The sequence below is a fragment of the Thiogranum longum genome, from assembly GCF_004339085.1.
GTDB classification, from domain to species: Bacteria; Pseudomonadota; Gammaproteobacteria; order DSM-19610; family DSM-19610; genus Thiogranum; species Thiogranum longum.
The window spans coordinates 2235084-2292754 of record NZ_SMFX01000001.1 but is presented as its reverse complement, the minus strand read 5'-3'; the positions used below and the strand labels follow the sequence as shown (position 1 = coordinate 2292754).

The 57671-nt window shown below is 54.1% G+C and carries 51 protein-coding genes and 2 tRNA genes (2 of these 53 cut by a window edge); 39 read left to right on the top strand and 14 right to left on the bottom strand.

Annotated features, from left to right (window positions below):
• The 5 genes from DFR30_RS11200 to arsS all read left to right on the top strand — a co-directional run.
• Positions 1-594: the 3' portion of an HsdM family class I SAM-dependent methyltransferase gene (locus tag DFR30_RS11200; RefSeq protein ID WP_132973268.1), read on the top strand. It extends 381 nt beyond the left edge of the window; 594 of the gene's 975 nt are visible here — the last part of the coding sequence; its start codon lies off the left edge, out of view; its stop codon occupies positions 592-594.
• A gap of 150 nt (positions 595-744) precedes the next feature.
• Positions 745-1356, top strand: a complete 612-nt coding sequence (locus tag DFR30_RS11195; protein WP_132973266.1) for a nucleotidyltransferase domain-containing protein — start codon at positions 745-747, stop codon at positions 1354-1356.
• Entirely contained in the window at positions 1313-1753 is a 441-nt protein-coding gene (locus tag DFR30_RS11190; protein WP_132973264.1) for a DNA-binding protein, read from the top strand. Before DFR30_RS11195 ends, DFR30_RS11190 begins: the two co-directional genes overlap by 44 nt.
• Before the next feature lie 262 nt (positions 1754-2015).
• Positions 2016-3482, top strand: coding sequence for a Fic family protein (locus tag DFR30_RS11185; protein ID WP_132973262.1), 1467 nt, complete (start codon positions 2016-2018; stop codon positions 3480-3482).
• A 246-nt stretch (positions 3483-3728) separates the two neighbouring features.
• The gene (arsS, locus tag DFR30_RS11180) at positions 3729-4697 is read left to right on the top strand and encodes an arsenosugar biosynthesis radical SAM (seleno)protein ArsS (RefSeq protein WP_132973260.1); all 969 of its coding nucleotides are present in this window, start codon (positions 3729-3731) and stop codon (positions 4695-4697) included.
• Positions 4698-4755: 58 nt separating this feature from the next.
• Here arsS and DFR30_RS11175 read toward each other — a convergent pair whose 3' ends face one another.
• A complete protein-coding gene (locus DFR30_RS11175; RefSeq protein ID WP_165869184.1) occupies positions 4756-5406 on the bottom strand; it encodes an OmpA family protein in 651 nt (216 codons plus the stop codon).
• Between the two features lie 238 nt (positions 5407-5644).
• Complete coding sequence (locus tag DFR30_RS11170; protein ID WP_132973256.1) at positions 5645-6058, bottom strand: hypothetical protein; 414 nt, start codon at positions 6056-6058, stop codon at positions 5645-5647.
• Between the two features lie 230 nt (positions 6059-6288).
• Here DFR30_RS11170 and DFR30_RS11165 point away from each other — a divergent pair, with 230 nt between their 5' ends.
• Positions 6289-7041 carry an acetyltransferase domain-containing protein gene (locus tag DFR30_RS11165; protein WP_132973254.1) on the top strand — a complete coding sequence of 251 codons (753 nt, stop codon included), beginning with the start codon at positions 6289-6291 and terminating at the stop codon, positions 7039-7041.
• Position 7042: 1 nt separating this feature from the next.
• Here DFR30_RS11165 and DFR30_RS11160 read toward each other — a convergent pair whose 3' ends face one another.
• On the bottom strand, positions 7043-9262 hold the full coding sequence (locus DFR30_RS11160; RefSeq protein ID WP_132973252.1) for a DUF1631 domain-containing protein: 2220 nt from the start codon (positions 9260-9262) through the stop codon (positions 7043-7045).
• A gap of 127 nt (positions 9263-9389) precedes the next feature.
• Between DFR30_RS11160 and DFR30_RS11155 the strand changes: the two genes are divergently transcribed.
• The 9 genes from DFR30_RS11155 to relA all read left to right on the top strand — a co-directional run bounded on the left by DFR30_RS11155 (position 9390) and on the right by relA (position 18494).
• On the top strand, positions 9390-10316 hold the full coding sequence (locus tag DFR30_RS11155) for an HDOD domain-containing protein (RefSeq protein WP_132973250.1): 927 nt from the start codon (positions 9390-9392) through the stop codon (positions 10314-10316).
• A 112-nt stretch (positions 10317-10428) separates the two neighbouring features.
• A complete protein-coding gene (locus DFR30_RS11150; RefSeq protein ID WP_165869182.1) occupies positions 10429-12141 on the top strand; it encodes an HDOD domain-containing protein in 1713 nt (570 codons plus the stop codon).
• Position 12142: 1 nt separating this feature from the next.
• A complete protein-coding gene (locus DFR30_RS11145) occupies positions 12143-12592 on the top strand; it encodes an ATP-binding protein (protein WP_132973247.1) in 450 nt (149 codons plus the stop codon).
• Positions 12576-12908, top strand: a complete 333-nt coding sequence (locus DFR30_RS11140) for an STAS domain-containing protein (RefSeq protein ID WP_132973245.1) — start codon at positions 12576-12578, stop codon at positions 12906-12908. Before DFR30_RS11145 ends, DFR30_RS11140 begins: the two co-directional genes overlap by 17 nt.
• Positions 12871-13713, top strand: coding sequence for an MlaE family ABC transporter permease (locus DFR30_RS11135; protein ID WP_207891881.1), 843 nt, complete (start codon positions 12871-12873; stop codon positions 13711-13713). The genes DFR30_RS11140 and DFR30_RS11135 overlap by 38 nt, the downstream gene beginning before the upstream one ends.
• Position 13714: 1 nt before the next feature.
• Positions 13715-14539 (top strand): ABC transporter ATP-binding protein, encoded by an 825-nt coding sequence (locus DFR30_RS11130; RefSeq protein ID WP_132973243.1) that lies wholly within the window; start codon positions 13715-13717, stop codon positions 14537-14539.
• Positions 14536-15486, top strand: coding sequence for an MlaD family protein (locus DFR30_RS11125; protein WP_132973240.1), 951 nt, complete (start codon positions 14536-14538; stop codon positions 15484-15486). The genes DFR30_RS11130 and DFR30_RS11125 overlap by 4 nt, the downstream gene beginning before the upstream one ends.
• A gap of 142 nt (positions 15487-15628) precedes the next feature.
• The gene (locus DFR30_RS11120) at positions 15629-16249 is read left to right on the top strand and encodes an ABC-type transport auxiliary lipoprotein family protein (protein WP_165869181.1); all 621 of its coding nucleotides are present in this window, start codon (positions 15629-15631) and stop codon (positions 16247-16249) included.
• A gap of 37 nt (positions 16250-16286) precedes the next feature.
• On the top strand, positions 16287-18494 hold the full coding sequence (gene relA, locus DFR30_RS11115) for a GTP diphosphokinase (protein ID WP_132973236.1): 2208 nt from the start codon (positions 16287-16289) through the stop codon (positions 18492-18494).
• 20 nt (positions 18495-18514) lie between these two features.
• Here relA and DFR30_RS11110 read toward each other — a convergent pair.
• Positions 18515-18591: transfer RNA gene (locus tag DFR30_RS11110), tRNA-Arg, on the bottom strand.
• A 96-nt stretch (positions 18592-18687) separates the two neighbouring features.
• On the opposite strand from DFR30_RS11110, the gene DFR30_RS11105 reads away from it, so the two are divergent.
• Entirely contained in the window at positions 18688-19023 is a 336-nt protein-coding gene (locus DFR30_RS11105; protein ID WP_132973234.1) for a hypothetical protein, read from the top strand.
• A gap of 357 nt (positions 19024-19380) precedes the next feature.
• Entirely contained in the window at positions 19381-20028 is a 648-nt protein-coding gene (locus DFR30_RS11100) for an adenylate kinase (RefSeq protein WP_132973231.1), read from the top strand.
• Between the two features lie 84 nt (positions 20029-20112).
• On the opposite strand, the gene DFR30_RS11095 is transcribed toward DFR30_RS11100, so the two are convergent.
• On the bottom strand, positions 20113-20628 hold the full coding sequence (locus DFR30_RS11095; protein WP_132973229.1) for an FKBP-type peptidyl-prolyl cis-trans isomerase: 516 nt from the start codon (positions 20626-20628) through the stop codon (positions 20113-20115).
• A gap of 289 nt (positions 20629-20917) precedes the next feature.
• Here DFR30_RS11095 and DFR30_RS11090 point away from each other — a divergent pair, with 289 nt between their 5' ends.
• Complete coding sequence (locus DFR30_RS11090; RefSeq protein WP_132973227.1) at positions 20918-21310, top strand: SCP-2 sterol transfer family protein; 393 nt, start codon at positions 20918-20920, stop codon at positions 21308-21310.
• A 20-nt stretch (positions 21311-21330) separates the two neighbouring features.
• Here DFR30_RS11090 and DFR30_RS11085 read toward each other — a convergent pair whose 3' ends face one another.
• Positions 21331-21963, bottom strand: coding sequence for a hypothetical protein (locus DFR30_RS11085; protein ID WP_132973225.1), 633 nt, complete (start codon positions 21961-21963; stop codon positions 21331-21333).
• Positions 21964-22110: 147 nt separating this feature from the next.
• On the opposite strand from DFR30_RS11085, the gene DFR30_RS11080 reads away from it, so the two are divergent.
• The 4 genes from DFR30_RS11080 to DFR30_RS11065 are packed head-to-tail and all read left to right on the top strand — an operon-like array spanning position 22111 to position 25592.
• Positions 22111-22761: a paraquat-inducible protein A gene (locus DFR30_RS11080; RefSeq protein ID WP_132973223.1), complete on the top strand. Its 651-nt coding sequence runs from the start codon at positions 22111-22113 to the stop codon at positions 22759-22761.
• Complete coding sequence (locus tag DFR30_RS11075; RefSeq protein WP_207891880.1) at positions 22751-23362, top strand: paraquat-inducible protein A; 612 nt, start codon at positions 22751-22753, stop codon at positions 23360-23362. The genes DFR30_RS11080 and DFR30_RS11075 overlap by 11 nt, the downstream gene beginning before the upstream one ends.
• Complete coding sequence (locus DFR30_RS11070; protein WP_132973221.1) at positions 23359-24984, top strand: PqiB family protein; 1626 nt, start codon at positions 23359-23361, stop codon at positions 24982-24984. The genes DFR30_RS11075 and DFR30_RS11070 overlap by 4 nt, the downstream gene beginning before the upstream one ends.
• Positions 24981-25592, top strand: coding sequence for a PqiC family protein (locus DFR30_RS11065; RefSeq protein WP_132973219.1), 612 nt, complete (start codon positions 24981-24983; stop codon positions 25590-25592). Before DFR30_RS11070 ends, DFR30_RS11065 begins: the two co-directional genes overlap by 4 nt.
• Positions 25593-25632: 40 nt before the next feature.
• Here DFR30_RS11065 and DFR30_RS11060 read toward each other — a convergent pair whose 3' ends face one another.
• The 5 genes from DFR30_RS11060 to DFR30_RS11040 all read right to left on the bottom strand — a co-directional run bounded on the left by DFR30_RS11060 (position 25633) and on the right by DFR30_RS11040 (position 32377).
• Positions 25633-26469: an esterase/lipase family protein gene (locus tag DFR30_RS11060; RefSeq protein ID WP_132973217.1), complete on the bottom strand. Its 837-nt coding sequence runs from the start codon at positions 26467-26469 to the stop codon at positions 25633-25635.
• A 125-nt stretch (positions 26470-26594) separates the two neighbouring features.
• Entirely contained in the window at positions 26595-29081 is a 2487-nt protein-coding gene (locus DFR30_RS11055; RefSeq protein WP_132973215.1) for an EAL domain-containing protein, read from the bottom strand.
• The gene (locus DFR30_RS11050) at positions 29065-30081 is read right to left on the bottom strand and encodes an ABC transporter substrate-binding protein (protein WP_132973214.1); all 1017 of its coding nucleotides are present in this window, start codon (positions 30079-30081) and stop codon (positions 29065-29067) included. Before DFR30_RS11050 ends, DFR30_RS11055 begins: the two co-directional genes overlap by 17 nt.
• A 6-nt stretch (positions 30082-30087) precedes the next feature.
• The gene (locus DFR30_RS11045; RefSeq protein ID WP_165869180.1) at positions 30088-32076 is read right to left on the bottom strand and encodes a TonB-dependent receptor plug domain-containing protein; all 1989 of its coding nucleotides are present in this window, start codon (positions 32074-32076) and stop codon (positions 30088-30090) included.
• A 214-nt stretch (positions 32077-32290) separates the two neighbouring features.
• Positions 32291-32377 (bottom strand) — tRNA-Leu (locus DFR30_RS11040).
• Between the two features lie 136 nt (positions 32378-32513).
• Here DFR30_RS11040 and rnr point away from each other — a divergent pair.
• The 15 genes from rnr to alr all read left to right on the top strand — a co-directional run bounded on the left by rnr (position 32514) and on the right by alr (position 51494).
• Positions 32514-34982, top strand: a complete 2469-nt coding sequence (gene rnr / locus DFR30_RS11035; RefSeq protein ID WP_132973210.1) for a ribonuclease R — start codon at positions 32514-32516, stop codon at positions 34980-34982.
• On the top strand, positions 34966-35619 hold the full coding sequence (locus DFR30_RS11030; RefSeq protein WP_132973208.1) for a YiaD family glycine zipper/OmpA-like lipoprotein: 654 nt from the start codon (positions 34966-34968) through the stop codon (positions 35617-35619). The genes rnr and DFR30_RS11030 overlap by 17 nt, the downstream gene beginning before the upstream one ends.
• 39 nt (positions 35620-35658) lie before the next feature.
• On the top strand, positions 35659-36405 hold the full coding sequence (gene rlmB / locus DFR30_RS11025; protein ID WP_132973206.1) for a 23S rRNA (guanosine(2251)-2'-O)-methyltransferase RlmB: 747 nt from the start codon (positions 35659-35661) through the stop codon (positions 36403-36405).
• A gap of 155 nt (positions 36406-36560) precedes the next feature.
• Positions 36561-39458, top strand: a complete 2898-nt coding sequence (locus DFR30_RS11020) for a right-handed parallel beta-helix repeat-containing protein (protein ID WP_132973204.1) — start codon at positions 36561-36563, stop codon at positions 39456-39458.
• 45 nt (positions 39459-39503) lie between these two features.
• Entirely contained in the window at positions 39504-41423 is a 1920-nt protein-coding gene (locus DFR30_RS11015) for a hypothetical protein (protein ID WP_132973202.1), read from the top strand.
• A gap of 122 nt (positions 41424-41545) precedes the next feature.
• Positions 41546-42193, top strand: a complete 648-nt coding sequence (locus DFR30_RS11010; protein WP_132973200.1) for a transthyretin-like family protein — start codon at positions 41546-41548, stop codon at positions 42191-42193.
• Positions 42194-42428: 235 nt separating this feature from the next.
• Entirely contained in the window at positions 42429-43247 is an 819-nt protein-coding gene (locus DFR30_RS11005; protein WP_132973198.1) for a phospholipase C/P1 nuclease family protein, read from the top strand.
• A gap of 26 nt (positions 43248-43273) precedes the next feature.
• Positions 43274-43966 carry a carboxypeptidase-like regulatory domain-containing protein gene (locus tag DFR30_RS11000; RefSeq protein ID WP_132973196.1) on the top strand — a complete coding sequence of 231 codons (693 nt, stop codon included), beginning with the start codon at positions 43274-43276 and terminating at the stop codon, positions 43964-43966.
• Between the two features lie 319 nt (positions 43967-44285).
• Positions 44286-46352, top strand: coding sequence for a hypothetical protein (locus tag DFR30_RS14345; protein ID WP_165869179.1), 2067 nt, complete (start codon positions 44286-44288; stop codon positions 46350-46352).
• A 167-nt stretch (positions 46353-46519) separates the two neighbouring features.
• Positions 46520-46966 carry a 30S ribosomal protein S6 gene (gene rpsF / locus DFR30_RS10990; RefSeq protein ID WP_132973194.1) on the top strand — a complete coding sequence of 149 codons (447 nt, stop codon included), beginning with the start codon at positions 46520-46522 and terminating at the stop codon, positions 46964-46966.
• A 65-nt stretch (positions 46967-47031) separates the two neighbouring features.
• Positions 47032-47262 carry a 30S ribosomal protein S18 gene (gene rpsR / locus DFR30_RS10985; protein ID WP_132973192.1) on the top strand — a complete coding sequence of 77 codons (231 nt, stop codon included), beginning with the start codon at positions 47032-47034 and terminating at the stop codon, positions 47260-47262.
• 36 nt (positions 47263-47298) lie between these two features.
• Positions 47299-48237 (top strand): hypothetical protein, encoded by a 939-nt coding sequence (locus DFR30_RS10980; RefSeq protein WP_132973188.1) that lies wholly within the window; start codon positions 47299-47301, stop codon positions 48235-48237.
• Between the two features lie 44 nt (positions 48238-48281).
• Complete coding sequence (gene rplI / locus DFR30_RS10975) at positions 48282-48728, top strand: 50S ribosomal protein L9 (RefSeq protein ID WP_132973186.1); 447 nt, start codon at positions 48282-48284, stop codon at positions 48726-48728.
• A 280-nt stretch (positions 48729-49008) separates the two neighbouring features.
• Positions 49009-50412, top strand: a complete 1404-nt coding sequence (gene dnaB / locus DFR30_RS10970; protein ID WP_132973184.1) for a replicative DNA helicase — start codon at positions 49009-49011, stop codon at positions 50410-50412.
• Positions 50409-51494 carry an alanine racemase gene (alr, locus tag DFR30_RS10965; RefSeq protein WP_132973182.1) on the top strand — a complete coding sequence of 362 codons (1086 nt, stop codon included), beginning with the start codon at positions 50409-50411 and terminating at the stop codon, positions 51492-51494. Before dnaB ends, alr begins: the two co-directional genes overlap by 4 nt.
• 109 nt (positions 51495-51603) lie before the next feature.
• Here alr and DFR30_RS10960 read toward each other — a convergent pair whose 3' ends face one another.
• Positions 51604-52668, bottom strand: coding sequence for an HD-GYP domain-containing protein (locus tag DFR30_RS10960; RefSeq protein ID WP_132973180.1), 1065 nt, complete (start codon positions 52666-52668; stop codon positions 51604-51606).
• A 250-nt stretch (positions 52669-52918) separates the two neighbouring features.
• Here DFR30_RS10960 and DFR30_RS10955 point away from each other — a divergent pair, with 250 nt between their 5' ends.
• Entirely contained in the window at positions 52919-53998 is a 1080-nt protein-coding gene (locus tag DFR30_RS10955) for an SAM-dependent methyltransferase (RefSeq protein ID WP_132973178.1), read from the top strand.
• Positions 53999-54001: 3 nt separating this feature from the next.
• Here the strand turns inward: DFR30_RS10955 and DFR30_RS10950 are convergent, their stop codons facing one another.
• Positions 54002-55216: a beta-ketoacyl-[acyl-carrier-protein] synthase family protein gene (locus tag DFR30_RS10950; RefSeq protein ID WP_132973176.1), complete on the bottom strand. Its 1215-nt coding sequence runs from the start codon at positions 55214-55216 to the stop codon at positions 54002-54004.
• Positions 55217-55218: 2 nt separating this feature from the next.
• The gene (locus tag DFR30_RS10945) at positions 55219-55461 is read right to left on the bottom strand and encodes an acyl carrier protein (RefSeq protein ID WP_165869178.1); all 243 of its coding nucleotides are present in this window, start codon (positions 55459-55461) and stop codon (positions 55219-55221) included.
• Between the two features lie 152 nt (positions 55462-55613).
• Here DFR30_RS10945 and DFR30_RS10940 point away from each other — a divergent pair, with 152 nt between their 5' ends.
• A protein-coding gene (locus DFR30_RS10940; RefSeq protein ID WP_132973172.1) for an ATP-binding protein crosses the window boundary here: on the top strand, positions 55614-57671 show its 5' portion. 459 nt of this gene lie beyond the right edge of the window; the window shows 2058 of its 2517 coding nt (coding positions 1-2058); it begins with the start codon at positions 55614-55616; its stop codon lies beyond the right edge, outside the window.

The following is a 57671-nucleotide window of genomic DNA, read 5'->3' as shown; positions in this document are numbered from 1 at the left end:
CTCAACTTCGTGCAACACATCGCCAACATGCTCAAGATCGACGGCAAAGCTGCCGTGGTGGTGCCGGATAACGTCCTCTTCGAAGGCGGCGCCGGCGAAGCCGTGCGCAAAAACCTGCTCGAACGCACCGACCTCCACACCTTGCTACGCCTGCCCACTGGCATCTTCTACGCCCAGGGCGTCAAGGCCAACGTCATCTTCTTCGACGCCAAACCCGCCTCCAAAACCGCCTGGACCAAAAAGCTGTGGATTTATGATTTCCGCACCAATGTGCACATGACGCTGAAGACCAAGCGGTTGGTGAAGGGTGATTTTGATGAGTTTATTGAATGCTACAAGGCGGATGACCGCAGCAAGCGGCGTGAATCCAAAAAGATCGAGCGCTGGAAGTCCTTTACCTATGACGAGCTGATTGCCCGGGACAAGACCAACCTGGATATCTTCTGGCTGAAGGATGACTCGCTGGAGGATACGGAGAATCTGCCGGCGCCCGGGGTGCTGGCGCAGGAGATTGTGGAGCAGCTGGAAGCGGCGTTGGAGGAGTTTCGAAGTGTTGAGGCGGTGTTGGGCGGGAATGGTGCGTGCGATGGCTGAGGGCAAGAACGAGCGTGGGTAGCCGGCCTTTATTTTGATTGATCCACAAGTAGGGGCATATTCAGGCCGGAGCTGGCGATGAGGCACAGTTGATAGTTCATAAAATATGAACTATCGTACACATATTATGAACTATCGAGATTTAGCGGCATGAGCCAGCTTGGTGACGCGCTGTTTACTACGACCCAACAAAAGGTGCTGGGGCTGTTGTATTCACAGCCTGAAAAGAGCTTTTACACCAAACAGATTATTCGTTTGACGGGGATGGGGGTGGCTACCATTAAACGGGAGCTGGACCGTATGGTGGCAGCAGGTATTTTGAGCATGACGAAAATTGGCAATCAGCATCACTATATGGCTGATCCGGATTGTCCTGTTTATTCTGAATTACTGAGCATTGTTAAGAAAACCTTTGGCGTGGTGGATGTTATTAGACTGGCGCTTGCTCCGCTTGCAGAGCATATAGACTGGTCATTTGTCTTTGGTTCGGTGGCGGGTGGAAAGGAATCATCATCGAGTGATATCGATTTGATGATCATCGGTGAAGTAGGTTTTTCAGAGGCCGTTAGTGCGCTTTATTCGGTGCAGGAAATACTGGGGCGTGAAATAAACCCAAAGATCTATAGCAAGAAAGAATGGATTCAAAGGCTGAACGCTAAAGACAGTTTTATTAAAGATGTGTTGTCGAAACCACAAATGGATGTGATGGGAGATGGCAATGAGCTTGGAAAATCTGGTGGGTGTGAGTCTGGAACGTGTTGAGCCTGATGTGTCTGTCATCAGCCGTTTAATCGCTGCGGCTGAGCGTAATATTGCAGATTCTCACATTTTAGAGGTGAGTTCTGAAAACCGGTTTGATGCAGCTTATAAAGCGATTATGCAATTATCGAACACTGCGTTGCAGGCGAATGGGTTTAGAACACTGACGAGTAAGCCTGGGCATCATATGACGATGATTCAGGTTCTTGGCCAAACAATAGGTTTGGATAAACAGACAGTGATTGTGCTTGATGCATTAAGGAAGCAACGGAATGTAGCTGACTATTCAGGTGATATTATACCTGCCAGTGCTGTGGATGAATGCGTGAAGCATGCAGAGAATTTACTGCATGATGTTACAGGCTGGTTAAAAGACAATAAGCCAGAATTGTTAAAATAGTTGAGCCAGTAGAAAAATATGAGTGCATCGGAAAGAGTAAACAAAGTCTGGAACTATGCCCACGTACACCGGCATCTTCTTCGATGCCAAACCTGCCTCCAAAACGCAGCAAGCGGCGCGAATCCAAAAAGATCGAGCACTGGCAGTCCTTTAGCTATGACGAGTTGATTGCCCGGCAGCGATTCTTAAATATAAAAATTTGACACAAATGACATATTAAGTTACAATATTCAACACTTTCCCCTATTGACTGTGTCTTAACATGAAAAAAACGCCGCCACTTGCGGAGATCGTGTTCTCTTCATCGGATCCGGCCGAGTCAAAGCGCATCTCCCGCCAGGTCAAGGCGGGGCGTTTGCGGAAGATCGCGCCGCGCATCTACGGCGCCAGCGATGAACCGCCTGAAACCCTGATACGCCGGAACTGGCTGGAGATTGTGGCGCATTATTTTCCGGGCGCTACCTTGAGCCACCGTACTGCGTTCCGGGGCCTGTCCCTGCAAGGCGTGCAGGAGGCATTTGTCACCACCACCCGAAACCGGCGCATCGTGTTGCCGGGCCTGACCCTGCGTGCCATCGAGGGCCCCGGCCCCGATGCGCTGGACATGGCATTACCCATGGGCCTGTTCCTCGCTTCGGTGCCCCGCCAGTTGCTGGAAAACCTGCAACCGTCACGGGCGCGTAAAACCCTGGCAAAGTCGGTGGGCGTCGTCGAGGTAGAGTCCTTCCTGGAGCGGCAGTTGCGCATCAAGGGGGAGGCGGCGGTGAATGCGCTGCGCGACGATGCGCGGGTGGTGTCAAAGCGCCTGGGCCTGACCCGCGAATTCACGCAGCTGGACCAGCTGATCGGAGCCTTGTTGAGAACCCGGCCCGCTGCCACGCTGCATACCCGGGCAGGTCTCGGACGTGCGCGCGGGGAGCCTTACGACCCGGACCGGCTGACCCGGTTCGAGCTATTGGTCGACGCCCTCAAGCGCAACCCCGTCGAGTTTCGGGGCGAATCCGCACAGGGCTGGGAAAACAGTGCGTTTTTCGATGCCTATTTCTCAAACTACATCGAAGGCACTGAATTCGAGGTGGATCAGGCGGCAGCGGTGATCTTTGAAGGCCGCATCATGCAGGATCGCCCAAAAGATTCACACGACATCCTCGGCACCTACCAGGTCACCAGTAATCGCGCCGCCATGCAAACCACGCCAGAAAGCGTTGAAGACCTCCTGCAACTGATCAAACGTCGCCACCTGGCCCTTTTCGCCCAGCGGCCTGAAATCCGTGCCGGTGAGTTCAAAACAGAGATCAACCGTGCCGGTGACACCGTTTTTGTCCACCCGGAACTGGTGCGCGGTACGTTACTGCGTGGCTTTGACCTGTACCAGGGGCTGGCCCCCGGCTTTGAACGTGCCGCCTACCTGATGTTTCTGATCTCCGAAGTACACCCCATGGTGGACGGCAACGGCCGTTTAAGCCGCCTGTTCATGAATGCGGAACTCGTATCAAGCGGCCAGTCGCGAATCCTCATCCCCACCGTCTATCGCGAAGACTACCTGCTGAATCTGCGGCGACTGTCGCGCGATGACGAGCCGCTGCCTTTCATCAGTATGATGGACCGTGCCCACCGTTTCACATCAAGGATCGATTTTTCCGATTATGCGCAAGCAAAAGCACAACTGGCGGCGTGTAACGCCTTCAAGGAATCGTATGAGGGCGTGTTGCGTATGCCGGAGGACTGACGCCCAATTGCACAACCATCGATGACCAGGCGACATGGCAGCGTGGATAGCACTATTGTTTTGCCCATACAGTCAGCAGTTGTAGTGGTAAACATTCATGTTCAGATAGCGTTCATAGGCCTCGCCCTGCCGGAGCGGCAAAGGCTGCCACTGATAAAGGTCTATGCACTTGATTCACTGCCTGAACCGGTTTAGTTTAGGAGGTTGTTGATACAGCTCGTCTCTTTCAGGGTATAGCCTCTACTTATGCACGCAACGCTTCCTTTGCTTTCGGAAACGAATTTTCCCGCGATCAGGCGAGCCGGCCTGGCAACACTTCAGGTCAACCTCGGCTACCGGTGTAACCAGAGCTGTTTGCACTGTCATGTGAATGCTGGTCCGGGCCGCAAAGAGGAAATGGATTGTGAAACGGTTGATGCCGTGCTGCAGTTCATGAGGCATGCCGGTGTTCAACAGCTGGATCTGACCGGTGGTGCACCGGAAATGAATAGCAACTTCCGTTATCTCGTTGAGTGCGCTACCCGGGAAGGTATTCGTGTTACTGATCGTTGTAATCTCACCATACTCATGGAGCCGGGGTTTGAAGACCTTGCTGTATTTCTGGCAGACCATCGTGTCGAGGTGGTCGCATCTTTGCCCTGCTACCTGGAAGAAAATGTTGATGGTCAGCGCGGTGATGGCGTATTTGAAAAAAGCCTTGCTGCATTAAAACAGTTGAATCATCTGGGCTACGGCAGGCCGGATACCGGCCTGGTGCTTAATTTGATGTATAACCCTGTCGGCCCTTCGCTGCCGCCTTCCCAGCAGCAACTGGAAGCGGATTACCGGGAGGCCTTGCGTGCGCGCTATGGTATCGGGTTCAGCCAGTTATTTGTGCTGGCCAATATGCCGATTCAGCGATTTGGCAGTACCCTGGTCTCCCGGGGGGAGTTCGAGTCGTACATGGAATTGCTCAGAGGGGCGCACCGGCCCGAAAACCTGAGTACGGTTATGTGTCGTTCCCTGGTCAGCATTGACTGGCAGGGTTATGTTTATGACTGTGACTTTAACCAGATGCTGGGTCTGGTCTGGCAATCAGGGCAGGGCACGCGAATTCATATTTCAGATCTTGCAGAAGAACCTATTGAAGGCAGGGAGATTGCCATTGCAGATCACTGCTTTGGCTGTACGGCGGGGCAGGGTAGCAGCTGTGGTGGTGCGATAGCCGGAGATTAGATCAGCTCCCGCGCCGCAAGCCTTTTATGGCTTGTAGCACGGGAGTGATTATCCGGATTTACTGTGCCTGGGTACCACGAATGGTGATTTCAACACGACGGTTCTTTGCGCGACCTTCCCGTGTAGCATTGCTGGCTACCGGTTTTTCTTCGCCAAGACCGAGGGTTGTCATTACCTTGGGTGATACGCCGTTGTCCATCAGGAAGTTTTTGACTGCAGTCGCACGGCGCAGTGACAATTTCTGGTTGTAGTCTGCAGCACCGGAGCTATCCGTGTAACCAACGATATCGACACTCTGGACATCGGCCAGCTTGTTGATGTGGTCGGCCAGGGCACGGAGTTCGGCTTTACCGGCATCTTTGATAACGTCACTGTTAACATCAAACAGGGCACCTGCTGACAGGGAAACCGATTTGGTTGTAACTTTAGGTGCGGGGGCTGGTGCAGCTGCGACGGGTGCCGGTGCTGGTGCCGGTTCAGCAGCCGCTTCTTCGTTCATTTTGTCTCCGCAGTCCGCAAGACCATCTTCACTGGACCAGAATCCTGTTTTTACACAGTTTCCAAAGCCATCAGTAATCAGGTGCGAGTCGTTTTCACCGACGTAGCCGGAGTTTGCCTTGCCGGCATCATGTGCCGCTGCTCCCTGTACTGTCAGCATTCCAATGCAGGTCAGGGCGGTGAGTCCGATAATCCGGGACTTTGTTTCCATGGTCGATCTCCTCAGTTCATTGACTATTTTGAATGTGCGTATGCAAGACCAGGCCGGAAGTATACACACGGTTATTAACTTTGATAATGATGTGTTACAGGTGTGTCTAGACGAAAGTCTATACCTGGTGTGCTGTTCGCAAACAGCCATAGCATCGTTTCAGGCAGAAACGCCCCACAGACTCTATAAACTCCAGGAGACCTGCAGGGCGTGTATGGATTACAGCAAGCAAGCTGGTTTATTTTTCCATCATTCCACTGGCTGCATCGACAGCATTATCGGCTGCATCCTTTCCTTCGACACTTGCCATGTCGCTGGCCTTGTCAACGGCTGTGCCAATGGCATCACTGCCGGCTTTCTTTGCGGCATCGTAGCTTTCTGTTGCCAGTTCTGCAGCGGCGTCGCCACTTTTGGCAGCAGCGTCAGCTACATCCGAGGCGGCGTCCTTGGTGGCGTCTATCGCGTCAGCGCCAGCGGTTTTTGCAGAGTCAACAACTGTTGATGTCGCGTCCCCGGCTTTTTCAGTCATGGAGCTCACAGTGGAGCTTGCCTTGTCTATCAGGGATTCGCTGGTCTTGTCACTATCATCACTTTTGCTGCAACCACCCAGTAGTAAAGCGCTGCAAAGTGTTACGCCAATTAATGCTTTCATGTGTGTACTCCTCGTTAGTTTTATATGTATCCGCGTATGCTTCAGCAACATATCTGGAAATAGAGCGGATAATTGATTACAGGGCCTGTATAAGGCCGCTTGCCATAGTATATACATGGCTAATAACAATGTCGTTATAACGAGAGCCTAATTTGCCTATAGCGGGGTAATTGTTGCCATATTGAGACAGTATTCGTGGCGCGGCCATCATTATCTGGTATGTTTCAGGTATGAGTTCCCCGGGGGAAAACAGCAGTGATTTCCGGCGATTAGTGATCGTCGATGTGATGCGTGGTATGGCTATCGCGCTTATGGTGATTTACCACTTCTGTTTCGACCTTGCCCATTTTGGCTTTGCCAGGTTTGATTTTTACCACGACGCATTCTGGTTGAACTTCCGTACTTTCATTTTGAGTCTGTTCCTGTTCCTGGTCGGACTCAGCCTTGTGCTCTCGACGCAAAAAGGAATCAATGTCAGGCGTTTTACAGCGCGGCTGATACGTATCATTGGCGCTGCACTGCTGGTGAGTGTTGCGACATGGTGGATGTTCGGTGACCGGTTCGTTTTTTTTGGTGTGCTGCATTTTATTGCGTTGGCAAGCTTGCTCGGACTGTTGTTTGTACGCAAGCCTGTCATTGCCCTGGTACTGGGAATAGCGTTGCTGGTGATAGGTAACAGTGTGCAGTTTCCCGGGTTCGATCAGACAGGCTGGCGCTGGATAGGCCTGATGACGCATAAGCCTGCCACGGAAGATTATGTTCCCCTGTTACCCTGGTTTGGCGTTGTGCTTGCAGGGATATTTGCGGGAAATATTGTGTTGCGCGAAAGACGGCTGGAGAGGCTGGACGGTGTACTGCCTTCCGGCAATACGCCTGTCCGCCTGCTGGCTTTTTCCGGCAGGCACAGTTTGTTGATTTATCTGCTACACCAGCCGCTGTTGTTTGGTGTGATCAGCCTGTATGCAGCGATGGCTGGCAGGTGAGTTATTTTTTATCGTATTCCTTAAGTGCAGTACGAACCGCGCGATCCATCAGGGGTGCGGCGTTGAGTACCCTGGCCCGGGCACTACGCAACAGGTGGGCAAGTTCTTCAATCGTATAGTTACCGACTTTCAGACCTTTCCGGTCGGTAAACAGACAAGTCCCGGTAATCGGACTCACCCAGCTTAATTTGGCGCGGATACGCTCAGCTTCGCTGCCGCGGAATTCCATCCACGTGCCGGCCTTCATTTGCCGGGCCCGGGCGGTAAAGGCATCATCAATAGCGGGAGACGGTTCCGGGGCTGGCTGGGACTGTTCCACGGTCGTGGAAGCTTTTTCGTCCGGATTCTTTTCGGTTGTCGTGGTGTTTACTGTGGCTTCCCTGTTGTGCGTTGTCTCGTCAGTATCGGGGGTATTGATGGCTGTCCTTCCGTGAGCACGAACCAGCTTTGCTATAAAGTCGTCACGTTCTGTGGCCGGAACAGACAGCCGTTCCATGCCGATACGAAGTTTCTCCAGTAAACGCGGCTGAATGGCGACCAGGCGCTGCCGGTCAGCCGGTGTGGTCTTGGGTTTAACACTCCAGATCAGCTCGTCCATGGTCTGGACGGAATGCTTCCATTCCTCGCTGTCCTTGCCATTGCGGGCGCAACAGATGAAAAGCAGATTCTTCCAGTGTGTCGCAACAAACTCACGAACGAAGTCGAGGTTGAAGTCGGCCTCGATTCTGGGCTGTATTTCTTCCATGGTTGTGGATTCGGCTACGGCCACGCGTTCGGTACCCTCCATGACTTTTGCCGAACGTTCGGCACGTATTTCAGCCAGTTTCTCTTCCTGTGCGAGGAAATCATCAAGTTCTGAGAGAAGTGTTTCGAACAGGCCCAGGTCATCTTCGAAATCGTCGAGTATGGTTTGCACAATCGATTCGATCCGGGTGAAGAGCGGGTCATCCGTACCTTGCGATTCATCCCAGCCCACGGCCGCGGATGCCAGTCTGTTCAGAAGTTGTCGTGCAGGGTGCGATTTCCGGGAAAAGAAGTTGCTATCCAGCAGTGCGACCTTGAGCAGGGGAATCTGCAGGCGGCCAATGAGCGCACGCATTGCATCGGGAATATTCCGGTCGTCGAGAATATAGTCGAACAATATGGCCACAATATCGAGTGTCATACCGCCTGATTTGCCAAGATTCTGGATAATGCTGGTGTCACGCATATTGCGCAGGATATTGACCGTGCCTGTCTGCACGAGTGCCGGATCGAGCACCGGGATATCGGTCGGGAGGCCGGCTTCGTCAAACGTGTCGCAACCCTGCTGCAGGTATGTCAGGGCACTGATGGAAGGCTCAACGTACTGTGTGTAACCATGGCTCTGCACACTACCACCAGCCGGATGTCCCGCAATGCCGCCGGGACATGCGCTTCCTGTAACACCAGCTCCGCCAGTGTCGCTGGTGCCCGTTACTCCGGGCTGTCCTGTGCTGCCGGCGTGATGATGAGGGTTGGCCGATTTGCGTATAACAGTACGGATCTCCGGTAAAACTTCCATCTTGACCAGATGCTGGTTAAGTTCGCGATACAGGGCGTCAATATTTACGCCAACGTGCTTGTCGAACAACTTGAAGATGACAAGACGGATCTCCAGACCGGTTTCGATACGGTCAGCCGCTTCCCTGAATGCATTACAGATGGCTTCCGGGCCAACCGGATTCTCGAAGCGTTCAAGATCCAGGTCGCCAATCAGGAACCCGATACGTTTGTCCAGCGCATACAGTGACTGCACACAGTGACTGCGGATTTTGTTGACCATATTGGAAACGGCAAGATCTTCTTCAAGATCGTTCTTGTCAATCAGGCCCAGGTCGGAATCACCGTCCATGCCCAGTCCCGACGTGCTGTTCTGCAATGAAGGGCGGGGAATGCCGCGATCAAAGTGGCTTTTGAACTGCGTCAGGAAATCACCCTCGATATCTTTGCGGATAATGCGCAATTCCCGCATGGCATCAAAATACTGTGTTTGGACCATGTTGCTTTCGGCTTTTTCGGCGCGCGAGAACAGGGCATCGTCAACACTGTCCAGCATTGTTTCGATATGCTTCTCCAGTGTTGACAAGGACTGGTCACGGATGATGCGCAGCGCCTTCGATCCAGGGCCGGATCCGATGCTGCGGCGTATCTGGCCGTAGTCTTCAAGGCTGACTACTTTTTTCCTGCTTGAGTTTGACATGGTGATATCCGCTTTTTGATGTTCCGGTTAGTATTACGACTGGAATAGATAAATATCATGCCCGGATGACGGAATATGTGAGCGATTAGGCATAAATCACATCTTTCAGGCTCTCCAGTTTTCTTTTGTGACGTCGCTACCTGTAGAAACGATAACCATCGGTGTGCCCATGAACAGCCCTGACCTGATTGCCAGAAAGTCACCGGAACAGGAATCCCTCGTCACGCTTCTCGACGATGTGGAAGGCCTGGTTTCTCCACCGGATGTTTGTATGCGGATGTTCGAGCTGATCCAGTCACCTTCGACCAGCGCCGCCGACATAGCCAACGTTATTTCAGTCGACCCGAATCTCACCACCCGGCTGCTGAGAATGGCCAACAGTGCCTTTTATCGGTTCCGCCGCAAGATTGATACGGTCAGTCGTGCCATCACTGTGATAGGTACTGCCGAGCTGTACCAGCTGGTGCTGTCGATATCCACTGTCAAATCATTCAATAATCTTCCCAATGAACTGGTCAGCATGGAAACATTCTGGCGGCACAGTGTTTATACCGGGCTGCTGGCACGTGCGCTGGCGGAGCGTGCCAGTGTCCTGCATCCGGAACGCCTGTTCATTGCCGGCTTGATGCACGATATTGGTAGCCTGGTGCTGTATCACCAGCGGCCCGCGGCCATGCGCGATTTACTGCTGGTTGCGGATGGCGATGAAGAGGTGCTGTATGAGTCGGAAATCAGCCGCTTTGGCTTCAGTCATGCGAGTGTTGCGGCTCACCTGATGGATGTGTGGCAGTTACCTGAGGAACTGGTGTTTTCTATCAAGTGGCACCATCAGCCGGAGCTGGCGGAAACAGCCAGAATGGAGTCACACATCCTGTATCTCGCCAATCACCTGGTAAATGAATCAGAGCAGGGTAACTATGCCGGGTCACCTCGTGCCGATATCAGTATTCCCGAGAACATGCTGGAAGTGGTTCGCTTGACGGAAGACGAGCTGTTTTTTGCCTTCGAAGAGGCCGCAGAGCAGTTTCCATCGACACTGGAGTCTCTGATCTGAACGCCTGTCTACCGGAAAAAACCTAATTGATTGATCGTTAGTCAAAAAATTGCTCTAGCTCGGGTGATTTTTGCCGTTAATGTGCTCACAAGTGGAGCAAATTAACCCCAGGATGCCAGATCAACAGGTTATGGAAGAAACCGTTGCAGAACATTCGGTGCGGCCGAGTGACTTACCCGCGCCCCCAAAGGACGCCATTCGTATTGTGCAGGCCTGTTCGCGCCCGGGTGTCGACAGCCGGGATCTCGCGCACCTGGTGGCCAATGACCCTGTCCTGACGGCCGAGCTTTTGCGTATTTCCAATTCCGCTTATTTCGGTCTGGTCAGCCAGGTGAAATCGGTGAGCCGGGCCGTTACGGTACTGGGTAACCGGGCACTGAGGAACCTGATGCTGTGCCTGTCGATGCGCGATGCGCTCCGTTCGGACGCTATCCCCGGTTTCAATATCGACGTGTACTGGGAAGATGCCTTGCGCCGTGCTGTCAGTGCCCGCATGCTCGCCGAGCTTGCCAGCCTCGACCCCGAGGAGTGTTTCACGGCCGGTCTGTTGCAGGATTTCGGTCTGCTGGTGTTGTTGTTCATCAACCCAGAGCAAGTGGAGCACTGGGACCGGCTGGCGGCATCCACACCCGGGGATCGTCGCGATATTGAGATAGACCTGTTTCACTCGACCCACGACGAGGTCGGGCTGACGCTGGCGAATAGCTGGGACCTGCCACAGGACCTGGCATTTGCCATGGGCTATCACCACGATGGTCCACCGGAGGAGACCGATAGCCAGACCCGGATGCTGTGCAAGGTTGCCACCTGTGCTGACTGGATGGCGTCGGTATACCGCTGCGCGGATAAACGTGTCGCTATCCAGCAAGTGCGCGCCCTGCTGGCCGAGAATTTTGATGCCAGCCCCGAACACAGTGATTACCTGTTGCAGCAGGTTGCGGAGTCGGTGGCTGAAGCGGCAACGGCCATGGGTATGCGTGTTGGTGAGCAACAGACCTTCGACCAGGTGCTGCGCGAAGCCAACCTGCGTCTTGCCGAGGAAAATCTCAGTTACCAGGAACTCACCTGGCGTCTCGAGCAGGCGCTGGGTGAGCGTGACCGCTATGCAGCAGAACTGAACCGCGAACTGGAGCTGGCGCGGGAAGTACAAAAGAGCCTGTTACCCGATGCAGGGACAAAGCTGGCAGGTATCACCGGCCTGAACCTGTCGGCCAAGGCCGTATCAGGCGATTTTTTCGATTACTACCGGGTTGGCGAGAACAAAATGGCATTCTGTCTTGCGGATGTATCCGGAAAAGGCATGAATGCCGCGTTACTCATGGCCAAAACAGCCAGCTTGTTTCGTTGCCTTGGCAAGGGGATCCATGATCCCGGGAAGTTGCTGGCAATGATCAACCGGGAAATTTTCGAGACTTCGGTGCGCGGAATGTTCGTCACCATGCTGGCTGGAGTGGTGGACCAGGCCTCCGGTGAAGTCATACTGGCCAGCGCCGGTCATTTGCCGGCTGTACACATGGGCTGCGCGGCACTTATTGCCGAGTACCCGGCCGAAGCCCCGCCACTGGGCATCAGTCCTGACAGTATTTTTCCCAACAATACTTTCGAACTACAGGGAGGTTGTCTATACCTGTATACAGATGGCTTGCTGGAAGCACGAATGGAAGACGGCAGCCGGCTCGAGCGGGATGGACTGATACGGGTACTGAAAGAGCATGCCAGCATCCTGCTCGACGACCGGCCGCTGGCTATCACCGATTCGGTAGTGGGTACTGACCGTGTACTTGAAGACGATCTGACACTAATGATTATTGAAGGAACGAAATAACATGGAGTGTGGCGAACTGCTGGTGACAGTCAGTTTCTGCTCACGAGCGAGCCGGTTACGGCTGTTACGAAGCGTAATGCGGGACACGGCAGATCTTGCGGGTCTGGATGAGTCGCAGACGGAAGCTATGGTGCTGGCCGTCAATGAGGCATGCATGAATATTATCCAGCACGCCTACGGCATGAACCCCGACGGGCAGATCGATGTCAGTGTATTGCAGGAACAGGATGCATTGGTGATGCGCGTCAGGGATTACGCCGATGCGATTGATGTCGAACAGGTGCGTTCACGTGAGCTTGACGATATTCGCCCGGGTGGTCTCGGGGTTTATCTCATTAACAGCCTGATGGATGAATGCGGGTTTCTGGAACCACCCCGTGGTGGCGGTAATGTTTTCCAGATGAAATTGTTTACCAGGGAACAGGGAGAAGGTAATGACATTTCCGGTTGAAGACAGGCAGGGTTTTTCTGTTGTCTTGCTGAACGGTGAAATTGATCTGAATAATTCGCCGGATGCGCGCAAGGTGATTCTGAACAACCTGAAGAAGAAGCATCATGTCATGGTGGATCTGTCTGATGTTGCCTATATCGACAGTTCAGGCGTCGCCAGTCTGGTTGAAGGGTTCCAGTACGCACGTACCAATGACCTGGAATTTGGCCTGGTAGGTGTGAGCGAGGCAGCCATGAGCGTATTACGACTGGCACGACTTGATCAGGTCTTCACCATTTATGCCTCACTGGACGAGCGGCTGGAAGATGGCGGCTGAAATCAGCGCAAACCGTTTTCGCCTGTTGACAGAAAAGGTGGGAAGGAAGTTTGTATCCGGTGTCGAGGACTTCGGCTACGGCGCTGCATTGCTGATTGAAAGTGTGTTCTGGTTGCTGGCAGGACGCTGGCGACAGCAACGCGTACGGCTGAGTGCAATTGTCCAGGAAATGATGACCATCGGTGTGCAGGCGGTTCCTGTCGTGATCATACTGGCGTTTGCCAATGGTGCAATGATGGCCATGCAGGGTATTTACACACTGCGCGACTTCGGTGCCGAATCACAGGTTGTATCAGGCATTGCCATGTCGGTGACGCGTGAGTTCGGCGTATTGATAGCGGGCATTGTAGTTGCCGGCCGCTCTGGCTCGGCTATTGCCGCCCGCATTGGCACCATGCAGATGGCGCAGGAGATTGATGCATTACGTGTCATGGGGGTGTCGCCGGTACGCTACCTGGTGTCACCTATTCTGGCAGCAATGTTGGTTATGATGCCGATGTTGTCCATCCTCTCGGATGCCATGGCAATCCTGGGTGGTGGCGTTATTGCTGTTATCGAGCTGCACATAACACTTGATACCTATGCGATACGCGTTTTCAGTGAGCTGGTTCCGGGTGATATTTTCCAGGGACTCATCAAAAGCCTGGTGTTTGCGGTTCTGATCACTCTGGTGGCAACCAGTAATGGTTTTAATGCCAGTGGCGGGGCCGAGGGGCTGGGCCGTGCCACGACGCGGTCTGTCGTACTCTGTATTGCGGCAATTGTTGTTGCAGACATGATATTCACTTTTTTCCTGAGCCGTTGAGATGAATACGACACTTCCAGAAACATCGACACAGCCGGTTATCGAGGTTGATAACCTCGTAACCTACTATGGAGACCAGAAAATTCTGGATGATGTTTCATTGTCAGTAGCCCCCGGGGAAATTATGGTCATCATGGGCGGGAGCGGCTCCGGAAAGTCCACCCTGTTGCGCTATCTTCTTGGTCTGCACCGCGCCGATAGTGGTGAAGTCCGCTTGTTCGGGAAATGTGTCAATTCGCTGAGCAGTCATGAATGGATGGAGATCCGCAAGAGAATCGGTGTGTCGTTTCAGGGCGGGGCGTTGTTCAATTCCATGACGGTGGGTGAAAACGTGCGTATGCCACTGCGTGAACATACTGCGCTTGATGAGAACACCATGAAGATCATGAGCCGGATGAAGCTCGAAGTCGTTAACATGGCCGGTTATGAGCACCTGATGCCGGCACAACTTTCCGGCGGCATGATCAAACGTGCTGCGCTGGCGCGCGCGATCGTAATGGATCCTGGAATTCTTTTTTTCGATGAGCCCTCTGCCGGACTGGACCCGGTCGTGGCAGCAGATCTTGATAACCTGATTTTGCGTATTCGTGAGGCCATGCCGGTATCCATTGTTGTCGTTACCCACGAGCTGGACAGCGCTTTTAAAATAGCGGACCGCATCACGGTACTGGATCGCGGGCGCATCCTTATGGTTGGTAGTGTGGAAGAAGTGCGCAACTCTGATAATCCGAGGATACGTAACCTGCTGACACGAACATCAGAGGATGAACCAGTCGATGCCGATGACTACCTGCACCGGCTTACCGAGGGAGCGATGCGGTTTTGAAGCGCGATACCATCAACTATTTTGCGGTGGGCCTGTTTGTTCTTGCGGGACTAGGTGTTCTGTTCTGGGCGTTGTACCGGATCAGCGGAGGTGCCGGTGAGCGCGATATTTATTATACGCAGTACCGTAATGTGGCGGGCCTTTCTAATGGCACACTGGTGACTTATGAAGGTTACGTGCTTGGCAAGGTCGAGGGTATAGCGCCCGAGCGGACCGACGAAGGCATTGCCTATCGTGTCATGCTGGGACTCAGAAAGGACTGGGAGATTCCCTCTGACAGCGTTGCGCGTATTTATTCTGAAGGCTTGCTTGCTGATACGGTCGTTAATATTTCTGAAGGGCATTCCACAACATTCCTCGAACCCGGCGGTCTCATCAAGGGAGAGCAGGGTATAGATCTGTTTGCTGTTATCGGTGAGGTTGCCGGTGATTTCGGTGACCTGAGCGAGAATGCAATACGTCCCCTGATCGAGTCGCTCAACCAGACAGTGCAGCAGGTTGGCGGTGTCCTCGAGAGCCGTGTACCCGTTATCGTGTCGGATGTGGAGCATCTGGTCGGACGTCTCAACGAGAGTGCAACGCACCTTTCCGGCATTATGGATGAAGAGGGCGAACGCAAGGCCAAACGTATTTTGACAAATATCGATCAGGCTTCTGCTGATCTCAGCAAACTGACGGCAGGTCTCACCGAAGTGAAGCGCGATGCACAGGTGTTGATGGCGAAGCTGGATGGCCTGGTCAGTGAGAGTGGTCCCGATATGCAGCAGGCCACTGCAGAGCTAAGACATATCCTGGAGCAGGTGTCGCGTTACAGCAGCGGTATCCTGCAGAACATGGATGACACGAGTCGGAATATGAACGAGTTCAGTCGCAAGATCCGGGATAACCCCGGCACCTTGCTGGGTGGCTCGGCGCCCAGAGACAAGGGGGTGCAGCGTGACCGCTAGAGAAAATACCACGGCTACATCATACCGGCGCAAGCCGGTATCTATGGCTGCGGGCTTTCCGGATACCGGCATTCGCCGGGATGACGGAAGCAGGATGTGCCGGCATGATAGAAGCAGGTTACATCTGCATGAGGAGAGAGGGATGCATTACGGGTTATGCAGGTCTGTTGCCGTGGGCCTGGTGCTGCTTGTGCTTGCCGCCTGTTCGGCCGGCGTGCCGGCACCCGAGGATCGCTTTTATGAAATCGGTCTTTCCAGCCCTGCGGTGCAGGCGCAGCCGTCGTTGACAGGTGGGCTTTTGGTTGGCCGTGTCGAAGCCGACCCGCTGCGCAACGGCCGGGCAATACTCTACCGGCATGCCGACAGACCCCTTGAGCTGAGACGCTACCATTATGAGTTCTGGGCGGACCAGCCTCCTCGCATGATCCAGCAAGCGCTGCTGGAAACACTTCGCCAGAGTGGTGTCGCAGACCGGGTTGAAACGGAGGGCAAGCGCCCGCAGTTCCGTTACGAGCTCGCTGTGAGAGTGCTTCGTTTCGAGTCGCTGGTCGAGTCGGGGCGGGCACTTGCAGATATTGAGCTGGAAGCTGTCCTGCACTCAACCCGTGATGGGAAATCATTATGGACGAAGGTCTATCGTCAGCAGACTTCATCGCGCAGCGGCGATATGCACGCCTTGGCTGATGCCATGCGGAAGAGCCTGGAACAGATATTTGAACGGTTAATCGGGGATTTGAAAGCCACTGACGCGGGCAATGAATAGCAGACGCCCGTTTCTGTGGCTACACTGGTAGATAGATATGGTAGCGCGCGCGGAAACCACGACGTCGAACGACGGGCAATTGCCGGATGTGGATGCCTGGTTGTCGTCAGTCAGCTTTGGACGCGATGAATCTGCACAGCAGATGATTCGTGCTGCGCTTGATCGTGCGCAAAAAGCACACCGTGACCAGACCCGCGCTTCCGGTGAACCTTATCTTGTGCACTGCCTGGCCGTCGCCGAAATCGTCCATCATCTTCAGCTTGACCATGAGGCCGTTACTGCCGCCGTATTGCATGATGTGGTAGAGGACACGGATGTCAGTCTCGATGATATCCGTGAGGAGTTTGGTGAAAAGGTGGCACACCTGGTGGATGGTGTCACCAAAATGGGTCGCATCAGTGAAATCCGTGAGCCCCTGTCACTACAGCAGCAACTCGATCATGGTCGTGCCGAGAATGTGCGAAAATTGTTGCTGGCGATGGCGGAAGATGTTCGCGTGGTACTCATCAAGCTTGCGGACCGCTTGCATAACATGCGCACCCTGCGCCACCTCAGCGAAGAGCGGCAAAAGCGTATAGCCCGCGAGACACTGGATATTTATTCCCCGCTCGCTAACCGGTTGGGTATCTGGCAGGTCAAGTGGGAGCTCGAAGACCTGGCGTTACGCTACCTCGATGCTGATGCCTATCACCGTATCGCTGCACTGCTGGACGGTCGCCGCATAGACCGCGAGCGGCACATCGAACTGGTCAAGGAAAGCCTGATCGAGGAATTCGATCGTGCCGGAATCCAGGCCGATGTGGTGGGCAGGCCAAAGCACATCTACAGTATCTGGCGGAAGATGCGTCGCAAGAATGTCGACTTTCACCAGATTTTCGATGTCCAGGCCGTTCGCGTGCTGGTGGACACGACGGCCGAGTGTTACACCGTGCTGGGCATTGTGCACGGTCTGTGGCGACATGTGCCGCACGAGTTCGATGACTACATTGCCAATCCCAAGGCCAACAATTACAGGTCACTGCATACCGCTGTGATTGGCCCCGAGGGCAAGCCGGTGGAAGTACAGATCCGCACCCGTGAAATGCACGAGCACGCGGAGCTGGGGATTGCTGCGCACTGGCGCTACAAGGAAGGTTCGCGCTATGACGAAGGTTTCGAGAAAAAGATTGCCTGGCTGCGCCAGCTGCTGGAATGGAAGGATGAAGAGCCCTCGGCACACGAATTTGTCGATCGCTTTAAATCAGAATCTGTCGAGGAGCGGGTTTATGCGCTGACGCCACAGGGTGAGGTCATTGATATGCCGGCGGGTGCGACAGCACTGGACTTTGCCTACCACATTCATACTGATGTCGGACATCGCTGTCGTGGTGTGAAGGTCAATGGCCGGATTGTGCCACTTAACTATGTGCTCAAAAACGGCGAACAGGTTGAAGTGTTGACCGCACGCCAGGCACACCCCAGTCGCGACTGGCTGAACCCGCACCTGGGTTATCTCAAGACTTCCCGTGCCCGCGCCAAGGTGCGGCACTGGATCAAATTACAGGACCGGGAAATCAATATTGCGGCTGGCCGTACGGCACTGGAGCGTGAACTGCATCGCCTGGGCCTGTCAGCAAAGCGCATGGCTGAAGTTGCTGAAAAACTCAACTTCAGTAATGTCGATAGTCTGATGGCGTCGTTGGGGCGCGGCGATCTGCCCTATGGCCAGGTTGTCAGTGTCCTGCTTGATCTGGAACGCACAGAAGACGAGCCACTTACCCTGCCGACAACCGGAAGGCGTAATGAAAAGGGAACACAGGACGGCTTCCGTATACTGGGCGTAGGTAATCTGCTCACCACGACAGCACGTTGCTGTAACCCGGTGCCCAACGATTCAATCGTGGGTTATATTACACGTGGGCGAGGTGTCACGATTCATCGCAGTGACTGCTCTAATGTGTTGCGTCTCAAGGAAGAAGATCGTGACCGGCTCATAGAAGTCGAGTGGGGGGCGTTGCCGGATCGTGTGTTCCCGGTGGATATTCGCATCCAGGCCTATGATCGGCCGGGGCTGCTTCGTGACGTCACTGCGGTACTCGCCAATGACAGGATAAACGTCACGGGCATCAGCACCAATACTGACGGAAAAGAACTGATTGCACGTATGGATTTACATGTCGAGGTAACTGATATCGGACAACTGAGTCGCATACTCAGCCGTATCGGCCAATTACCCAACATTATCGAAGTGCGTCGCAAAACCTGATGCTGTCGGGCACGGACAAATGGCGTCCCGGAGAGGAGTCGAACCTCCGACCTAGCGCTTAGGAGGCGCTTGCTCTATCCAGCTGAGCTACCGGGACTTTCCGCGGGCATACTAGCAAAGCCGGCCAGTGTCAGCCACAGCTGTAATGCGTGTTCTGTTGTCAGTCCTTCCGGTGCAGTCTATAGTCAGATTCATGAGCCTGCCGCGTGTCACACTGTTGCCTCTACTCGATGCCTCCGAGCCGTTGCGCAAACGGGCGCCGGCTGTTGATGAGAACGGCAGGCCGTTATCCGATTTCATGGTGATCATCCCGGGCTTGCGCAAGAAATCGCAGGTGCGCATCCAGCAGACCCTGAAAGAGATCCATCGTGTCCTGGCGTGTTTTGGGGATGCGGTGGTGTTTGCGGAGCTGAACCTGAAGCTGAACCTGCTGTGGGTGTCGATCCGGCCGGTGGCAGGTATCCGCCTGGAAATTGCCGATGCGCTGCGCCTGTCGATTCCCGACGCACGCCTGGTTTCCCATCTCTAGCGGGCCGCTGACTGACTCAGCATTCACGTCATTGCACCCCAGAAGTACTTCCTCAGAATGTCTTCGCCATCCTTCAGGGCGCGAGCGAAACGCGGCAATCTTACACAATGGGATCAGTCTGTTAGAGATTGCCGCGTCACTTCGTTCCGCGCAATGACGAACAAGCAGGAGTTTTCCGGCAGTATTCCCACTAATAATGTAATGATTTCGGGCTTTCTTGTGTAAATCCTGGCCCCGAAACCGCGCAGGCTATTGATTGCCTGCGCCTTCGCAAGCACAATGCGCACCTGCTTTTCGGCCCGGGCAGACCTGCTGCCGAAAACCCCGATTTTATCTACCGTTCAAGAGGAACACGCAATGAAACTGATTCTTTTAGGTGCGCCGGGTGCCGGCAAGGGTACCGTGGCCAAGATGCTGACCGAGATGGATGGCTCTGTACAGATTTCCACCGGCGACATTCTGCGTGGCGCCGTACAGGCCGGCACCGAGTTGGGCAAGCAGGCCCAGGCTTACATGGACGCCGGTGACCTGGTGCCTGACGAGCTGATCATGGGCATTATGGAAAAGCGTCTGCAGGAACCGGATTGTGAGAAGGGCTTTCTGCTCGATGGTTTCCCGCGCACCATTCCCCAGGCCGAAGCCCTCAAGGTGCTGCTGGACAAGCTGGGTATCAAGCTCGACATGGCCGTCAACATCGATGTGCCACGTGATGTGATCCTGGATCGTCTGACCACACGTCGTACCTGCTCCAATACGGACTGCCAGGCAATCTATAACGTCAAGAGCAACCCGCCCAAGGTCGAAGGTATCTGCGATAAATGTGGTAGCCCTGTGATACAGCGTGCAGACGAGACCGAGGAGGCCATCAGCCACCGTCTTGAAACCTATAACGAAAAGACTGCACCATTGATTGGTTTCTACGAGAATGAAGGCCTGTGCGTCACTGTCAATGCTACCAACAGCGACGATGTGATCAACGCTATCAAGGAACGTCTCGCGGCCTGATCTATACGCGAAGGTGTGGTAAATAAAAAAACGGCGGCCTTTGGCTCGCCGTTTTTTTTGCTGTTCTTTTTTACTCTTGTGAGGCTAGCAGTTGAGCATGCCGTCAAAAGCATAGCCTGCGCTGCGTTCGGCCGAGGTGGATGAGCGAACCTCCAGGACCTCGAAATCGAAAGCCAGGTATTTGCCGGCAAAAGGATGGTTCCCGTCCATCCGTATGCTCTCGCCGCTAACCTCGGAGACGGTGAAGGTCATGCTGCTTCCATCCGGCAGTTGTCCGTCTACGGCCTCTCCGGTGTGTGGCAGCTCACCAGAAAACGCTTCTCCTGGAAGTTCAATCACCAGCTCCGGGTTGTGTTGTCCATAACCTTCCTCGGGTGATAAAGATACGCTGATCTGGTCGCCCACCCGGCACCCTTGTATGGCCTGTTCGATTTTTGGAAATGCGCCGCCGTAACCACCGTGCAAATACACCAGGTCGTCTCCATATTGCAGCAGATGGCCATTTTGCTGGTCAGTCACTCTGAATCCCAGGCGTACAACCTTGTCCTGGCAGATTTCGATCGTACTGTTGTCTATCACTGGCAGATCACAGGATTTCATGCTTTTGCTCCAGTCTCCCAGGTGCTACCGCAGCGCCTGATTTTTGTCGTTGACGAACAATCATGCAAAATTCGGGCTCAAATAGAGACAACTGGCCAATGGTCTATATCCTGGCGTTGAATGTACTTTCAGGCAGGAAAATTGTGGGAATATGCTATGTTTATACATAGAGGGGTCGAGTGATCGAATTAGTTACTGGAGGTAATTGATCAGGGGCTCGCTTTTGGGCTGGATACGGTACGGACATGCCGATCTGGCTGTAGTACGTCAACGAGAGGAGACTATTGAGATGTCTGACATGTTTTCTGCAGAGTGGATGAACGGTTTCAAGGAACGATGGAACGCTGACAGCGACCTTGCCGGTGCGCTTGAGAAGATCGGGTTTAACTCTACCATCGGTTATGGTTTTGACGGCGAAGCTTCGCCGCGGGGGTTTATCCGTGTCGAGAATGGACACGTGGTGGAAGCCGGCGATTATAATAATCAGGAGTTGAACTGGGACTTGCGCGCTACCCCGGAAAGCTGGAACAAGTGGATGAAGAAACCACCGGGTATGATGGGTCTGGGGATGGCGTATACTTCCCGCAAACTCAAATTCAACGTTGGTGACTATACTGCAATGATCAAGGATCCACGTATGGCGGGCCCTTTTATTCGCAGTTTTTCCGCGATGGGTAGTTAACAGAGCAGTTCCTGGGTTGACTATTCTTTCGGATGGTCAGGTGGTGCCGTGGTGTCGAGCGTAGACCAGTCTTTACGCAGCGTTTCCAGTTTTTCCCGCCAGGCATCGGCATCACCGTAATCCAGGAAATGGTCTGCCAGATGATGAGGCTCCCGTGATCGCCTGGCATGTTTGATCGGACACCAGTATTGCTCGGTACGCGCCGAGACTTCGCGGACGTATTCAGCCACGCCATTCCCGTAGCCGCAGTACACACAATTCAACTTTTCGATGACATTCAGGTAGGCCAGGTTGTGGCGGTCAATGACGATGTGATCTGAACGGCGTACCAGTGGAATGCCGTACAGGCGAAAGCAGATCTGCTGGTAGATTGTTACAGCGATATCCAGTGCCAGGAAGGGAAAAAATACACTGTAGATAATGGGCGCTGATATAACGTGTCTCAGGCGGGCGTGGGTCAGGTACTGCCATGCGCTGATCCGCTTGCGCTTGTGCAGGGCTCGCATGCCCTGTTCAAACTGAACCTTGCCGCGTTCCAGGTGGTAGTGAAATTGCTCACGCTTTTCCTGCAACAGGCGGTCGATCTCTACTTCGAGTTCTCTCTGCAGTTTATAAAAGCGCTCCAGCGCTTCATTCAGGCGGTCGGTCGGCATATTTTGGTCTCCCGGTATGGGCCGCGGGGGTTTCGTCTACAGGCCCGTGGGCCGGGTTGCCGGCCTGTCGCCAGCGCTATAGTATCGTACGCATGATAACAGTTGTCCGACCACCTGGCGGGCACATAGAATCGCGGCGGAGCAGTCATGCCCGACAGTGGTGCAGGCAGAGGTAGAGCGCGGGAACTGGTGGCTTGCCACCAGTGTGACGAGTTGCAGTGTATCGGGATGCTGGCACCTGGCCAGTCAGCACACTGTTACCGCTGCGGTGCCTTGCTGGCCCGCAACCCGGCGGGGGGGCTGTTGTTACCCATTGTGCTGAACATGAGTGCGCTGCTGCTGATGTTACTGGCTTATTTTCTGCCTTTTCTGACCCTTGAGATACAGGGTCGGTCGCAGCAAACAACCTTGCCGGGGACCGCGAAGGCGCTCTACGATGCCGGTATGGGCGAAACCGGTATCGTGGTGCTTCTGACGACGGTGGTTGGCCCGATCCTGCTGGTGACCGGTTCGCTCTATGTTCTGCTGAGTGTGCAGTTGTACAAACCGTTGCCGGGCTTGCGGCATATTATGGTATGGATTGGTCATGTCCTGCCGTGGGGAATGCTGGATGTCTTCATGGTCGGTGTGCTGGTTGCTGCGGTCAAGTTATCCGATATGGCGAACCTTGTCGTGGGGCCTGCCTTGTATGCCTATGTTGCACTGATTGTAGTTTCGACAGCAGCCCTGTCCCAGTTTGAGCCGCATATCATCTGGGCACGGATGGATCGTATGGGAGTTTGGTATCGTGCGCGCTAGCTGTCTTGGACTTGCCAGTTGTGCAGTCTGTAACCAGCTGATGCGTCTGCCCGCTGTCCGTACCGGTCTTTGTCCGCGGTGTGGTTCTCATGTGCACGTGCGGAAACCGGCCAGTCTCTCGAATAGCTGGGCGCTGCTTCTTGCAGCGGTCATTATGTATTTCCCCGCCAACCTGCTGCCCATCATGACGGTGGTGTACCTGGGATCCGGTCAGCCGGACACCATTATCAGTGGCGTGATTCGCCTGATGATGCATGGTGACTGGCCGATTGCACTGGTGGTTTTCGTTGCCAGTGTACTTGTTCCGTTGCTGAAAATGATTGTGCTGGTCTATCTGTTATTTTCCGTACACCGAAAATCAAATCTGCGGCGACGTGAACGGACCCGGTTGTATCGCATGACAGAACTGGTCGGACGCTGGTCAATGGTGGATGTATTCGTGGTCGCATTACTGGCAGCACTCGTGCATCTTGGCGTACTTGCCGATATCACGCCGGGTCCGGGCGCACGTGCATTTGCTGCTGTTGTCATCCTGACCATGTTGTCAGCCATGAGTTTTGATCCCCGCCTGATCTGGGATCACGAGGAAGACTGTCCATGAGCGAAGCTGAAAAACCCGCTATTCCAGGCTCTCTGCCGGAGGCTGTGGTCGACGAGTGGGGAAAACAGTTTCCCGTTATCTGGTTGTTACCGCTGATCGCACTGTTGATTGGCGGCTGGCTGGTGGTCAAGGCCATCATTGAGCAGGGGCCAGAGGTCGTTATCCAGTTCCAGACTGCGGAAGGTATCGAAGAAGGCAAGACACTGGTCAAGTACCGGGATGTCATTGTCGGAAAGGTCAAGACGGTTCGCTTTGCGGAAGATCTTACGCATGTGCTGGTCAAGGCCGAGATGGTGCCGGGCATGGAGCGCCATCTTATCGAGTCGACCCGATTCTGGGTAGTCCGGCCACGTGTTGATTCCGGTGAGATCAGCGGGCTGGGAACCCTGATCAGTGGCGCCTATGTCGCGATGGATCCGGGCAAGGAGGGTGACGAGAGCCGGGAGTTTGTCGGGCTGGAAACACCACCGGTTATCAAGTCAAATGAACGTGGCACGGTATATCACCTGCGTGCAGAGAAAGCTTCGTCGCTGTCTGTGGGGGCACCAGTCTACTACCGGCAGATAGCGGTCGGACAGGTGACAGGTTACCGTTTGGCCAAAGACCATGCTTTTGTTGATGTCGATGTATTTGTTGAGGCGCCACATGATTTCTACGTACGAAGGGGATCACGCTTCTGGAATGTCGGTGGTGTGGATGTTTCAATTGATCCTGCCGGTGTCACGGTTGAGCTGGAGTCGTTTGCTTCGCTGATCTCGGGTGGCATAGCATTTGAGACACCTTTGTCCCTGACTGACAGCGAGCAGGCACCGGAAGACACCGTGTTCCGCCTGTATCCAAATTATGCACGCACCCGGGAAAAACCCGTTTCCCGCGGGTATCGTTATCGTGTCGATCTGTCGGGAGACATTCGGGGACTTTTGGTCAGCGCGCCGGTGGAGTTGATGGGTGTGCGTGTTGGAACTGTTATGCAGATCGATCCCTATCTTGATCTTGAGACAAAGCAGGCCAGGCGCACGGTCTTTATTGAGCTTGAAGCAGAAAAGATGCTGCGCATCGAAGAACGTGCTGATCTTGAAGGAGAGCAGCTGGAAAAAGCTGTCGGCTCACGTGTTGAAGTATTGCTTGCGCGAGGGTTGAGAGCCCGCCTGGAAACAACCAACCTGTTAACGGGGCAAAAAATCATCGCGCTGGACCTGATGGCAGACGCCAAACCGGTGAAGCTGGTATCACGAGACGGGTATCCCGTGATACCAGCGGCCCCGGGCGAGATGGAACAACTTGGTGAGGCGCTGACGCGGACACTGGCAAAACTGGAGAAATTACCACTGGATCGTATGGTGCGTAATGCTGATCAAATGATGATTTCACTGGACAAGCTGGCACAGGCAGCCAGCAAGGCATTACCATCGCTGGTCGATGAAACGCATGAGGCGCTGGATGCTACCGATGAAGCCATGCGTGGAATCGATGCACTGGTAGCGGAAGAAGGCGCGCTGGGTACAGAGTTTTATGCAGCCGTGCGCGAATTGCAGCTGGCGGCCCGCGCTGTACGTTTGATGGCCGAGTACCTGGAACGGCATCCGGAATCCCTGCTCAAGGGCAAGGATGAGTCGCCATGATCACCGTAACAGGGTATATGCGGCGTGGCTTGTCCATGCTGATGGCTGCCGGGCTTTCGGCCTGTACACTGGGCGGCAAGACACCAGAGTCGGAATTTTATGTGCTTACCGCAGGGCCGGCTGGTTTGATTGATAAAGGGTTGTCCGAATCTGTATCCCTGGGTCCGGTGACATTGCCGGATGTTGTGCTTCGACCGCAGATTGCGACACGCCCTGCGCCTGGCCGCATGGTATTTGCGGAATTTCACCGCTGGGCCGGGGATCTTCGTGCCAACGTGGAACGGGTGCTGTTACAGGGGCTATCGCAACGGCTTGGTAAAAACGCCGTTCATCTGGCAGATGGTGGCGATATAAATGCAGCGTATCGGCTGGCCGTTCACTTTCAGCGCTTTGACGGCACTCCTGGCAAGTATGCGGTACTGCAAGGACACTGGCGGGTTAAAAGCGGCTGCCTGGTGGATGTTCAAAACTTCACTATCGAGATGGCACTGGGCGGGGGCGACCATGCCGCACTGGTTGAAGGGCTGGATGCCGGACTTGATGAACTTGCTGACCAGATTGCCCATGCGCTGGTCAAATACCCGGTTTGCCACAACACCTCCGGGTAGACGTTACTAGCACCTCGGCAGACTGTGGCCTCGTAACGTCTCAGCGGCGAGACTGTTGTGCCAGTAATGTGGCGAGCAATATTCCGTCCTGTGGATTGAGGCTGTGTGAAGCAGGTATATACAGTGTTTTCACCCGCCCTCTCAGGGTTGGGACATTATTCATGTCCTGGCTGTATGCGGGAACGATATCGTCTCCAGACTCATACGGCAGTGTATGTACGATAGCGTAGTAGTGGATATCAGGGTATGGCTGCCGGTTCAGCCAGGCAAGTATATTACCGGACGCTTCCGGCAGCAGGTCGATCAGGGCGCCACGTGAATGTTCAAGGTAGTCATATTCGTCACCTCCCAGCGCGTGTTTCATGAAGTCGATTCCCGGTCCCGGGCAGAAGAACGGGTTAAAATCCACGAGGTCGAGACCCTGAGCGGCCCGGCCGGTACCCAGGTGTGGTGATGCGATGCTCACCAGGGTGTCTACCGCATAGGGGTTTTGTCCGGTCAGCATCATTCGCGCAACGACACCACCAGCGGAATGTCCTGCCAGAACCAGGCGCTCTTGCGGATACTGCTGACGCACAACATCCAGCACTCGGGCAAGTGCTGTTGCCTGAACCTGCAGTGGCGCAGCAGCCGGAAGGTTTACGCTGTAACTTTTATTCGCGGCTTGCGACAGGGCAACAGGACTGACTATTCCGTTGGGTGTCGGGGTTAATACACCGGCCGGTTGCCAGCCTCGGGAGGCCAGCGTTGCGGTCACGCCACTTGCCTCCCAGCTGCGCGCATCTGCCATGTAGCCATGTACCAGCACCAGCACATCGGCTTGCACCGGTTGTACAAGTGTTAGCAGCAGTGCTGTCAGAAAAGAAAGCTGTTTCATAAACCGGGCCCCGTTACCTGATGACCAGCCATGTATGGCAGGCTAAAGCAGAAGTGCTGCAGGTGGCATTGATCCTGGTCAAAGGTGGTGTGAATGCCTTGCCAGAAGCCCGGTTAGCCTGGTGTTCAGGTCATCCGGGTCAGACCGAGGTGCTTCAGTATGTCTTTCAGCGGGCGCGGACGCTCTATGCCATAGCCCTGAACATAATCTATACCACAGTCTTTTGCCTCCTGAAGTATATAGTCGTTTTCCACGAACTCCGCAATCGTTTTTACCCCCATAACCCGTCCGATCTGTGCAACAGATTCAACAATCGACCGGCTTACGGGGTTGTCGGCAATATCACGAACAAAATGCCCGTCGATCTTGATATTGTCCACCGGCAGATTGCTCAGGTAGGCAAATGAACTCAGGCCACTGCCAAAGTCGTCCAGGGAGAAGCGGCTGCCAAGTTGCTTCAACTTTTCAATAACTTCGGTTGCACGTGCCAGGTTTGCGATGGCGGCAGTCTCGGTGATCTCGAAGGTGATGAGTGAAGGATTGATACCACTGTCTTCAAACTGTTCCACAACATAATCAAGGAAACTGTTTTCGGTTAGCGACTGGGCAGAGAGATTCAGACTGAATCCCGGTACATCAAGGTCAGCCTTGATACCGGAAAGTCCCGCTTTAGCAAGTGTGAGAAAAGTGTTCCTGACAACCCATCGGTCAATAGAAGTCATCAGGTGGTACCGTTCTGCAGCAGGGATAAACAGACCCGGCTGGACAATGTCTCCTTCAATGCCTTTCATTCGAAGCAGGATTTCATAATGTTGCCCCAGTCCCTGTGTCTCGCTGATCGGCGTGATTAACTGGCTGTACAGGACGAGCTTGTCGTTGTCGATACTTTTGTTAAGGGTCTGCAGCCACTGCATGTCCCCACTGCGCTGGATGATATCTTCGTCAGTCGGTTCGTAGATATGAATGCGGTTTCTGCCCTTGTCCTTGGCGATATAACAGGCAGAGTCGGCTGTCATCATCAGGTCGCTGGTTGTTGCGTGACCATGAGTAATGGGTACCAGGCCAATACTCGCACCTATTTCAAAGGTGTGCTGCTGCCAGGAAAAGCGGAAAGTGCTGGCTGCATCCTTGATGTGTGCGGCCAGCTTCTCCGCATTACTCATCGGGCAGTCTTTCAGGATAATGCCAAATTCATCGCCACCCAGGCGGGCGAAGACATCATGGTTACGGATTTTTTTCCTGATCTCGACTGTTAGCTGTTTGAGAAGTTCATCGCCCGCCTTATGGCCGCAGGTGTCATTGACGATCTTGAACTGGTCGAGATCGATGTAGCAGAGTGCATGCTCGGTGGCTTCATCATTGACCTCGATCAGTGCCCGGGAAAGCTGGGCTTCAAACTCCCTCCGGTTTAACAGCCCGGTCAGGTCATCGTGCGATGCCTGGTAAGCAAGTCTTTCTGACATGCGGTGCAGTTTTGAGAAGTCATGGAATACCAGGACCATCCCGATGATATCTTCGTAGTTGTCACGGATGGGCGTGGCCGTATCCTGGATGATAAATTCTTTCCCGTCGTGCCGGGTGAGTGTCAGCAGAAAGTCGTGGTGTATTGTATTTCCACCATTAATGCAGTCGTAGACCGGGTAATCAATTGGCACACGCGTATTTGACGAGACAACCTTGAAAACTTCGTGCAGTGGACGGCGGCAAGCGCTGGAAAATGTCCAGCCGGTGAGTTTCTCGGCTGCGGGGTTCAGGTAGGTTATTATTCCGGAAGCATCGGTGGTAATGACGCCTTCACCAAGTGACTCGAGCGTTGTCTGGGCCTTGACCTTTTCAATAAACAACGCGTCGGTCGCGCGTTCTGTTTCCTTGTTTCGTGCCTGCTCCAGTGCTGTAGCCATTGAATTGATGCTTTTCTGCAGGATGCCGATTTCACCACCCGTGTCGACAGCAATTCGTTTCTCGAGTTCACCCTTGCTGATGGCGTCTGTGATCGAGGTCAGAGATCGGATCGGTGATGTGACGCTGCGTGCCATCAGGCTGGCAAAGTAAGCCGTGATGAGTATTGCGATTGCGGTGATCAACAGGCCATTTACCAGAACGTCCGTCTGTTGTGCAATCGCGTGTTTCCGGTCAACGATCACATGTACATAGCCAATCAGGTCTGTGGCCGCACCTGGAGTACCCCCGACTGAGGCGTCAGGCTCGTAGTCATCTACGGGCAGGCTTGAGTAGAAGACCGGTGTGGTGAATATTTTGTATAACCTGTCATTGCCGGATTGAATGACCTTTTCAAGGTCTGCCCAGCCGGACGGGTGAGTGTGTACTATGGGTTGATCCTGCTTGTCAGACACAACGATTGCCATGATGTCGGGATCGTGTGCAGATGCGTAGATCAGTTTTGTGAGCGCGACTTCATTGCCTGAAAGCACCCCGTATTCAGCGGCGGAAGACAGCAGGTTGGCAATTGACTGTCCTTTTCTGTCGAGTGCGGTCGAAATCCCGGAAATCTGACTCCAGATAAAGAACGAGGAAAGCAGGAACCCGGTTATCATAAGCGGCAGCAATGTCACCAGCAGCACTTTGCTCTGGATATTAAGATTCTTCATCATCTGCCTCTTTTAGCAATGACTGGAATGTTGGGTTTGCATCGAAGTCCAGGCCCAGTGACTCGGCAACATGCCGGTTGACTTTTATGCTGTAGCGTTTCGGGTGCTGTGGCGGCTGTAGTGCGTTTGTGTCACTGTCGAAGAAATCCTGGATCACACTGACCGTCTGTACGGCAATTTGTTTCGGTGTCGAAAAAACAGACAGGGTGGCTCCTGCTTCGGCGTATGCGCGTGAGTAAGCGATGACAGGAACCCTGTGTCGATAGGTTGTCAGTAGTATGCTTTTGGCTGTCTTCCGGTTGTATACGACCGGGTCAGGTATCGAAAGCAGGAGTCCTGACTGTTTAAGTATGCTGTTCAATGCGGGCAGAATTTCCTGTTGGTTCCTGGCGAGTTCGGTGTGCAGGGTGAACCTCGTTTTCTTCGCCAGTTGGTCGAGCATGTCACTTTGCTTCACTGACAGCGGGCCTAGCAGAACTCCCAGTTCCCGTTGTCCGTCAAATGCGACAGCCACAATGTGGAGTAACCGGTTCAGGGGCTGGTCTATATAGACTGCCGAGCATTGTCGGTCGGGACAAGCAAGGTTGCCGGACTGTTTCAGACTGTTATAGGTGACTTCCGGGATGAGCGTATACAGGACCGGGGTCTCTGGTTTCAGTTTTAAAACGGCCTCGGCCGCCTTTTTCCCCAATGAGACAATCAGGTCGTAGGTCAGTGCAGTGTTAGTGAATTTGTCATTACCCAGCTGGTTTGCCGACAGTGTGGTGGTGTTAACAGAAAGTGAATCCCCTTTTCGAAGTTCCAGTTCTGCTTCCTCGACAAACCGGAGATAGGGCGATGTATTCTGGCTGCTGACGAAAAGTATATTGACAGTTTCTTTTGCCTGAACGGAGTCAGGCGCCATGAAAAAGACGATTAACGTCAGTGTCGTGACAAGGAGAATGGCCATCGGGATGCTGTGGACATACTCCAGCATACCGGTTTTTCTGTACTGCTTTGACATCGTGTACTACTTGAAGCTGAGACTGATTGAGCCGTAGGCTCGTCGGTCAATGTTGTTCCTGAGCCGGGTTTCTTCATCATTGTCAAACAGGTTCTGGACAACCAGTGCCAGCGTGATGTTCTGCCTGGCTGTCGAGAGTGTGCGGGCGAGACGGATATCGGTGCGATACTGTGCACGACGTACATCATTGGTTGACAGTTCTTTCATGCTTGACAGGTAGTAAAAGCCTGCGCTGGCAGAGTAGCCATTTTTAAAGTCGTGGATGACAAGTGCATTCAGCATATTCTCCGGGCCGGCGTCCGCGTAGTTGCCGTTTCCGCCCATATCATGGCTGTCAATGTCCTGGTGTGTGTAACTAATATTAATGCGGTTGCCATTCCCCGGTCGGTAGCTGGCAGACACTTCTACCCCTTTTATTTGTGCGCTGTTTAAATTGTTGAAGAACAGGGCTGTGCCATCGACACCCTCTGAAAATGTGGCTTTATCGAAAGAAATCAGTTTTTCCAGTTTTTCGTGGAAGTAGCGGACATCCAGTGATGTGTGAACACGCGGGAAGTTTCCGATATAGCCAATTTCCCGGGCTGTAATACGTTCTGAATCGATATTGCCCGCATCAAAGAGCAGTACATTATTGGGCGCGGGGAGCGGGAAGCGGTAGTCAGGAGATTCCTCAAAGACAAACGGGTCACGATACGCACGTGACGCGGAAAGGCGCAGGGTATGGTTTTTGTGGAAGTGGTGATTGACAGATGCGCGAGGAGAAATATTTCTGCCGCCGGTGTCACTGTCTTCATAGACGACACCGGCATTGAGCAGCGTTTTGTCAGTCAGGTAATACTCGCTATTGGTGAAAATTCGCCAGGAGTCATTTACAACGTGACGGTTTGTATTGAAAAACGTGGGTCCGACCACTTCATCCTTGCGTGCGCCGGCACCCCAGACCAGACGCAGGGGTTTTGCAGGCTTCAGTATGTTCTGGAACTCAATGTCCCAGCGGTCGGCCGTGACCCTTTCGTCGAAATAGAGTCGAGTGCCGCCCAGTGCCGCGACCGGGGTGCTGTTGAAATCATTAATATTCTTGTTCTGGTTGTGGTAGAACTGAACCGAGACATCCTGGTCTGCAGTCAGCGTGTGCGTCAGTCTGATTTGCTGGAACTGACTGTAGGTTTGCTTTTTGTGATCGGGAACCAGTTCATCGAAAACGTCGTCATCTTCTTTTGAGCCGCTGTTGTGCCCCAGTTGCACCATGAGTGTATTGTCGAGATCGAGCTGAAAATCGCCGCGTACTGTAATCAGCCTGACCTGCATGTCGTCATACCGGTCATCAAAACCATTGTTTTCACGGTAAGCTGCCGTGACCCTGTAATCCATGTTTTTGTGGGCGCCTCCGTAACGCATATAGCCTTCGGTGAGCCCGTCGCTTCCGATATTGCTCTTCAGCATCAGGCCGCGGTCGAGCACAGCCTGGCGGGTAATAATATTAATGATGGCGGTAAAGGCGTTGGCGCCATAACTGGAAGCATTCGGACCGCGCATGACTTCGATGCGCTCGATATCATCGATGGCCAGTGGCAGGTCAGTCCAGGAAACTCCGCCCAGCGACGGTTCATAGACTGACCGTCCATCCACCAGCACCTGCATCTGGCGTGAGTACTGATCCGAGAGTACGTGATATCCGACAGCCTGGTTATACCCGTTTTCATAGTTGACGATAAAGCCGGGTGCCAGTCGCAACAGGTCCGGTATTTCGGTAAAGCCGGACGCGACAATCATTTCCCGGTCAATGACAGTGGTGGCTATGGGGGTATTTGCGGGCGACTGTGGCAGACGTGAGGCAGAGAGTACAATCGGTAGCTCGTCAAGGAAGGCCTCTTCTGATAACAGAGCGTCGTTGGCTGAAGCGGGAGTAAATGGTGATATTGACGCAACAAGGAAGGCTGATATGAACGGAAAAAAGCCTTCGTTTAATCCGTGGCCGGTAATATCGCGAGTCAATATCCGGGAACGGGGCCTGAAAATGCACATGCCTGTTCTCTGTTTATGTTCTGGTTTAGACGTACACAGTGCGCAGGTAGGGAAGTATGGCCTGGGGTCAACTGTTCTGTCGCCTGTGTTTGCGACATCCTAAGGGGGATTTTGTGTAAAGGCAATGCGTTACTGCCGGGAGTGCCCGTTAGCGCCTTGCGCCGGGGAAAACAGCTGGGATGTTTGGTGCCGAGGAGAGGACTTGAACCTCCACGGGGTTGCCCCCACTAGCACCTGAAGCTAGCGTGTCTACCAATTTCACCACCTCGGCAATATAAATCGGTGGATCGCAGATATGCGAGAGGCGCGCACTTTACCCCCCGTTATCAGGGTTGTCAATGGCGGCTATACTGGGCCTGTTCGGCCCGGGATTTTCATTTAGCCGCCAAACTGGTTAGCATGCCGCCATGAAAAAACGAAGCAATAGTAAGAAATCCTCATCTAAAGATCCTTACGCCAAGCGCGAGGCCTCCAAATACAGCAGCCCGATTCCCAGCCGTGAATTCATTATGTCGCGGCTCGAAGAAGTCGGGCGCCTGATGACCCGTGAGGAAATAGCCGAGTCCTTCGGGCTGTCCGGCGAGGAAGCCCTGGAGGCCCTGCGGCGCCGATTACGCGCCATGGAGCGAGATGGCCAGCTACTGCGCAACCGCAAGGGCGGTTACGGACTGATCGACCGCATGGACATGGTGCGCGGGCGCATCATTGCCCACCCGGACGGTTTTGGTTTCCTGGTGCCGGAAGAGGGTGGTGATGACCTGTTCCTGTCGCCAAGACAAATGCGTGGTGTCATGCACCGCGACCGGGTGGTAGCGCGCGTTACCGGCATCGATCGGCGTGGTCGCAGGGAAGGCGCCATCGTTGAAGTGCTGGAGCGGTGTACACACCGGGTGGTCGGGCGTATCTATTTCGAAAATGGTATCAGTCACGTGGTACCCGATCACAAACGGCTGACGCACGACATTATTGTGCCACCAGACCAGGTCGGTGGCGCACGTCATGGCCAGTTTGTGACCGTTGAACTTATCGAGCAACCGAGCAAGCGTTCCGGACCGGTTGGCCGGGTCGTGGAAGTCATTGGCGACCACATGGCGCCCGGTATGGAAATCGACGTGGCCATACGTGCACACGAACTGCCGCTGGAATGGCCGGATGCCGTCGAGGATGAAATCCAGGGTCTTGCGGACAAGGTTCCGCCAGCCGCCAAACGCGGGCGTGTGGACCTGCGGGAAATGCCGCTGGTGACCATCGACGGTGCTGACTCGCGTGATTTTGACGATGCCGTTTATTGCAGCAAGACACCCAAAGGCTGGCGTCTGCTGGTCGCCATCGCCGACGTGTCGCACTATGTTAAAAAGGGCACAGCGCTGGACACCGAGGCAGAGGTGCGCGGTAACTCGGTGTACTTCCCCGAACGCGTTATCCCGATGTTGCCGGAGGTCCTGTCGAACGGACTGTGTTCACTGAACCCGGATGTAGACCGTCTGTGTATGGTTTGCGAGATGTATATCGATGCCGAAGGCAAGGTAATCCGTTCCCGCTTCATGGAAGGGCTCATGCGCTCGCATGCGCGTCTTACCTATAGTGAAGTGGCGGCCATGCTGGTGGACCGGGACCCGGAGGTTCGTGCGCAATACAAGCCCTTGATCAAACCGCTGGAGCAGCTGTACGACCTGTACAAGGCATTCCGTAAACAGCGCGAGAAGCGCGGTGCAATAGATTTCGATACGACGGAAACACGTATCGTGTTTGGCCAGGACCGCAAGATCGAGAAGATTGTGCCGGTGGTGCGCAATGATGCGCACAAGATTATCGAGGAGTGCATGATCGCCGCCAATGTCTGTTCGGCGCGTTTCCTCAACCGGCACAAATTACCGACCCTGTACCGGGTGCACGATGGGCCGAAGGCCGACAAACTGACAGACCTGCGCGAATTTCTTTCCGAACTTGGGCTGTCGCTGGGGGGCGGGGACAAACCGCCTGCCTCTGAATTTTCGGCGCTGCTGAAAAAGATCCAGAATCGTCCCGATGCCCATTTAATTCAGACGGTTATGTTACGTTCCCTGTCCCAGGCGCGCTATAGCCCGGAGAATATCGGGCATTTCGGCCTGTCGCAAGACGAGTACCTGCACTTCACCTCCCCGATCCGCCGCTACCCGGATTTACTGGTTCATCGCGCTATTCGTCACCATTTACGCACCGAAGCGCGTTACAAGAAGCAGGGCAAGAAAACCGGCAAGGTCAACAGCGCCGAATCATTTGCTTACAGCGTGGATGACATGGCGGCGATCGGCGAGCATTGTTCGACGACCGAACGGCGTGCCGATGATGCGACGCGTGATGCGGTTGACTGGCTGAAGTGTGAGTACATGCTGGACAAGGTCGGCATGGAATATGACGGCATCGTTACCAGCGTGACCTCGTTCGGTATATTTGTCGAGCTGAAGGATATTTTTGTGGAAGGCTTGGTGCACATCACGGCCCTGCACAATGATTACTATCATTTTGATCCGGCCGGCCATCGTTTGCGTGGTGAACGGACTGGCATGTCCTACCGCCTTGGTGATGAAGTCAGAGTCCGGGTGGTACGCGTTGATCTCGATGAGCGCAAGATGGATTTCGAGTTGCCAGGAGCTCCGGATGAAGGTGGCAAGCCGCCTCGAAAGAACACGAGCAAGAGCAAGAGCAAGTCAAAGCGCAAGCGTAAAAGTAAAAGCAAGGCCAAACCCGAAGCCAAAACAGGAAGCGGGCAGGAAAGCAGCAGTTCTACAGATGAAAAGAGTGGTGGAACAAAGAAACGGAAACCAAAGCGCCGGCGCGGCGGTCGTAGAAAACGTAGCCCAGAAGGGAGTGAGAAAAATGCAAAAGATTCGTAATACGGTAATAGCCGTAATGGTGATAGCGCTGTCTGCTTGCGCAACAGACGATCCCAACCGGCGCGCAAAAACCGGTGCTGTTGTCGGTGCCATTGCCGGTGCTGTGATTGGCAAGCAGGTCAGTGGCGGTAAAAAAGGCGCCCTGACAGGCGCAGTGGTGGGCGGCCTCGCCGGTGCGGCGACCGGTAATTACATGGACGAACAGCAACGTGCTTTCGAGGCAGAACTTGCCGAGGAACAACGCCGCAATGATCTTGAAATCCAGCGTCTGCAGGACGAGAGTCTGAAGATCGATGTTTCGAGTGAAGTGTCGTTTGATTTCAACAGCGCCAGTCTGAAGCCGGCTTTTCTTCCAACGCTCGACAAGGTGGCGAGTATTCTCTCCCGCTACCCGAAAACGACAGTGACGGTAATCGGGCACACGGATAACATTGGTTCCGAAGCCTATAACCAGGCCCTGTCCGAGCGTCGCGCACGCAGCGTTATGAACTACCTTATTGATCATGGCGTCGCCGCAAACCGGCTGGATGCTGTGGGTCGTGGCGAGACACAGCCCAGGGCGACCAATGCGACAGAAGCCGGACGTCAACTGAACCGTCGTGTCGAGATCCTGGTGCGCCCGATTACATCTGATTGATACGCGGGTGGATCATACGCACACGTACCGGACGTGACAGTGAAGCGAACCGAGCGGGTGTTTGGCCTCCACGCTGTACGCAGCCTGCTGGAACGTAACCCGGCGCGTATCTCATTGCTGCTGGCGCTGGAAACCCGCAGTGACGCTCGTATGGATGAAATACTGGCGTTGGCCGAAACGGCCAACGTGCCGGTACGTCGTGTTGCCCGCCAGGAACTGGATGAGCGCGTGCCCGGTGTCACTCACCAGGGTGTACTGGCGGAAACCGGTGGTGCGCCAGGTCTGGGTGAGCACGATCTGCCAGCGTTCATCGAATCGCTGGAACGACCGCCGTTTCTGCTGATTCTCGATAGCGTTCAGGACCCGCACAACCTGGGGGCCTGCCTGCGTAGCGCCGATGCCGCGGGTGTCGATGCGGTTATTATTCCCAAGGACAAGTCCGCACCGCTGAATGCCACGGTGCGCAAGGTGGCCTGTGGTGCCGCAGAAACCATACCCGTTGTAAGGGTGACCAACCTGGCGCGTACCCTGCGAGCCGTGCGCGATGCCGGCGTGTGGATCTACGGTGCGGCCGGCGAGGCGGAAACCTCACTCTACGATACTGATCTGAGCGGTCCCCTGGCGCTGGTGCTGGGCGGCGAAGGTAAAGGCCTGCGTCGTCTTACCCGCGAGCACTGTGACGGGTTACTGTCGATTCCCCTGGCCGGTTCGGTCAGCAGTCTGAATGTCTCTGTCGCTACCGGTATCTGCCTGTTCGAGGCGCAGCGCCAGCGCCGGACAAAATAAACCCGTCATTGCGAGCGCAGCGCGGCAATCTTTTTCTGCTTTCAATGGCTCAAAGTGTATGAAACAGAGCGGGCAAGTATCCAGTGTTAAAATGGGGTATTATCAAGTCAGTTCAGTAACGGTTCTGTTGCAAACCGTGTACGGGGGGTACACGAATGCGCTATTTGGCGGTATGGATACTGCTCGTTTCGACCATGGTCCTGGCAGAAACCCGCCCCGGTGGTGATCTGGCGCCTCTGGGTAATCCGGACGGTGTGCGTAATGCCGGTGATCTTGTTGTTCTTACCCGCCTGGTCCAGGGAAATCCTGTGCCTACCGAGCGTCAGAAACGCATCGGGGATGTGGCGCCTCTCGGCAGCCCTGACGGCGTATTAAATGCCGCGGATATTCTTGTTCTCACGCGCGCTCTGCTGGGGCAGGTGACACTGCCCGATGTTTATGTCGGGCCTGACGCGCCAGTCATCGGTAGTCTTCCCGATCAATCCACCACGAATCCCGTCACGGCATCCGGAAATGCCTTGCCAGGCGAAGAAGTACGTGTCTACGTAAACGGCGTGTTGCAACAAAGCAGCCAAGCTTCCGTTACAGACGGCAGTTTTTCTGTGGGTGTTCAGCTGGATGACGGTGCAAACAGTATCTATTTCACCGCCTGGGATGGTCTCCTGGAAAGTCAGCCAAGCGCTTCCGTCACCGTCAACTACACCAATACCATCGCCCGTAACCAGGTCGATACCTACATTGCAGCCAATACTGTCTGGACTGCAGGAAATCCTGTTGATCCCTATATTGTCAGTGGTGACCTTGTTGTTGCAGCGGGAGCGACTTTGTATATCCAGCCTGGTGCCGTGCTCCAGTTTGAGTCAGGTGCCAGTTTGCGGGTGTCTGGCGGACTTGAACTTCTGGGGACAACAGCAACGCCAATTCAGTTCACCAGTACAGCCTCGATACCGCGAACCGGTGACTGGCAAGGTGTCCTGGTTGATTCAGGCGCTACCAATGTGACCATCCGTAACGCCAGTATCGAATGGGCCGATATTGGCATTGATGTTATAGACCTGCAGACACTTGCCCTTGAAAGTAGTGCGATCAAGAACTCAAAGACAGCTGGTATATGGATGCGTCAGGGTTCTGGTGGGAATATAACCAATACGCAGGTTGAATATAGTGGTTCGTATACCGGGACGACCTATACCTCTAAAGCCATGGGTATGCGGTTAACGGGGGCCAGCCCGACAATTACCGGCTGTTCTTTCAGATACCACAGCTTTGGTATGTACATAGAACAGGGCTCCTCACCCGTTATCAACGGTACAACCTTCAGTGATAACAACAACGGGCTTGGCGTCTTTGGTGATTACAGCAATGTGGCTAATAACCCTTCTCCAACCATTAAACGTAATGCGTTCTACAACAATAGTCAGCGTTCCTATGTGACGGATGGTTATGTAGACCCGACAAGCCCCCTGGGTGCTTCGCTTGTCGGTATTGAGCAGGATCTTTCCGAAAACTGGTGGGGCAGTACTGATCCCTCAGTCATCTCTGCCGGTATCTATGACTATGCACGGGCGCAGGGTTTTAATGCACCCATTACACGCCTTGTGCCGTTCCTGGATGCCGAGAACGGCTCCCCTGTACCGGGTAACTACCTGAATGGACTGATATCACAAAGTACCACACTCCCTGCTGGCACAACGTATACAGTGCTTGGTGCATTCGTTGTGGCAAATACGGCAGTGCTGACGATTGATGAAGGTGCGCAGTTACTTTTTGCCGCGGACTCCATCCTTTCCGCGCGCGGGAACCTCTGGGTCAATGGTACAACTGCAAACCCGGCCAGATTCGACGCATTGAGTACAACTCCGCAGGCCGGCGAGTGGTTGGGTATTTCCCTGTATGCCAATGGTAACCGCGTGGCAGGTGCGGATATTCGTTTTGCTACAAGCGCAATCCAGGTGCTGGGGAGCAATACAACGGTTGTCGACAGCAAGATCAGTGATTTTTCCAGGGATGGCGTGCGGGTAGCCAATGGCGTTATACAGGCCGAAGTCAGCAATAACACTCTGAATAATACCGTGCAGAGTGGTACTGGTATCTCCTTCGATACCGCTGATGGCGTGGTGCGGGACAATAGCGTAGATAATGCCGATAGCGGAATATATGCCAGGCTGACAGGGGCGGCTATTACCAATAACCGGGTCATCAATAATAACAACGGTATCAATATTTCGGGTGACGTGCCTGCTGGGTTTACTGCAGCACCGACGATTTCAGGTAACCTGGTAAGCAACAATAACTACGGCATCAATATAACGAAATACGGGAACCTTGATGACGTGAATCCGGTTATCCGGAATAACCGGATATACGGGAACACGACATACAATTATTTTATAAATGGCTTTGGTGACACCTCCGTTCTGGATGCAACGCTGAACTGGTGGGGAAGTGAAGACGAGTCCGTAATCCTTGCCGGGTTGAATTCAAACCAGATCCAGTACTCACCCTATCTCAACAGCCTCGGCGAGCCGGTTTACTCTGCCAGAGTGGATGGTGTCCTCTCGCAGAATACCGTCTGGAGTGCTGCGAATGGCTCCTATACGCTAACCGACTCGGTATTCGTGCCAGCAGGTATACAGCTGACCATCGAACCCGGATCGGTGGTCAGGTTCCCGCCCGGAGCCCGTCTTGTTGTCAATGGCGACCTGGACCTGCAAACAACCGAAGCGGCCCCGGCCTTGCTCACAAGTACCATCGACAATCCGGCAACAGCAGATTACTGGGGTGGTTTGCTGGTCAACAGTACCAACAAGACCATCCACCACCTACAGGTTGAAAATGTGCAGACTGGTGTTGAGGTCAATGCCACGAATGTTTCAGTTAAATACAACACATTTACCAATTGCAGTTCCAGGTGTATCTATTACTCTGGGAATACCGACAGCTATTTCACTGGCAATATCGAGAACAACCGCATCACCGTGAACAACAGGAGTTCAGGGCGCGGGATCTGGGCCGCCTTCTATGACGCCACAATTCAGGGGAATCACGTCTAGGAGGCTGCTTACGGTATCAGTGTTACCGGTCGCAGCAACAGTACTGTGCTGTTCAACTGGGTCGAGAATAACGAGAGGGGGGTGTATGCCTCGAGAGGCAGGGAAAACGGCTATAACTGGGACCCCGATGTCCGGGTTCAGGGCAACAACCTGCTGAATAACGCACGCTATAATTACGAAACCGGTATTTTTTCAAATACGGGCCGCTTTCTGGCGGCTGACGACAACTGGTGGGGTACCACGGTCGACAGCGAAGTGCAGGCAGGTATCTACGATGATGTTGATGGTCCTTCCTCTTTACCTACGCTCATATACATACCATTCGCAACAGCATTCATCCCGCTGCCGCCCGAACTGACGACAGCGTCAACATTGACCAACCTGGCGAACTACCCGGTAGCCGGTGTATCGACGCCGAATGCCGGTATCCGCCTGTTTGTGGACGGGGTACAGCAGGCAGTGCTTGTTGCGGACGCGGCGGGCAGGTTTTCGGGCTCGGTCACCCTTGCCGAGGGGGCTAACCGGATAACGGCACGTAGCTATAGAGCTATCCGGGAATCGACAGACTCCAATGCGATCGACGTCACAATGGATGCCACTCCGCCGGTACTGACCCTGACGAGCCCGGTCGATGGCACCCTGACAAACCGGGTCGAACAAATATTCACGGGTTCAGTGAACGAAACCGTGACGCTGACCGTCAACGGTCAGCCTGTGAATGTGGCCGCAGATAACAGCTTTACCACGGGCCCGGTGATACTTGCCGAAGGCCCGAATACGGTTGGTCTGGTCGCAACGGACCTGGCGGGTAATACCACCACATTGACCGTTGGCATCACACTGGACGCAACACCGCCCGCCGACCCTGATATCCAGCTGGTTACCTTCGGCACTCCATCATCCGGCAATGTGCCAGTAACCGGTGCGGCCGGCAGCGTCGAGGCCGGCAGTATGATCAACCTGGTCAATGCCCGTACCGGGGAAGTCGTCAGCGTAACGGCCAACAGTGATGGAAGCTTTTCAGCAAACATCGCTGCAGGATCAGGTGATACCCTGTCGATAGTGGCGGAAGACGACCTGGGTAACCAGGCGGCGTGGGCCAGTAGCGCAATTGCCGGTGTGCCGCCCGCCCTGTCGCTCACCAACATACAGCCAACCGATACTTCCACCATCAATGACGACGTGGTAAATCTGACCGGCAACTGGGCAGGTCCCGCCAATACCGGTATTGCCGTGAACGGTCAGGTGGCGGCGGTCTATGGAGATCAGTTTGTCGTCAATAACCTGCCCCTGTTGCCGGGCGCCAACAATATCGATATTACGGCAACGGCGCCGGATGGTGCTTCACTCACACAAACCATCAGCCTGACAGGCAGCGCCGGGCTGCCGTTTGAAATGAACCTGACACCGGATTCCGGTATTGCACCACTGGTGGTCAGTCTTGCAGTAACGAATAGCAGCGGCGCCAACCTGCAGAGCCTGCAGGTCGACTTTGAAAATGACGGCAGCTTCGATTTCACAACCCTCGATGTGCCGCAGGGAACACTTCAGATTCCCAATACCTATTTCACAGCCGGTCTTTACACCGGCAAGGTCAGTATTGTCGACAGTGTCGGCGATGCTTACGACCTCTTCTTTATTGTTGTTGCAGAAGATCCTTTTGCGGCGGACTCACGCCGACGGAGCGCCTATAACGCCATGCTCGGCCGTCTGCGTGCCGGTGATATCAGCGGAGCTGTCGATATGTTCGAAAGCTCCATGCGAGCAAAGTATCTCGAAGCTTTCAATGTACTGTCTGCCAACATTACTACCCTGCCGGACCGTCTTGGCACCGTGAGAAGCAATCGTTTTGGTAGTAGCTATGCCGAACTGCTGGTGACAAGAGATGAGGTGCGGGGAACCAGGGCATACAAGGTCATACTGGTGCGCGGCGCCGACGGCGTCTGGCGAATCCAGAGTATGTGATTGTGTGATGTTGTTGGCAGAGAAATATCAGGCCAGGGTTGAGGATAAAGTCATGAAATTAATTATATTGGTCATGTTTACAGACATCATGATGACATTGGATATCAATGACAGGTGGTTTTATGGCTAAGAGGAATTTTTTGTGGATATGTATTGTGCTGTTGTTTGCGCAATTATCGGCATGCAGTGTTTTTGCGAAGCGACACTGGTCAGCGATAGAGGGCCAGGTGCTGGATCAGGATACAGGGCGACCGATAGAAGATGCACTCGTGATTGCGCTATGGAGAGGGTATGGCGGTTACGGACGGGAAATGTGTTTTCATGTGGAAACAGCAAAAACTGACGAACAGGGAACGTACCGGATCCCTGAATGGTTTAATAAGGGTTATCGTCTCAGCCTGCAGGAGCCGCGAGTAGATTTGATTGCGTATAAGGATGGCTACAGCTACTGGGGAGAGCCTGATCAGCCTACGCAATATCTGAAAAAGTTTGAAGGAAATTCGAGTGAGCGGATAGCAGATTTACGTAATTACTCCAGGTTAGTGTCCTGCATTATAGATGATGACGAGAGTGAGAAGGCCCTTAATGTTATTGATCGCGCCTTGTATGAGGAAGCGGATGAGGTGGCAGTGACCATGGAGGATAAAATGGAGGTGCTGTATTTTTTAATGATGGTAGAGATGTATGAGCTTGGTCCGGAGGAGTCCTATAAGCGGGAATCTCAAAGGGTGCGTGAGCTTAAGCGACTGGAGCAGGAAAATGACAAATAGACTATTCAGTTGTCTATGGGTCTTTCTTCTATTCTATCCATGCTTTGTTCTCGCGTATGAAGTTGACACGCATGGTCTCATGACGTTTAAGGCCTTCGAAAATTCGGATTTTGATAGCTATGAGTCTATAACCCGACTTGGTATAGATCCCAATATGGAAAGTCCGTTTGGCGAAGACTATTTTGATGTCGCAGGTACGACAGTAAGAAAAAGGCCTGCGGATAAAAGCGTGTATATGAGAAGAATTCTAAGGCAGAATTTAGGACTCTCCCAGCAAGCACAATTTAAAATACTCGGCTGGCTAATGCGTGGCGCCATCCGCGAAGATGATTTCACGCCCAAAATCTTTCCTTGTGGACTTGAGGCAGATAACCCCCAGGATGACCCCTACGGCAACATAGATCGCCCAATCAATCATTTCTTTGACCCCGTAAATAATCGTGAGCTGACGATCGGCGTAGACCCGCGAGAAACCGCCGTCAACTGGGCGCTCGGCAGTAGCGATGCTTTCGCTACACCGCCACCGGATAACAGTGGCCGACGCAACCACTTCACCGTGCGGGATGCACGGGAAGCAATGTTCCGGGCTTTGACGGGACAGCGTCTTACTGATCCTGTGAAAGCGATAGGCCCGGGTGATACGGGCAGCACACCCAATAATGCAACCGAAGCTGAAGCTTTCCGCAAGGCCTATTGGGCGACCACCTTCCGGGCACTGGGCGATGTCATGCACCTGATCGAGGATATGGCGCAGCCGCAGCATACGCGGAATGACCAGCACAGTGGGCTTTGCTTTCCTTTTGTGCAGGATGTGGTGACAGGACACAAAAGTGTTTATGAGGATCGAATGAAAGCTCGCACCTTGAGCGGTATCGAATACAACAGCGCTAACGCCAGTAAGAGTCAACTGGACGGCCTGGTATACAACGGTTACCCGATCCCGAGCTTTAACCGCTGCGAGGACGTACCGGCTGTGGAGACACACGGTTATTTACTGGACAGCCGTATCTATGATGCCATGGCGGATATCAATGACGGGTTGGCATCTTGCTGAACCTATAAAAAATGACAGGTGGTTTTATGGCTAAGAGGAATTTTTTGTGGGCATGTATTGTGCTGCTGCTTGGGCAATTATTGGCATGTAGTGGTATTCCGAGAAGCCACTGGCCGGCGATAGAGGGCCGGGTGCTGGACAAGGACACCGGGCAACCGGTTGGGGATGCGCTTGTGGTTGCATTGTGGAAGGGTGTTGGCGGATACAGTCGGAGAATGTGTTTCCACGCAGAGACAGTGAAAACTGACGAGAATGGTGTTTACCGCATACCTTCATGGTTCAACAAGGATTTATATTCTCCCTATTTTGATCGGCAACACATAGAGCTGGTGCCATACAAGGCAGGCTTTAACTATGTGGGGGGCGTTGAGGGTATTCAGTACCTGAAAAAGTTTGAAGGGTCTTCGAGTGAGCGGATAGCAACACTAAATGATTATAAGAGACTGACATCTTGCTATATCAAGGATGTTGAGAGTAAACGTAATATTTACATTAAAGACCTTGCATTGTGTGAAGAAGCCAAAAAAGTAGCGATAACTGCTGAAGATAAATATCACCTGATTGGTTTTTTGTACAACGTTGAGGTCTATGAGTTTGGTAGTAAATTGGCGACCCAGCGCGCGCTCAAGCGCGCGAGCGAGTCAGAATATGAACTCCCTGAATGCTCAAGTACAACATCAATAAGGACAGGGTGCAGATACAAAGTACCGGAAGAGTGAAATGGATATCAAATTAATACCTTGGCTGCCAGTTGTTTTTGCGCTTGTTTCTAACTGTGCAACTGCGTACGAAATCGAAACACATGGTCTCATGACATACGAGGCGTTTGCTGCTTCGAGCCTCAATGTTAATGAATCCATCACTCGACTGGGCATTACAGATACAAATGACAGTAATCCGTTTGGTGAAGATTATTTCGATGTTGCCGGAGTAAAGGTTGGAAAGCGAGCGATAAATGAAGGAAATTTTCAATTTAGTATATTTGAGAATGAATTAGGCGTCGGTCAATCTGAACGCCTAAAAATACAGGGCTGGTTGATGAGTGGCGCCATTCGTGAAGACGACACTGTACCGCTGCCTTTCCCCTGTCTTATAAAAGCGGATAACCCCCAGGATGACCCCTATGGAAATAATGTTACGCGAGTATTCAACCACTTTTATGACCCTGTAAATAATCGGGAACTGACGGTTGTAAATTCACTTGGTGAAACTGCTGTGAACTGGGCGCTCGGCAGCAATGATGCCTTTGCAACACCGCCACCGGATAACAGTGGCCGACGCAACCACTTCACCGTTCGGGATGCACGAGAAGCGATGTTCCGGGCGTTGACGGGGCAGCGACTGACCGACCCGAAGGAAAATATCGGTCCAGGTAATACCGGCAGTGCACCCAATAATGCGGCCGAAGCCGAGGCCTTCCGCAAGGCATATTGGGCAACCACTTTCCGGGCACTGGGTGATGTCATGCACCTGATCGAGGATATGGCGCAGCCGCAGCATACGCGGAATGACCAGCACAGCGGGGCCTGTTTCGAGTTTATTGAGGCCGCGGTGACAGGTCGCGAAAGCGTTTACGAGTTCAGGGTGAATGATCGCTTGTTGGGCAGTTCCTTACAAGATAGCGCTACCAGCAGCGGTACCCAACTCGACGGCTTGGTATACAACGGTTACCCGATCCCAAGCTTTAACCGCTACCCGGATTTCTTCAGCACTCAGCCGGGCGGCGATGTCACGGCAGGGCGAGGCCTGGCGGATTACAGCAACCGGGGGTTCTTTACCGTGCGTTCCCTGCCCAGGTCGTTCAGCAACACGCTGAACAATTACCAGAACCCGCCCAATGATCCGAATAACAGTTTTTATGCCGAATCCCTGGAGAAGCCTAACCCCAACGATTTCGCCGAGAGCCGCTACCTGGAAGGTGATGTCGATGACACACTGACGAATACGGCAACCCGTATTCCGCTGGTGGTTGAGGGCCTGCTGCGCGCCGAGCTGGTCAATGAAGATGTACCGGCGGCCGAGACACACGGTTATTTGCTGGACAGCCGTATCTATGACGCCATAGCGGACCTGCTGGTGCCGCGCGGGGTCGCCTATTCCGCCGGGTTCCTGAATTATTTCTTCCGTGGCCGTCTTGAGGTCAGGCCGTCCCCTGCAGGAATCTATGCATTGCTGGACCATGCCGCGACCAACCAGGCGAATGACGGTTTTTCGACGGTAAAGCTTCAGCTGCGTAATGCCACGGCGGACATCAATGACGGGACGGGCGTGTATCCACAGGAGATGACAAACGGCACCTTGTTTGCGGTCGCAAAGTTTCGCCGCAACCCCTGTTACCAGCCGGATTTGTCGGGTGAGGTCGACACCAGCGGCAGTACCATTAACGGCTGTAGCACCACCCCTAATCCCGCTGCGGTGGAAGAGATCGTGGTATCTGAACCGCTTGGCAACCAAAGCCTCAGCCGGACACAGCGGGTCGATTTTGTTTTCGATTTCAGCAAGAACCCGATTCCTCTCCAGGCCACGGATCTGTTCCTGCAGGTGGTCTACCGTGGAAAGCTTGGCACGGAAGACGACGCCGTTGTGGTTGAAACGGTTGATCTTTTTGAGCCGACCTACATTTCCATTGTGAACAGTAGTGATTTCAAGATCGAAAACAGCGTGATTACGCCGGTTGATGATGTGGCTGTTGACAGTTTTACCGTGGGTGGTCTGCAGGTAGGGTTCAGTGAAACCTCGAACGAGACCCTCTCTGGTCTGAGTGCTTTGCCGGTCGGTAATTTTATTCGGCTTGCCATTCTGACCGATACCAGCCCGTTTATTCTGACGATCCGTGGAGAAATGACATCCGGGCTGGTTGTCAATCGGGTGAAGAGCTGGCTTGCCCGCACGGCGCAGCGTGCGACAGACGGGAGCTTCAACCCCAGCCCGCTAAACGCTCTGGGTCAACCCTACCGTGGCACCAACTGGCATAATCTTTACGCGTTTTATACCATAAGTGCCGATACGACCCAGAGTACGGATTTTTCCCCGATGGCCGGCGCGCCTTTTGCCGTAAACCCCTTGCCGCTGGATATGGATATTTTTAACCCGGCTGCGCCTTGAATTTCTGTACAGGGAATGTGGTTTTCTGGGGGCGGTCCGGGTGATTCACACCGCCAACTTGCGGGCTACCGGCCCGTCACGTAGAATGCCTCCGCTTTCGCGCGCTTAGCGCGTTCTCCTTGTTTTCCGCATAAGGCGGAAGGCTGATAATCCGTAAGGAGCTTTACATGCGTCATTATGAAATTGTGTTCCTGGTCCACCCGGACCAGAGCGAGCAGGTGCCCGCGATGATCGAACGTTACCGCTCGACCATCGAATCCGGCGGCGGCAAGATCCACCGCCTGGAAGACTGGGGTCGCCGTCAGCTTGCCTATCCCATCCAGAAACTGGCCAAGGCCCACTACGTGCTGATGAACGTCGAGTGTGGCACCGAAGAGTTGAAAGAGCTGGAAAGCGCTTTCCGTTTCAACGATGCCGTGCTGCGCAACCTGATCATCGTGCGCAAGGAGGCTGAGACTGATCCATCGTTACTGGTCAAGCGTGCCGATGATCGTGAAGAGCGGCCGCGACCGGTTGCAGCCGTACCGGACAGCGATGCGCCTGAAACTGCAGCGCCAGCCGTCGAGGCAGCACCGGAAGCCGATGCTGAAGAAGCTCCCGGCAGCGCTGACTGAAGCGCCTTTCATACTGTATTGGGAAACCAGTCGTTCTGAGTAACGGCTAACCAGAGGTCAAGCATATGTCCCGTTTTTTTCGTCGTCGCAAGTTCTGCCGTTTTACCGCAGATGGTGTAAAGGAAATTGATTACAAGGATCTTCAGACACTGAAGAACTATGTGTCTGAAACCGGCAAGATCGTGCCGAGCCGTATTACCGGCACCAAGGCCAGGTACCAGCGTCAGCTGGCCACGGCCATCAAGCGCGCACGTTTTCTGGCGCTGCTGCCGTATTGCGATTCCCATAAGGGTTAATCGCATGAGGCCTGGGGCCGTCTGCACCAGAACGTGATGATGCGTTCACTTGGCAGGCTGGTCGTTGCAGGCCCGCATCAGGCGGTACTGGTCGTTGCGATCTGTACCATATTGAGTTTTTTGCTGCCGCCGGTGACATCGGTACTGGGTTATGTTGCGGCGGCGGCGCTGGCGCTGAACAGCCTGCAGCGGGGTGCGCGGTCTGGCGCAATTGTGTTACTGGCCGCATCGGGCATTGTGGCGTTGCTGGCCAGCCTGATGGCCGGGCAGCAGGTGCTGATCGGTGTGGTGGTCATTCTGCTGCTGCTGTGGGCACCGCTGTGGCTGGCCAGTGTAGTACTGCGGGAAACACGCTCACTGGCCATGGCCATGCTGGCACTCTCGCTGCTTGGCATGCTGGGCGTGGTATTGATCTATGTTGTCGTCGGTGACCCGGTGCAGTGGTGGCCTGAGTATGTCAGCAGGCAGCTGGACGCTGCTATTGCCGTACAGCCTGAACTGCGTGATCAGCTCGAAGAGTTGTCTGCACTGGCTGAGCGGGTTGCACCGGTGCTGGCCGGATCGATTTCGGCAGGGTTGGTGATGAATGCCCTGCTGTGCCTGACACTGGGGCGCTGGTGGCAGGCAGTCGTACTGGAAAGACCGGGTGCGGTGCGGGCCGAGTTTTATGCCCTGCGCTTCAACCGCAGCCTGTCGCTGGCGGGCATTGCGATTTTTGCACTGGCTTCGCTGGATCTGGGGATAGCGAGTGTGTTGTCCCTGCAGTGGGCGCTGGTGGTTATGGTGCCGTTCATGTTTGTCGGGTTGGCGGTTGCACATGCAACGCTGAGCAACCTGAAAGCCGGGTTTGTCTGGCTGGTTATTGTATATATCGTGGCCCTGTTAGCGCCGCAGTTACTTGTCGCCGTAGGCATACTGGATCCCTGGCTGGATCCGCGCCGCCGCACCGACAAGGGCGCACCGGGTCAAAACTGAATTTTTCGAAAACAAAAGCTGTGTGCATAGGGTAGGGTCGAACGATGGAAGTCATTCTGCTGGAAAAAGTTGAAAATCTGGGTAACCTGGGTGACCGGGTCAACGTCAAGCCGGGCTACGGGCGTAATTTCCTGATCCCGAGTGGCAAGGCGACACCGGCCACTGAAGAACACATCAAGGCCTTCGAAGAACGTCGCGCCGAACTGGAGAAGGCCGCTTCTGACACATTGGCAATAGCCGAGGCCCGTCGTGAAAAGCTGGTGGATATGACCATCACCATTGCTGCCAAGGCCGGTGAAGAAGGCAAGCTGTTCGGTTCGATCGGCGCTATCGATATCGCCGAGGCCATTGCTGCTGCAGGCGTTGAGATCGAGCGTAGCGAAGTGCGTCTGCCGGAAGGCGCTTTCCGTAATATCGGTGAGTATCCCGTGCAGTTACATTTGCACAGTGATGTTGATGCCGGAATTACGCTGGTGATTGAAGCCGAGTAAAAGTCTGTTCCCCGCAACGCCTTGCCACGTTCCCGTGGCAAGGCGTTGTTTTGTCTGGCATCCCGTTTTTCTCCATGTTCCGCCACTGCCGCGGCCCGCAAATTGCGTGCTTGAGCGCGTGTGTTTATCGCTTTAGACTGCACCTGTTCAGTCATTCCGGCGCAGGCCGGAATCCATGTCGTTTACCCTGATGGATGCCGGCCTTTGCCGGCATGACGAATGAATATGATATTGTTTAACTGCCTGACGTCATCCTGACCCAGGCTGCCTCGGAGGGCAGATGCCGGAACCCGTTTCATCCTCGACTACGGTCGAATTCAGTGCTGACCGCCAGAAGGTGCCGCCGCATTCCGTGCAGGCTGAACAGTCTTTGCTGGGCGGCCTGTTGCTGGACAACCGTGCCTGGGACCAGATTGCGGATATCCTGACCGACGCAGATTTTTACCGGCGCGAACACCGGCTCATCTTTTCGGCTATTGGTGCCCTGATCGAACGTGGTGATCCCTGTGATGTCATCACCCTTTCCGAATGGCTGGAAGCTAACAGCCAGCTGGATGATGTGGGCGGGCTGGCTTACCTGGGTACGCTGGCAAAAGATACGCCGAGTGCAGCCAATATTCGCGCCTATGCGAATATCGTGCGCGATAATTCAGTGTTGCGGCAGCTGGCCGATGTGGGCACCGAGATCGCCAACAGCGCCTATTTTACCGAGGGGCGTGATACACCTTCATTACTTGATAATGCCGAAAAACTGGTCTTCCGCATTACCGACCAGGGCACGACCCGTGGCTCCGGGTTTCACAATATCAAGGATTTGTTGACGCGAGCGGTCGACCGTATTGATACCCTTTTTCACCAGGATAACCCGCTGACCGGCGTGTCTACCGGGTTTAACGAGGTCGATGAAATGACGGCCGGACTGCAGTCGTCCGATCTGGTGATTGTCGCCGGGCGTCCCTCCATGGGCAAGACAACATTTGCCATGAACATTGCTGAACATGCTGCCATCAGGGACAACGTACCGGTTGCCGTGTTCAGTATGGAAATGCCGGGCGAGCAGTTGGCCATGCGCCTGATGTCTTCGCTTGGTCGTATCGACCAGACCAAGGTACGTACCGGTAAACTGGACGATGACGACTGGCCACGGCTGACTTCGGCGGTCAGCATCCTTTCCAAGGCTCCGCTGTTTATCGACGACACACCGGCCCTGTCGCCCACCGAGTTGCGTGCCCGTGCGCGGCGCTTAAAGCGCGAACACAATCTTGGTCTGATCGTGATCGATTATCTGCAGCTCATGCAGGTGCCGGGCAACAAGGAAAACCGTACCGGGGAAATCTCCGAGATCTCCCGTTCACTGAAAGCGCTGGCAAAGGAACTGGAAGTACCGGTCATTGCCCTTTCACAGTTGAACCGTAGTCTTGAACAACGTCCCAACAAACGCCCGGTCATGTCAGACTTGCGTGAATCGGGCGCTATCGAGCAGGACGCCGACGTGATCATGTTCATTTATCGCGACGAGGTCTATGACGATGACAGCCCGGATAAAGGAACGGCCGAGATTATTATCGGCAAGCAGCGTAATGGCCCCATTGGCATACGTCGTCTGACCTTCCTTGGCCAGCATACACGCTTCGAAAACTTCACTGCCATCCAGTCCTATTCCGACGAGGGCTACGCCGGATGACGCGTCCCGTCCGGGCGCATATTGACCTTTCTGCCCTGACGTTTAATCTTTCCCAGGCGCGCCGCGCAGCACCGGACAGCCGTGTTATGGCAGTCGTCAAGGCAGACGGCTACGGGCACGGTATGCTGGCAGTCGCCACTGCGTTGCAGGATGCTGATGCCTTTGCAGTGGCCAGCCTCGATGAGGGGTTGCAGCTGCGTAACGCGGGTATCGAAAAGCCGGTCCTGCTGCTGGAGGGTGTGTTTTCCGCTACTGAGCTGACGGCGGTTATGCAGCACCATTTTGAACTTGTCGTGCACCAGGCACTGCAACTGGAGTGGCTGGAAACACTGGATGTTTCTGCCCGCTTGTCGGTCTGGCTCAAGGTCGATACCGGTATGAACCGCCTTGGATTTGCACCGGGTGACGCGCTTGCGGCCTGGGATCGCCTCGAGGCCATGCCGCAGGTGGAGACGCTGCAATGGATGTCTCACTTTGCCTGTGCTGATGAGCCGGAACATACTGCCAATGACCATCAGGAAAGTACCTTTCGCCAATTATGTATGCAACGCGAAGCGCCGCGTTCACTGGCAAATTCAGCCGCATTACTGACGCGCCCGTCCAGCCATGTGGAATGGGTGCGACCGGGTATTATGCTGTACGGTGCTTCGCCAATGGCCGCAGGGCATGCCTGTCCGGTTGAATTACGCCCGGTGATGACGCTGGGTTCCGAGTTGATCGCCGTACATCATTGCCGGAAGGGTGATGCGGTCGGCTACGGCCAGGCCTGGGTCTGCCCGGAAGATATGCCGGTAGGTGTGGTGGCGGCCGGTTACGGTGACGGTTACCCGCGCCATGCGCCGTCCGGCACCCCGGTGCTGGTCAATGGCGAAGTGGCGGAACTGATCGGGCGTGTTTCAATGGATATGCTGTGTGTCGATCTGCGCACCCAGCCACAGGCCCGTGCGGGGGACCCGGTTGTGTTGTGGGGTGAAGGGCTGCCGGTGGAATCCGTGGCCGGGGCCGCGGGTACGATCAGCTATGCCTTGTTGTGCGGGGTCACACCCAGGGTGCCTCGTAGAACTGACGGAGTCTCTGACTAATTCGTCATTGCGAGCGAAGCGCGGCAATCTTGTAGGGCCTGGTGCCAGGTTGCGGGAGATTGCCGCGCTTCGCTCGCAATGACGTGGATTCTGAAAGGTTCGGACCTGTTCAGGTCACTTCCTGCTTCCTGTTATCGTCGTCGGACAGCGAGGCACGTATGTCCCGGATGCGATCTATCTGGCCGAGGAACGCGTCAATACATTGCGGGTCAAAATGTTTCCCGCTCTCTTCCACCATCAGGCTCATAATATCCTGATCACGCCAGGCCGGTTTGTAACAACGTTGTGAAGACAGTGCATCGAAAACATCGGCAACGGCGACGATACGTGCCGGTAGCGGGATGGCCTCACCGACAAGGCCTTGTGGATAACCACTGCCGTCATATTTTTCGTGGTGGCCGAGGGCGATTTCGGCGCCCATTTTCAGGTACCGGGAAGGGCTGTCCCTGAGGATCTCGTAGCCGATAATCGTGTGTTGCTTGATGGTTTCGAACTCTTCTGTCGTGAGCTTGCCCGGTTTCAGGAGGATCTGGTCCGGAATACCGATTTTACCGATGTCGTGCATCGGTGCGGAAAGCTCGATGGTTTCGCATTCCATTTCATCGACACCCAGAGTCTCCGCAATCACCCGGGCAAAACGCGCCATTCGGATAACATGGTTACCGGTTTCTTCATCCCGGTATTCACCGGCCTTGGCGAGCCGAAGCAGGGTTTCATGTTCGCGTACCCGAATGGCGTGGGTGGCGGCCCTGACCTGCTCCTCCAGCCAGTTGGCGCGATCCTCGATAATCAGACGCTGGCGTTGCATCTGCAACAGGTTGCGAAAGCGGGCGCGGCACTCGGCATGGTCGATGGGCTTGTTGATGAAATCCGTGGCACCCAGTTCCAGTGCGCGGTAGCGGATTTCGGTCTCTTCGTGCGAGGTGATCATGACAATGGGCACGTTCCGGAGCTGTTCCAGTATACGCGCCTGCTCCAGGAACTCGATACCGTTCATGCCGGGCATCTTGTAATCCGTCAAAATCAGGTCGGCTTGCCTGTCACGCAGCCAGTCCAGCGCCGGTTGTGCGCTGTCAAAGGATTTGATCTCCAGGAGTTCGTCAATCGAGCGGACGATCTGGGCAAGGATCTGGCGGCTGGTCGCCTGATCGTCGATAACAAGTACGGTGGCCATGATACAGGTTGTCTTTTCTCTCGAGTCTGTCGGTTTATTGTGACTGCTTATTGACGCATTTGTTGTGGTGAGGTTATCGGCATCTGTTCGTCAGGGTTAAGGTATAGATGATCATAGTACGCTTGTATGTGCGCTGCATCACGGTCATCCCGAAGGGCGGCAAAAAAACAGCTGTGTTAAAGGGATTTTCGATAATGCTATCATCTACGCGAAAGCTGTACCCGGCATTGAATATTCATGGGGAATCGTGGTGATCGAAGCGGAAACAGATATTGAAGATATTGAAGAGCGTCTTCGTCAGGCGGGTATTTTCGGGCCTGCCAGCGAGGAAATGCAGCTCTACGAAAGCAGGCTGACGCGGTTCTTTGAGCGGGAATACGCGCGTTACAGGGATTCAGGTCGTGTTCCACGTGACTATGGTGTTGCGACAGATGAAGGTCCCATCATGGAAGAGACCGAAGCCCTGATGGAGCAGCACTATGATGAACAACAGGACTTCTTCTCCGGTTTTCTGGATACGCAGTACAGGGCCTACTCCATGGCTTATTATGGTGAGTCGGCGGAGGAGGTCAGGGATTCGGCGGCGACACTCGAACAGGCACAGGAAGCCAAATTTGCCCTGATTGCAGCGCGTGCGGGAATCCGCGGTGATGAAAGGGTTTTCAATATTGGTTGCGGTTTCGGCTCACTGGAAACCTACCTGCTGAAGCATTTCCCGGCAATAGAAATTGTCAGTATTACACCAAGCAAGGTTCAGTTGGCGCATATCAGGGGGCGTATGCAGGATCCCGCTGACCCCCTGTGCAGCGACCGGCTGACCCTGATCGAGGGTGCTTTTGACCAGCTTGATCTGCAGGCCCTGGGGGGGCGCAGTTATGACCTTGTAATTTCGGTAGCCGTTTTTGAGCAAGTGATTAATATGCAGGCCGTGCTGGAAAAAATCGCATCATTATTGTTGCCCGGTGGTAGAACCTTCCACCACTTTATTACGTCCCAGGCCGCAATACCGCAGTTTCTGAACCCCGATAAAACGCGGATAGGACTTTATTTTCCCGGTGGACGAGTCTGGCCACATGCGGAATTTTCCAGTCATACCGACCACTTTGAGGTGTGTGACAGCTGGTTTGTCAATGGGCTGAATTACTGGAGAACGCTGGATGAATGGCACCACCGTTACTGGGGCAGCCTGCCATCTCTGTACCGTTCAACGTTTGATCACGAGCAGATCGCGCACTGGAACAACTATTTTTCACTGTGCAAGGCGATGTTCGCGCCTGTGGATGGCTGTTTCTACGGGAACAGTCACTATTTGTTCAGGCTGAAAGGCTGAGCCTCAGAAGTCCGGTTTCTTCAGAACCGTCACAGCATTGAGACCACCGAAGGCAAAGGCATTCGATAATGCTGTATTGATCTGCATGGGGCGGGCCTTGTTCGGGATGTAGTCCAGGTCACAGTCTTCGTCCGCCTCGGTGAAGTTGGCAGTGGGCGGGGCTACCTGGTGATGAATGGCAAGTGTGGTTGCAACCAGTTCCAGTGCGCTGGATGCGCCCAGCGCATGGCCATGCATTGACTTGGTTGATGAAACAGCAAGAGAGTGGGCATGGGCACCAAAGGTCTTGTGCAGGGCTTCGGTTTCGGTTTTATCGTTGGCAGCTGTACCCGTACCGTGGGCGTTGACATAGGCGACTGATTCAGCAGAAGTCTCCGTACTTTCCAGGGCCTTTTGCATAGCCGAAATGATACCGTTCACATCAGGCCGTGTTATATGCGCTGCGTCAGAGGTCATACCAAAACCCGCCAGTTCGGCGTAGATGCGCGCATTTCTTTTGCGGGCATGGCTTTCCGATTCAAGCACAAGCATACCAGCGCCTTCTCCAAGCACCATACCGGAACGATTCGCAGAGAAAGGCCTGCACGTGTCGCTTGAAACGACCCTCAGTGCCTCCCACGATTTCAGCAGACCATAGGTAAAAGGGGTATCAGTCCCGCCTGCAACTGCAACATCCACGATCCCGGCCTGAATCATCAGTGATGCCTGTATAATGGCATGTGCACCTGAAGCACAGGCACTCGCTACTGAAAAGACCGGGCCACCGATCCCGAGATTCATGCTGACCTGGCAGGCGGCTGCACTGGGCATACCTTTGGGGATCGTCATCGGATGAGCCCGGGGCTGTCCTTTTTTGTAGAGCTGGAGGTAGGTCTCCTCATCAGTCTGTTTTCCCCCGCAACCCGTACCGATTATGGCTGCCGCGTGACGTGTGGCGTTACTGTGTGGCTCGAGCCCGGCGTCTGCCAGCGCTTCTGTGGCCGCGATGACCGCAAACTGGGAGAAACGATCAAGCAGGGGAAGTTTGTCCGGCGGGAAGTAAGTTTCCGGGGCATAATTGTTGACGATGGCACCAATACTGATCCTGGAGCCTTCCGCCAGCGAACCCAGCGGGGCAATGGACGAGGTGCCGCTGACCAGTGCTTGCCAGAATTGTTTTGTCGTAGTACCCGGGCCGGATATGGCGCCAAGACCGGTGATGGCTACACGTTGCTGCATACCTAGGAATTTGTATCCGGTTGCCGGATTTTGTTGATACTGGAAACAATATCCTTGACCGTCTCAAGGTTTTCCATCAGTTCATTCGGGATTTCTATTTCGAAACGTTCTTCGAGTTCGTAAAGGATGGTGATCGCCTGTAGAGAGTCGATGCCCAGGTCGCTCAGGCGTGTATCCATGTTGACGTCTTCCGGTTTGCATTGCCGCTCCCGGGTAATTACTTCTACTACGACTGATTCAACCATAACTACCAGTTCCTCATGCATTTGTACCGATTAAAGCATTTTTGCCCAGCTGCCGCTATAGCGCCCACGGTAATCTTTTTCTCGATGGAGTGAGTGTCTGCGTGTTTGCCAGAACCCGGTCAAGCAGGGGTACGGAAGAATCCACAACAGGGATGCCTGCATTGCTGTCTGTTATCGGGTGGAAAGGCACCTCTGACCAGGAACAGGGATTGCTTCGTATTGGTATTTCGCTCACCTTCCTGATCTATCTTGCATTCGACTGGCCTGACACAGAGGTCGCACAGGATCTGTTGCGCGCCAGCCTGGTTTTTATCGGCAGTTTTCTGTCATTTTCCGTATTGTTCTTTATTTCGACGTTGATATGGCCTGCTCCGTGGGTTAGCCGGCGTGTCGCGAGCATTATCATCGATATTTCTGCGTTGAGCTATGGTCTCTATTTGACCGGACCAACCGGTGCGCCCTGGTACGGTGTGTACTTGTGGGTCATATTGGGGAATGGCTTCCGGTATGGTGAGAAGTACATTTACTTGTCGGCGGCTACATCCCTGGTGGGTTTTGGAACGGTGATGCTTGTTACTCCATACTGGGAAGGGCATAGGGCGCTTGGCCTGGGGCTCGCGGCAACACTACTTGTTATTCCCGCCTATTCAGCATTACTGATCCGCCGTCTCAACGAGGCAAAACAGCAGGCCGACAAGGCCAATCGTGCCAAAAGCGACTTTCTGTCACGCATGTCGCACGAAATCCGTACACCGTTGAACGGTATTCTCGGCATGACGGAGTTGTTACGTACTCACCAGCTTGAGTCCCAGGATCGCGAGTATGTCGAGACCATCTACGCATCCGGCAAGACACTTGCCCACCAGATTGACGACATACTGGATCTTTCGAAGATTGAATCAGGGCAACTCAACCTGGAGAAAGTCGATTTTGACCTGTTTGCACTCATCAACACGACGCTTCGTATATTCGAGGCTCAGGCAGCAGAGAAAAATATTGGCCTGCAGGAAACCATAAATCCCGATACACCGTTTATGCTACATGGCGACCCGCACAAGCTTCGCCAGATCATTATTAATCTTATCGGTAATGCAATGAAATTCACCGAAAAGGGGTTTGTATCGCTGCGGGTACACCCGCGTGAGGAGCGGGACGGAACTGTGGTCTTGCGCTTCGAAGTGACAGACACAGGCACAGGTATTGCGGGGGGTAGTCTGGCGATGATTTTCGAGCCATTTGCACAGGCTGATAACAGTGTATCCCGGAAGCATGGCGGTACCGGTCTCGGGACTACAATCTGCAAGCATCTGGTAAGTTTGATGGGCGGGGAAATCGGTGTGCAGAGTACGCCGGAAGTCGGCACAACATTCTGGTTCGACCTGCCTTTCAGGGTTGTTGATTTGCCGGAACTGGATGACAGCAGCGCGTGGACACATGATTGCAAGGTCATCTGTTTGCGGCAGGATGCGTACGGTGACGCTGAGCTACTGGATAATCTGAACGGTTGGAAGATGCCTTCCACAGTCGTTTACAGTGTACAGGACTGCAGGCGCCAGATTGACGAGATGCAGGAAGCAGGAAAGGCTTTTGATGCCCTGGTTGTTGACGGTGTCGCGTACAGCCAGGAGCTGGATGCATTGCTTGGGGAATATTCGGGAGATGCAGTTTCTGGAGTTCTGCCGGTTGTATTGCTCGGTGGTGATCAGTATCCGCCGGAAATATCACATTCTGCACACGACCACTTCTTTGTCTTGACCCGCCCACTGGAAAGGCGCGCGCTGTTCAATGTATTGCATGCCTGTTATTCGCGTCACAGCACAGAGGATGACGTTATTCATATTGCATCAAGACAACACGCTTTCGAGGATAACGGTCAGCGTCTCAGGGTGCTGATCGGTGACGACAACGCCACAAACCGTATCGTGCTTTATCGTATGCTTGAACAGTTGGGGCATCAGTGTGTGGCGGTAGATGGTGGTGAGGCTGTGCTAATGTCGTTGGAAGAGTCGGATTATGACGTGGTCATTGTCGACAAGAACATGCCTGATATGGGTGGTCTGGACGTATTCTCTGCCTATTCCATGGCGCATGGCGAGTCTTCCTCTGCAGTGCCGTTCGTCATTCTGACTGCAGATGCCACTCAGGAGTCGCGCGATGCCTGCACCTCTGCCGGTATACAGCATTTTCTGACAAAGCCGGTTTCCCTGTCC

Bases quoted from the DNA above. Each gene is read 5' to 3' on its own strand.
- rplI (WP_132973186.1), top strand. From the start codon at position 48,282: ATGGAAGTCATTCTGCTGGAAAAAGTTGAAAATCTGGGTAACCTGGGT.
- DFR30_RS11080 (WP_132973223.1), top strand. From the start codon at position 22,111: ATGCCCGACAGTGGTGCAGGCAGAGGTAGAGCGCGGGAACTGGTGGCT.
- DFR30_RS11120 (WP_165869181.1), top strand. From the start codon at position 15,629: ATGCATTACGGGTTATGCAGGTCTGTTGCCGTGGGCCTGGTGCTGCTT.
- DFR30_RS11060 (WP_132973217.1), bottom strand. From the start codon at position 26,469: ATGAAACAGCTTTCTTTTCTGACAGCACTGCTGCTAACACTTGTACAA.
- DFR30_RS11190 (WP_132973264.1), top strand. From the start codon at position 1,313: ATGAGCTTGGAAAATCTGGTGGGTGTGAGTCTGGAACGTGTTGAGCCT.
- rpsF (WP_132973194.1), top strand. From the start codon at position 46,520: ATGCGTCATTATGAAATTGTGTTCCTGGTCCACCCGGACCAGAGCGAG.
- DFR30_RS10950 (WP_132973176.1), bottom strand. From the start codon at position 55,216: ATGCAGCAACGTGTAGCCATCACCGGTCTTGGCGCCATATCCGGCCCG.
- DFR30_RS11055 (WP_132973215.1), bottom strand. From the start codon at position 29,081: ATGATGAAGAATCTTAATATCCAGAGCAAAGTGCTGCTGGTGACATTG.
- DFR30_RS11100 (WP_132973231.1), top strand. From the start codon at position 19,381: ATGAAACTGATTCTTTTAGGTGCGCCGGGTGCCGGCAAGGGTACCGTG.
- DFR30_RS11090 (WP_132973227.1), top strand. From the start codon at position 20,918: ATGTCTGACATGTTTTCTGCAGAGTGGATGAACGGTTTCAAGGAACGA.
- DFR30_RS11140 (WP_132973245.1), top strand. From the start codon at position 12,576: ATGACATTTCCGGTTGAAGACAGGCAGGGTTTTTCTGTTGTCTTGCTG.
- DFR30_RS11170 (WP_132973256.1), bottom strand. From the start codon at position 6,058: ATGAAAGCATTAATTGGCGTAACACTTTGCAGCGCTTTACTACTGGGT.
- alr (WP_132973182.1), top strand. From the start codon at position 50,409: ATGACGCGTCCCGTCCGGGCGCATATTGACCTTTCTGCCCTGACGTTT.
- DFR30_RS11175 (WP_165869184.1), bottom strand. From the start codon at position 5,406: ATGGAAACAAAGTCCCGGATTATCGGACTCACCGCCCTGACCTGCATT.
- DFR30_RS11135 (WP_207891881.1), top strand. From the start codon at position 12,871: ATGCCTCACTGGACGAGCGGCTGGAAGATGGCGGCTGAAATCAGCGCA.
- rnr (WP_132973210.1), top strand. From the start codon at position 32,514: ATGAAAAAACGAAGCAATAGTAAGAAATCCTCATCTAAAGATCCTTAC.
- DFR30_RS11165 (WP_132973254.1), top strand. From the start codon at position 6,289: ATGAGTTCCCCGGGGGAAAACAGCAGTGATTTCCGGCGATTAGTGATC.
- DFR30_RS11160 (WP_132973252.1), bottom strand. From the start codon at position 9,262: ATGTCAAACTCAAGCAGGAAAAAAGTAGTCAGCCTTGAAGACTACGGC.
- DFR30_RS11000 (WP_132973196.1), top strand. From the start codon at position 43,274: ATGGCTAAGAGGAATTTTTTGTGGGCATGTATTGTGCTGCTGCTTGGG.
- DFR30_RS11185 (WP_132973262.1), top strand. From the start codon at position 2,016: ATGAAAAAAACGCCGCCACTTGCGGAGATCGTGTTCTCTTCATCGGAT.
- DFR30_RS11065 (WP_132973219.1), top strand. From the start codon at position 24,981: ATGATCACCGTAACAGGGTATATGCGGCGTGGCTTGTCCATGCTGATG.
- DFR30_RS10980 (WP_132973188.1), top strand. From the start codon at position 47,299: ATGATGCGTTCACTTGGCAGGCTGGTCGTTGCAGGCCCGCATCAGGCG.
- DFR30_RS11095 (WP_132973229.1), bottom strand. From the start codon at position 20,628: ATGAAATCCTGTGATCTGCCAGTGATAGACAACAGTACGATCGAAATC.
- rpsR (WP_132973192.1), top strand. From the start codon at position 47,032: ATGTCCCGTTTTTTTCGTCGTCGCAAGTTCTGCCGTTTTACCGCAGAT.
- dnaB (WP_132973184.1), top strand. From the start codon at position 49,009: ATGCCGGAACCCGTTTCATCCTCGACTACGGTCGAATTCAGTGCTGAC.
- DFR30_RS11195 (WP_132973266.1), top strand. From the start codon at position 745: ATGAGCCAGCTTGGTGACGCGCTGTTTACTACGACCCAACAAAAGGTG.
- DFR30_RS11010 (WP_132973200.1), top strand. From the start codon at position 41,546: ATGGCTAAGAGGAATTTTTTGTGGATATGTATTGTGCTGTTGTTTGCG.
- DFR30_RS11050 (WP_132973214.1), bottom strand. From the start codon at position 30,081: ATGTCAAAGCAGTACAGAAAAACCGGTATGCTGGAGTATGTCCACAGC.
- arsS (WP_132973260.1), top strand. From the start codon at position 3,729: ATGCACGCAACGCTTCCTTTGCTTTCGGAAACGAATTTTCCCGCGATC.
- DFR30_RS10960 (WP_132973180.1), bottom strand. From the start codon at position 52,668: ATGGCCACCGTACTTGTTATCGACGATCAGGCGACCAGCCGCCAGATC.
- DFR30_RS10945 (WP_165869178.1), bottom strand. From the start codon at position 55,461: ATGGTTGAATCAGTCGTAGTAGAAGTAATTACCCGGGAGCGGCAATGC.
- DFR30_RS11145 (WP_132973247.1), top strand. From the start codon at position 12,143: ATGGAGTGTGGCGAACTGCTGGTGACAGTCAGTTTCTGCTCACGAGCG.
- DFR30_RS11030 (WP_132973208.1), top strand. From the start codon at position 34,966: ATGCAAAAGATTCGTAATACGGTAATAGCCGTAATGGTGATAGCGCTG.
- relA (WP_132973236.1), top strand. From the start codon at position 16,287: ATGGTAGCGCGCGCGGAAACCACGACGTCGAACGACGGGCAATTGCCG.
- DFR30_RS11020 (WP_132973204.1), top strand. From the start codon at position 36,561: ATGCGCTATTTGGCGGTATGGATACTGCTCGTTTCGACCATGGTCCTG.
- DFR30_RS11105 (WP_132973234.1), top strand. From the start codon at position 18,688: ATGAGCCTGCCGCGTGTCACACTGTTGCCTCTACTCGATGCCTCCGAG.
- DFR30_RS11150 (WP_165869182.1), top strand. From the start codon at position 10,429: ATGCCAGATCAACAGGTTATGGAAGAAACCGTTGCAGAACATTCGGTG.
- DFR30_RS14345 (WP_165869179.1), top strand. From the start codon at position 44,286: ATGAGTGGCGCCATTCGTGAAGACGACACTGTACCGCTGCCTTTCCCC.
- DFR30_RS11130 (WP_132973243.1), top strand. From the start codon at position 13,715: ATGAATACGACACTTCCAGAAACATCGACACAGCCGGTTATCGAGGTT.
- DFR30_RS11085 (WP_132973225.1), bottom strand. From the start codon at position 21,963: ATGCCGACCGACCGCCTGAATGAAGCGCTGGAGCGCTTTTATAAACTG.
- DFR30_RS11005 (WP_132973198.1), top strand. From the start codon at position 42,429: ATGAGAAGAATTCTAAGGCAGAATTTAGGACTCTCCCAGCAAGCACAA.
- DFR30_RS11070 (WP_132973221.1), top strand. From the start codon at position 23,359: ATGAGCGAAGCTGAAAAACCCGCTATTCCAGGCTCTCTGCCGGAGGCT.